The following is a 57,671-nucleotide window of genomic DNA, read 5'->3' as shown; positions in this document are numbered from 1 at the left end:
GCCTCGATGGTTGCCGGATTAATTGTGGTACAAGCCGCCGATGGTTCGCTGGAGCGGTACGACTGGCTCGGGTATATTGTAGCCGCTACGATGGCCATCACGATTGTGATGATGTACGGGATCAATCAGTATATCAACCGAAAACAGGCGGCTGAGGCTGCGCAGAAGGTAACGACGTACGGCGGGTAAAGCGGGTCTACCCCGCTACCAACTCCGCCACGCCAACGCAGTAATCCGCAGCCCCGTAGTAGACCAGAATCCGGCCGTCGGGCGTCTGCACCCAACCATTGCTGAACACCACGTTCGGAAAAAAACCGACACGCTCCCAGTCGAGTTCGGGCGTCAGCAACGGAGACGTCGAGCGGTCGAGCAGGCGGGTGGGGTCGTTGCGGTCGAGCAGAGCTAGCGCCAGCGCGTATTCGTGATCGACGCTCGCGCCGTGGTAACACACCAGCCAGCCTTCGTCGGTCAGCATGGGTTCGGGGCCGGCCCCGATTTTCAGGTGTTCCCAGTCGGTTCCGGCGGCTCCGAACACAAACCGGTGATCACCCCAATGCACACCGTCCGGCGAACGGGCGATCCAGACCGACGGTTTTCCGATGTCCGATACCATCGGGCGGTGCAGCATATAGTAGTAGCCATTGATTTTTTCAGGAAACAGGCAGGCGTCCTTGTTCGGGGGCGGAATGACCATGCCTTTTCGTTCGAAGGTCACAAAATCCTTCGTCACAATCAGCCCGACTCCGGGGCCATTTTCCGAAACCGCCGTGTAGGTAATCCAGTATTGCCCCTCCAGAACCGTTATCCGGGCATCCTCCACGCCAAACGACTCGTCGGCGCGTTCAGGAAAAATGAACGGTTTTTCGTCGACCGTAAAGTGAAGGCCATCGCGGCTGCGGGCCAGCCGGAGGTGGCTGAGCGAGGTCAAATACACCTGATCGTCAATCGGAACCACGCGCGGGTCGTAGTCCCCTTCCGGTTCCGGAAAGGTTTTGATCATCAGTTGAAAATGGCCGTCCAACTCCTTCACGATCGGCACCTGAATTTTTCCGGCCTGGGTTTCCACCGCTTCGGCCACCCGGAGCAGAAGAATAATTTCGTCGCCCAGTCGGCAGGCTGCAGGGTTGAAGGCCCCCATTACCTGAAATTGCGGATGCGACGGTTTTACGTCGGAAGCGGTTAAAATCGGGTGGTCCGTGAGTCGCCGGAGTTGGTACGGTTTCATCGGTAACGGGTGGCAGTGATGTACGATTTAACCGGAATGGGTTGCGGTTTTACGGATTGAACGTACGAATTCAGGATATTAACGATGATTTCGGTCATATACTCCCGTTTGTTGAAAACAATATCATGCCGGTTTTCGGGCAGCAGAAACTCTTTGGATTGTGCATTGATCAGGTGCGAACGACCAAAGGAAACGTTCGTGGGGAACACCAGATCGTCGCGCTGGCCGTGGAGAAACGTAACACTGGCTTTGATTTTAGGCCAGTCGGGCAGAATTTCGGTGAGCGCTTTCCGATGAGCCAGCTTCTCGTCGTTGGCCAGCCGCAACAGGGGCGGCACCAGCCAGCGAAGGGGTGGTTGATCCACGACGTGGCTGATGGGATAGGTTCTTTCCAGACCGGGACCCAGCGCCGACGATACAAAGACCACATGGTCGATTATATTGGGGTTGTTCATCGCCAGCCGGGCCGACACCGATCCGCCGTAGGACGAACCGACGATCATAAAGTAGGCCGCCTTCTTATAGCGCTCAATCAGGGGCTGCAGGAGTCGGGCTTGTTTGATAATCGACGTTTCGACCCGCCCGAAGTCCGAGTACCCGTACCCGGGTCGATCGACGGCCACCAGCCGGGCGCGATTTAGGAGGGTCGTATCCTTGAAAAAATTGGTAAAAAACGACAACGAGCTGGGAGCACCATGAACGAACAACACCACCGGCAGTGAGTCGCGTCCCGGTTCTTCAGTAGCCATGTACCGGATGGTTCGGTCGCCGACGGTGTACCGGTGAATCACCGGCTGAACCGGGGCATCGCGAAATTTTTCGGCTAGTTCGGCATCACTGTCCCGTGATTCAATCCAGTGCGCTGCGGTCAGCAGACCGGCAAAAACAACAAGAATTACGATAAATGCCCAGCGAAGGACGCGCAAAAATAATCTCATACTCCTAATAAAACCCCAATCTTTCTTAAGGTTTAACTAAATCCAACCAGAAAGAGTTTGGACTTCTGCTTTCCGTTGCCCGAATGCGGGGCGTCGCAAACAATCCGGTCGGGCAACGGTTACGAAAGAAACCGCATAGACAACTGCATGGAAGAGCTGCCAAAAACTGACGAAGAAATTCATCGTGATGCCATTGGGCTGGAAACGAAACCGGAGTTGATGAATCCGGCCGACAACCCGCAGGAAGATCCCGGCGATTCGCTCGAACCCGAACCTGGCACGGACACGCATGATACCGAACCGGGAACCGGCCTCGCGATTGAGAATGCCGGTTCCCGATGATGGGGGAACCTTATCGGTGCAGAATCACCCGACTGCTGTGGGTTTGCTGCCCGGTTTTGAGCTGAATAATATACAGTCCATTTGCCTGTTGAACCAGGTCAAATGTTTCCTGCTGAACCTGCCCGGTTCCTACAACCGGCCGGGTGTGCAGCGATCGCCCGGCTGCATCTGTCACCCGAAGCTGGGCTTTCTGGCTTTCGGCTAACCAAAACCGGGCGACAACATGCCCATTCGTTGGATTCGGCGTTACCGTTAAACCGACAAGCGGCTCGTTGGCCGGGAGGGATTCTTGGCCGATTCGCTGGTTGGGGGAACAGGTCAGCGTTTTGGGCGACCACATCAGGACGTACGAATTCCCGTAAACACGCCCCCAAATCGTACGGGGCTGCCCGGTTTTCAGGCTCGACGGAACCACAAACGAGTACCCGTGAACGCCATTGCCCTTCCCGGCATTTTTCAAATCTTCGCGGTAGATATTGGCTGAAGTGGTGCCCACCGATTTGGCGGTAGCGAGCGTATTGCCCTCCAGAAACTCAACCGTAACGGCCGCGTTGGGTTGATCCCGGTTCCAGACCCAGCCTGCAAAAATACCGCAATCGACCACATCCAGAAACCCTTCAAAATTGCCAGTCACAACCGGGGCATTCACCGTGAGTGAAAGGGTCAGGTTGGTTCTTGCACTTTTATTATCCGTCGCAGAATAGGTCAATGTATGTGTACCGGAAGCCGTTGGCGTTCCGCTGATGGTCCGGTTGCCGGTATTGAAAGACAGCCCACCGGGAAGCCCCGTCAGGCTATAGGTCAAGGGGCCGTTTTCCGGATCAGTGAATGCGGCCAAAGTCGTTGTAAAGGCCTGGCCCACTGTGGCCGTCAGCGGACCGATGCCGGGGGCTACCGGCGCTCTGTTGGCAGGGGCCGGATTTGTAACTGTGATAACAACGGTCGTCGATGCCGTCGTTTTGCCATCGTTTGCGGTGTAGATCAGACTATAAGAACCGGTTTGCGTGGGTGTGCCGCTGAGGGTGCGATTGCCGGTATTGAACGACAAACCGGGTATGGTGCCGGTCAGGCTGTAGATCAGGGCATCGTTGTCAGCATCGGTGAAAACTGGTAGCGTTGTAGCAAAGGCTTGCCCGGTGGTAGCGCTGAGTGGGCTAAGCATGGGGGCAACGGGGGGACGGTTGACAGGCGGTGGGGGTGTGGTTGTGCCCTCGCAGGTTAAGGTTTTGGGAGCCTGCCGCAGCACATAGGCGGTGCCTTCGACCCGCGCCCAGATCGTATGGGTTTTGTTGTCTTTCAAACTTTCGGGAACCGCAAAGCTGTAACTGTGATTGCCATTTCCTTTGTTGGCATTTTTCAGATCCTGCCGAAAAACGTCGGCCAGGATGGTGCCGATGCGGGTGGCGGTGTTGAGTGTGGCTCCGTCGAGAAATTCAACAGTCAGCGGCAGATTGGGTTTATCGCGGTGCCAGACCCAGCCCGAGAAGACCTCACAGTTGACTGTCGACAGGTAACCGTCGTAACCGGCCAGACTCAGAGCGGTTGATGAGGTAGCTTCCGATACAATCAGGCTAACGGAGGTTCGGGCCGTCAGGTTCTGGTTGTCAGCGGCCGCATACGTCAGGCTGTACGTGCCGGTGGTTGCGGGCGTTCCATTCAGTACCCGGTTTCCGGCGTTGAATGCCAAACCGGGCACGGTGCCTGTCAGGCTGTAGGTCAGCGGACCATTTTCGGGATCAGTAAAAACCGGCAGCGTCGTGCTGAACGTCTGGCCGACCGTGGCCGTCAGGGAGACGCTGGCCGGAGCAACGGGCGGCTGATCAACCGGAGCCGGATTTTCAATCAGGAGTGCGACGACCGTCGATGCCGTCGTTTTGCCATCGTTAGCGGTGTAGGTCAGACTGAACGAGCCGACCTGAGTAGGCGTTCCGCTCAGCGCCCGGTTTGAGGGATTGAACAACAGACCCGGTACGGTTCCGCCCAACGTGTAGGTAAGGGCATCGTTGTCGGGATCGGTGAAAACCGGCAGCGTCGTGCTGAACGTTTGCCCGGTGATGGCGCTCAAAGAAGCGATTGTTGGCGCTACCGGTGAACGGTTGGGGGCAGGTGGGGGCGTGGTTGTACCTTCGCAGGTCAGCGTTTTGGGAGCCTGCCGCAGCACATAGGCGGTGCCTTCGACCCGCGCCCAGATCGTATGGGTTTTGTTGTCTTTCAAACTTTCCGGAACCGCAAAGCTGTAGCTGTGATTGCCATTTCCTTTGTTGGCATTTTTCAGATCCTGCCGAAAAACGTCGGCCAGGATGGTGCCGATGCGGGTGGCGGTGTTGAGTGTGGCTCCGTCGAGAAATTCAACGGTCAGCGGCAGATTGGGTTTATCACGGTGCCAGACCCAGCCCGAGAAGACCTCACAGTTGACCGTCGACAGGTAACCATCGTAACCGGCCAGACTCAGGGAAGGTGGGGTGGCGGCATCGATGACCGAAACCGTGACCGAGGTGCTGGCCGATAGATTCTGGTTGTCGGTGGCCGCATACGTCAGGCTGTACGTGCCGGTAACTGTCGGCGTTCCGCTCAGAGTCCGATTGCCGGTATTGAACGACAGGCCCGGCACCGTTCCGCTCAACGTATAGGTTAATAGACCATTTTCGGGATCGGTAAAAACCGGCAGGTTCGTGGTAAGAGCCTGTCCTACGGTGGCTGTCAGCGAGATAGTGGATGGTGCAACGGGCGGCTGGTTGACCGGGATCGGATTGCTCACGCTAATTGTGAGGGTTGTTGAAGTCGTAACTTTGCCGTCATTGGCCGCATAGGTCATCGTAAAAGAACCGGCCTGGGTCGGTGTTCCGCTTAGGGTCCGATGGCCAGTGCTGAAGGTCAAACCGGGTACCGCGCCGGTCAGGCTGTAGGTCAACGGATCGTTGTCGGCATCGGTGAAAACCGGCAGGGTGGTGCTGAACGCTTGCCCGGACACCGCCGTTAAGGAAGCAATAACCGGAGGGACCGGCGGCTGGTTGACGGGCGGGGGTGTCGCCGTTCCCTCACAGGTCAGCGTTTTTGGGGACCATTTTAAGACATAACCCCCTTCGGCCCGGCCCCAGATCGTGTGCGGTTTATTGTCTTTCAGACTTTCCGGGACCAGAAACCGGTAACCGTGGGCACCGTTGCCTTTGTTGGCATTTTTCAAATCCTGACGGTAGATGTCGGCCAGCGCCGAGCCAATGAGCGTAGCCGTTTCGACAGCAGCTCCTTCCAGAAACTCGACGTTGAGGGCCAGATTGGGCTTGTCACGGTTCCAGACCCAGCCCGTAATGCTGTCGCACCGAACTTTGTCCAGATAGCCTTCGTAGCTGCCGAGGTTAGCCGTGATCACAAGGGATAAAACCGCCGTCGTGGATGCCCCCTGCGGATCGGTGGCTTTCGCAGTCAGCGGAAACGTACCGGCCTGCGTGGGCGTTCCGCTCAGCACACGGGTTTGCGCGTTGAAACTTAGCCCGGCCACGGTGCCACTGAGGGCATGGGTAACAGTACCACCTTCGGGGTCGGTAAAAGCCGGAATGGTATAGGAATACGCTTTGTTGATCTGACCGGCGGGCGGATTAAAACCGGGGGCCACGGGCGGACGGTTTTCGTACTCCTCAGGTGTTGAAAGAAATTCGTATGAACCGGAGCCTACCTGAAAAAGCGCCCGGCCATCTTCCATGCGCAGAAAGGTGACACCGTCTGCCTGGTCGGCGGGTTGGTTGCCTTCCCGCACTGACGCCAGATTATTGGCCGGTACGGCCACGAGTGCGGTTGTGTTGCCCGGAACTGTGATTTTCCAGCGGAATTGTTGATCGCTGACCGTCCATTCACTGGCAACAGTGCCATAGGCCGACGCAAATGTAGAACTAACCCGGTTCAGGTTTCCGGTCGGAACCGGCCGCATCACGATGGATTTAAAGCCGGGATCACCCGCTTTAATACCCGCCAGGTTTTCGTATAACCAGATGGGCATGTCGCCCAGCAACATGACGTGATTGTAGGAGTTCATGAACGACGGGGCGCGGTTTCCGTTCCATAATTCCCAGGTTGTCGTCGCGCCGTTTTGAACCATGTAGCCCCAACTGGGGTAAGCCGTGTTCGTCGCCAGCCGGTACGCCAGATCGGCCCGCCCGTTGGTGGTCAGGGTTCGCATGAGCCACTGTGTTCCGACGACACCCGTGCTGATGTGGCCGTTGTATTTGCCTTCGATGACGGCCGTGATCTGGTTGAAAACAGCGGTTTTGCGATCGTCCGGCACCAGTCCGCAGGCCAGCGCCACCACGTTGGCCGTCACGGTATTGTTGCTGTATTGATTGGTCGCCGTATTCAAAAACTGCTGATTAAACGCCGTTCGCACCAACGCAGCGCGGCTGCTGAATGACGTCTGATCCGCTACATTGCCGGTCAAAACCGCAAACCGTTCCATGACCTTCAACACATAATAATAATAGGCGGTATTGAGCAGGGTTCCATCGGTTTTCCGGGCCGGATCTTCGGATTTGGTCAGGAACATCGATTCCGGGGGCAAGGCCCAGTCGCCATACTCATCGGCTTCCTGGATGTAGTCGTTGCTGAATTTTTCGAGGTAAGTCACCCATTTTTTCATCGACGCGTAATGCTTCCGAATCGGCTCGTCATCGCCAAATTGCTCGTACAACATATTGGCAATGAGTACATAGGCCGACGGCCAGGTGACGCTGGGGGTGTTGTACTTCCAATAGGTTGGGACGATATCCGGGATGCCGCCGTCCGGTTTCTGAGCGCTCTCGATGTCGTCCAGCCATTTGGCATACAGGCTTTGATTGCCGTATAGAAAACTTTCGCCCGTCGACACCATCGCCCGGTCGCCGAGCCAGCCCTGCCGTTCGTCGCGCTGCGGGCAGTCGGTCGGAATACCCCGGTAATTCCCCCGCACCGACCAGACGGCGTTATGGTAAATCTTGTTGAGTAAGTCGTTCGAGGTTGTGAACGTACCGGTTTGCGGCAAATCGTCGTGAACGATCCGACCTTCAAGCGTCTCCGTAGTGGGCGTACCCGGAAAACCGGTCAGTTCGATGTAGCGAAAACCGTGGTACGTAAACCGTGGTTCCCAAACTTCCTCGCCCGAGCCTTTCAGCGTGTATACATCCTTGGCTTCGGCGGTGCGGAGATTGTCGGTCGCCAGGCTACCGTCGGTGTTGAGGGTTTCGGCAAACCGCATCGTGACCTGCGTTCCGCGTGCTCCTTGAACCGTTAGCCGCGTCCAGCCGACCATGTTCTGCCCCATGTCAATGATGTACTTTCCGGGTTCGAGTTGCCGCACCGATACGGGTTTCAGGGTCTGAACAACCCGGATGGGCGGGTTCATCTGGGCTTCGAGCCGACTAGCCGGAGCGTTGACAACCTGGGCGGTTAGCCAGTTGCTGGCGTCGTAGCCGGTTTTGTCCCAGTTGGTCAATTCCCGCGTGGCGTCGTATTCTTCGCCGTCAAACTCGTTGTTGGCCCGGATGGGTCCGTCGGCGGTTACTTTCCAGGAATTGTCGGTGACAATCGTTTCGGTCGAGCCGTCGGTATACGTGACTTCCACCTGTAAACGAAGTTTTGGATAGCCGTAATGCGTGGTCGCCGGTACCTTCGGCTGGGCCACCCGTACCGCGAAATACCGCCCATTGCCGAGGGTTACTCCAAACGCGTTGTCGCCGGTTTTCAAATAGTCGGTTACATCAAGAGTATTATACAGCACCCGCTTGTCGTATTCGGTCGGACCCGGAGCCAAAACCGCGTCGCCGACTTTCCGGCCATTGAGTGCTAACTCGTACAGGCCCACCCCGCTGACGTAGGCGGTGGCCTTTTTAATCGGTTTTGACAAATTTGCCTGTTTCCGGAAATACCGGGCCGACAAGCGGGTGTTGACCGCCCGGGGCGCATCCCAGTCGAATGCCTGCTCCAGCCCGATCCACTGGGCCGTCCAGTCTGTGGCTTTCATCAAGCCCATCGACCAGCTGGCGGGCTGGCTCCAGACGGATTCCACGCCGTCTTTGCTCCGGATTTTAACTTTCCAGTAACAAACCTGGCGGCTGCTGAGGGCCGAACCGCCGTACGGTATCCATTGCGAACGGTCGCTGTTTACTTCGCCTGAATCCCAAAGGTCGCCCTGGTTCTGGCTGAGTTTGTCCAGGGACGAAGCCACCAAAATCTGGTATTTCGCCTGTTGCAGGTTGCGCTGGTTGCTGGTCAGAATCCAGCTTAGTCGGGGGCTTGGTTTGTCGAGCCCCTCCGGATTGGTCAGGTTTTCGGTTCGCAACGCCGTGATGGCAATCGTTCGTTGGGCCAGGGTAGGGAAGGAGAACCAAAGAAAAAAGGCGTAGAAAGTCCACTTCATAGAGGTGTATTGGGAGATAGGATGCCGTTGAGTTTAGTGGTGAACAGGTGTTTGAGCGTAATAAGTTGACGATAATCAGACACTTGATTCCACTCGGAAATTCAGAGGAATCTCTAACAATAGTTATTCCAAAATTTGTAACCGAAAAGTAAATACGGCAAATTGTTTACGTAGATTGGATTAGATGCCTTTTTTGATGCCCTGAGATCACAATTAATTATGGAAATATCAATATAGAAAAATAGGTAATATTTGGAAAAGACGTCCACATTAATTGGCTGATCAGATTTAATTAGCAGACAATTGGAAAGCGTTGGAGAACCCGTGTAGGTTGTTAAGGTGGGTTAAACCGGCCTTGTTACAGCCTGACAAAGGGGTTGTTTTTTTTCTCATGCCCGATGGTGGTCGGCTGCGCGTGGCCGGGATAAACCGTGTAGTCGTCGGGTAGGGTGTAGAGCTGGGTTCGGATGCTGTGGATCAGGGTGTCGTAATCAGAAAGCGGAAAGTCGTACCGGCCGATGCTGCCCCGGAACAGCACATCGCCCCCGATCACGAAGCGGTCGGCGTGGTTGACAAACGCAACGTGGCCCGGCGCATGACCCGGCACAAACCGCACTTCCAGTTCGGACTTTCCAAACGAAATACGCTGACCGGCTTCCAGAAAATGATCGACATCGGTTTCTTCATACGTCATGATGCCGAAATGCGGGGCCATAATCGGCGCTGAACGCAAAACCGGCAGATCGGCGGGGTGGAGATACAGTTCAATTTCGTATTGCCGTTTGACGAAGGCATTGCCCAGAATGTGATCGATGTGGGCATGGGTATTCAGTAGTTTGCCCGGTTTTAGCTTATTCTGCTCGATAAAACCGCTGAGTTCCGCTCGTTCCCGCGTATCGTAGCAGCCGGGGTCGATGATGACCGCTTCGCCGGTTTCATCGTAAAGGACATACGTATTTTCGGCAAGTGGACTAAACACAAACGACTGAACTCGGACCATGATTAGAAAGTCGGGTTAGAGGAGCAGAAAAAGACTCGGTTTTTTGTGCAGATCGGGCACCTGGGTTTTCCATTCCCGAATGCTGAGGGTCCGAATGAGTTCATCGTCGGCGGTCAGGTGGCAGGCGATGCACAGGCGGGTTTCGGGGTGGCAGGTAGCCAGCAGATCGGCCAGCAAAGCGTTGTTGCGGTAGGGTGTTTCCATGAAAATCTGCGTTTGATCGCGTTTACGCGCGTCCTGCTCCAACTGCCGGATTTGCTGAAGCCGGGCCGGTTTTTCAATGGGAAGATACCCGTGAAAGGCAAACGACTGCCCGCTCATCCCCGACGCCATCAGCGCCAGCAGAATCGACGACGGCCCCACCAGCGGCCAAACCCGCCAGCCCATCTGATGGGCCAGCCGAACCGCCACCGCCCCCGGATCGGCTACCCCGGGGCAGCCTGCTTCCGACAAAATACCGGCGTCCTGCTGCTCTAGCAGCAAACGCCGGAGTTGCCCGGCGGTTTCGGTTTCGGGCGTATCCTTGTTTAACTCGTAAAAGGTCAGCTCATCGATCACGACCCCGGTTTTCAGGCTACTGATGAACCGCCGGGCCGTTCGGACGTTTTCGACAAAAAATACCTTCGTCTGCCCGACCACCGCCCGGATTTGCGGAGACAAAACCTGCTCGGCAGTATTTTCGGCCAAAACCGTAGGAATCAAGTACAAACTAGGCATGAGGGAGTGATGAGTTATGAAGTAAGAGTTAAGAGTTGCTTCGCCACTTTATGGGAAACGGCGGAGCCAACTCATAACTCTTAATTCATAACTCATAATTCTTTAAAAATCGCATGAGGACTTCGACGAATTCGGTCGGTTTTTCGGCCTGGACCCAGTGCCCGGCGCCCTCGATGGCTTCGACGGTGCTGTTGGGGAAAATCTGGGCAATTTCGGGCAAATCTTTGTCTTTGATATACCGCGATTCGGCACCCCGGATGAATAAGGTGGGTTCCGTGATGGTGCGGACATAATGCAGCGCCTGTCCGATGCCTTCTAGCTCTTCCTCGATAACGGGCAAATTCAACCGCCAGTCGAACGCGCCGTCGTCGGTCCGAAACAGGTTTTTCAGCAGGAATTGTCGAACGGCGAGACTGGGCTCGTACTGGCTCAGAATGTCATCGGCTTCGTTCCGGCTTGTAATTGTTTTCAGATCGATCGCTTTCAGGCCGCGAATCAGTTCGGCATGATGGATCGGATAGGATTTGGGCGCAATATCGACCACGACCAACCGGCTGAATTGGCCCGGATAATTCATCGCAAATTGCATCACGGTTTTCCCACCCATCGAATGGCCGATGAGGATGGGTTTTTCCAGTTGGTGATCGACAATAAACTCTTGTAAATCAGCCGCCATGGCATCGTAGTTAAAAACTTCGCTACGCGGGGATCGGCCGTGGTTTCGCTGATCGACCAGAAAAACCCGGTAATTGTGGTCGGCAATGGTTTTCGAAATGGTCAGCCAATTGTCGGACGAGCCGAAAACCCCGTGCAGAATGATGATGGGCGTACCGGTTTCGCCGGTTTGTCGGAAAAAAAGTTTCATAGGCGTACTTTCGTACCCACGGACTTTAGTCCGTGTTTTACGCTCAAAAACTCAAGTATTTAGCCAAAAACACGGACTAAAGTCCGTGGGTACTACATGGGTACGCAAAGTAAATCATTTATTGCGGGAAATTGCTTGCGAAAGAAGGTTAAGTCCCCGGATTATCGCACATAAACGGCTTTTTCACCAATTTCAATCAGGTGCCCGAATGATTTCAGGTGGAGTTTGTTTTCGAAGGCAACCTGCTCAAATTCAGTGGCACTGCCCGAATCGATGGCGATCAGCAAGCCGCCATTGGCCTGCGGGTCGGCGAGCAGAAACCGTTGGGAGTCGGAAAGCTCATTGGTTTTCCCGGCAAACCGTTCCGCATTGCGGTAGGTGTCATTGGGAATACAGCCCTCCGCCAGCCAGGCATCGGTTTCCGGTAAAACCGGCATTTTGTGGAAGTCGATTTCGGCGCTCAGGCTGCTGCTTTCGGCCAGGTCGATGAGGGCACCCAGAAGACCGGCATCCGTCACGGGCGCGAGGGCTTTGACGTAGGGGAGCTTACCCAGAAACACTCCGAAGGTATTCAGGCAGGTCATCTGATTCAGAAGAAATTCTACACTTTCCGGGCGTAGGCGTTCTTGCCGGTAGGCCGTACTCAGGATACCCGTTCCAAGCGGTTTGGTGAGATACAGGCAATTGCCGGCCGTAGCGGTACTCAGTTGTTTCAGGTGATTCAATCGCACTTTCCCCGTCACCGACAGCCCCAAATACGGTTCCGGACTTTCGATCTGATGGCCGGATGCCAGCGGTACGCCGGCTTCGGCGCAAAGTTGATGGCTTCCTTCCAGTACCTGCCCGGCCCATTCGGTCGGGAGGCCCTCAGCAGGCCAGCCCAGCACGGGGGCGACCAGCAATGGTACTCCGCCCATCGCATAAATGCGACTCAGAGCCTGGGCGGAAGCGATGCGTCCGAAATCATACGGATTGTCTGTCATCGGAATCGAGAAATCCGTGAGGGCTAACAACACTTCCCCATGACCGATTTCGAGTACGGTGACTCCCTCGGCGCTATCGGGTCCAAGAAGCAAATGTGGGAAAACCGGGGTAGGAGCCGGTTGCCCGGAAGAAGTATCCGGTACAATTTTTTGGATCGGAAGGGTTGTTTCGCTGAAATGAGCCAGTTTGTATATTTCCGTTTGTTGAATCATGTCCGTAGAAGTTATAACCACTGAATAACTTTCCTTTTTACTCTACTGAAAGATACGTATAAAGGTTCGAAAACTTGCAAGCTATACGTCGCAGCAGGTCTGAAATGATGCGTATAAATATCTGAATAGTAGAATTTTAACTTGAATTGTTACAAGAAAATGATGGGTATGACCATTTCCTTAACAAAAAATTAATACGTGGAAATTGAACGATAAAAACAGATTTATGGAGTTTTCGCAGAAAGCTTGATTGTAAATTTGTTGTTTTGGTACTTTCCTAAGAACCTGGACTTGAGTGAGAAAAAAAAATGTCGTTTCTTTGTGTTGAACTGTACTAAGTTTCGGAGACACTTCAAACCAAATTTAACCAAATCGTCCATTTTTTATGAACAGAAAATTACAATCTGTCTACCTGCTGACATTACTCTGCGGACTGGCATTGGCCCTGTTGAGCGGAAGTAATGCCCAGGCACAGGTAACCTCTTCTTCCATTGCGGGTCTGGTGAAAGACCAGAAAGGTGATGGGCTTCCCGGTGCTACGGTGATTGCGGTGCATACTCCCTCGGGTACACGCTACGGAACCGTCACCAACAATGAAGGCCGGTATACGTTCCCGAACGTTCGCGTCGGTGGCCCCTATACCGTAACCGCTACGTTTGTCGGATTTAAAGAACAGGCAAAACAAGGCATTCAAGCCAGCCTGGGAACGGCCGCCAACGTCGATTTCGAAATGGCCGACGAGAGTACTCAATTGTCGGAAATCGTAGTTTCCGGCAACCGGACGGATATTTTTAGTTCCGACCGAACCGGGGCAGCCGCTTCGTTCGGACGGGAAACCATCAACTCCATCCCGACGATAAACCGGACACTGACGGATGTCACAAAATACAATGCCTACGGAAACGGACAATCGTTTGCCGGTCAGGATCCCCGTTTCAACAACTTTACCATCGATGGTTCGGTGTTCAACAACGGTTTTGGTCTGGGTAGCTCGGCCCTGGCCGGGGGCCGGACCGGTACGACGGCCGTTTCGCTCGACGCCATCGACCAGCTTCAGGTGAACGTCGCGCCGTTCGATATTCGCCAGTCCGGTTTTACGGGTGCGGGCATCAACGCCGTAACCCGTTCGGGAACCAACGAATTTTCCGGCTCGGTCTACCATTTGTTCCGGAACAACAGCCTGGTGGGTAAAGAGGCCGATGGAGTGGAGATCACACCGAAACCCAACATCAACGAGAAAACGTACGGCTTCCGGTTGGGCGGTCCGATTATCAAAAACAAACTGTTCTTCTTCGTCAACGGCGAAATGTTCAAGAGTAGCTCGCCTGCCTTGCTCTGGAGCCTCGACCGGGGGGGCAGTGGCACGCAGGTGTCGCGCGTTACGCTGGCCGACATGCAGGATCTGTCGCAGTTTATGCAAACCAACTTCGGCTATAACCTGGGCGCCCTGGACAACTTCAACAACGAAGTGAACAGCATCAAGGGCCTGATTCGTCTGGATTACAACATCAACGACCAGCACAAACTGTCGGTCCGGTATTCGCACCACAACTCGGATTCGGATCAGATTATCAGCAACAGTAACAGCAGTAACACGGCCGGGAACGGAAACCGGACAAATAGCGCCTTCGCTATTTCGCCGGAAAATTCGGGCTATATCATTGCCGATAATACCCGTTCACTGGCGGCTGAGCTGACCTCGAACTTTGGTGGGAAATTTGCCAACAACCTGATTGTTACCTACAACAAGCAGTTGGAAGACCGGACGTACAAGGCTAGTCTGTTCCCGACCATCGACATCCTGAAAGACGGAAGTACCTACACCTCCATCGGTTTCGATCCGTTTACGCCGAACAACAAGCTGAACTACTCGACGTTCAACATCACGAACAATTTCAGCTATTTTGCCGGCAAACATACGCTCACGGCCGGTCTGGTGTACGAATACTACACGTCGAACAACGTCTTCTTCCCGTCGTCCAATGGTGTTTATGTATACAACTCCATCGACGACTTCAAACAGGCGGCTTTAGCGTCAATCAACAACCCCGGCGCAACGACTTCTCCTGTAACGGTAGCCCGGTACAACCTGCGGTATTCGCTGATTCCGGGCGGGGGCGAACCGTTACAAACTCTGAAACGGGATCTCTACAGCGCCTACATCCAGGACGAATTCCAGGCTACGCCGAACTTCAAATTGACACTGGGGCTGCGTGGTGACCTGTTCAACTACGACAACAGCACCGCCGAGGACTTCAACAACCCGATTGTGGCTGGTCTGACTTTCAGGAATGAAGACGGAGAAGATTACAAAATTACGACCGGAACGTTCCCGAAACCGCGTCTGCTGCTATCCCCCCGTCTGGGCTTCAACTGGGATGTGAAAGGCGACAAAACGACGCAGGTTCGCGGGGGAAGCGGTATTTTCGTTTCCCGGATTCCGGAAGTACTGGTATCCAACCAGTTGGGGAACAACGGGGTGAACACGGCGGTGATTAACGTGACGAATACGACGGCGTATCCGTTCGTGACTGATCCGAGCCAACTTCCGGCTGCCGTTCGTCCGCCCGATCCGACGACGGTTAACCTGGCGGCCTTACCGCCTTACGTCATCAACGCATCGGATCAAAACCTGAAATATCCGCAAATCTGGAAAACTAACCTGGCCGTCGATCAAAAACTGCCCTGGGGCCTGATCGGAACGCTGGAATTTGTCTATAACAAAAACCTCCAGGCCCTTCGGTATATCGATGCCAACCTGAGAGGGCCGAGCGGCCGGACGCTGACCGGTCCGGACAACCGTCCGGTATTCCCGGCCTTTGGTGTGGTTAGCTCCGGTTCGGGTGCCAACAATACGGTCAACCAAGCCCGGTTTTACAACACGGCCATTACCAACGCCTTTGTGCTTCGGAATACCAACAAAGGAAGCTCGTACATCGTGACGGCGAAACTGGAAAAACCGGCTGTTCGGGGCTTCGGCGGATCGCTGGCTTATACGTACGGCGAAGCGCGTGACCTGGCGTTTGTGGGTAGTACGGTGCAGGCCAACGTGCCCTCGGTGTACGGTCAGAACTACCTGAATACGGCCTATTCGGATCAGGATTTGCGGCACCGGATCGTCGGCTTCGTGAACTACCGCCTAAACTACGGCGGAAAATTCGGCGGATCGACGGCCTTCACGTTGGGTGTGCTATCAAGCAGCGGCAGCAAAATTTCGTATGTCTACAACCAGGATGTCAACTTCGACGGACAGACGACCAACGATTTGATCTACGTGCCGCGTAATGCCTCCGAATTGTCGTTTGCTCCGCTGACGGTTGCTGCGGTTCCGGCTACGGCAACGACCCCGGCCATTCCGGCGGTAACGTACTCGCCGGAGCAACAGGCGGCTGCGTTCGATGCCTACATCGAGAATAACAAGTACCTGAAAACCCGTCGCGGCCAATACGCTGAGCGGAACGGTGGTGCGTATCCCTGGCTGACGCGCTTCGACCTGTCGGTGGTGCAGGAGTTTTACGTAGCGGTTGGCAAAGAAGGCAAACGAAATACGATCCAGCTTCGCGCCGACATTCTGAACTTCGGCAACCTGCTGAACAATAGCTGGGGCCTGGGTAACGCACTGACGGCTTCGACCAGCAGCAGCACTTCGAATCCGCTGACGCTGGTGAGTGTCAATACGACGACCGGCGTGCCCCAGTATCGCCTGGCTACCCAAACGTTCCGGGGCCAGGCCCAGCCGGGGCTGCTCAAGGATTCGTTTGTTCCGGCGCAAAACCTGAACGCGGTGTATCAGGCGCAGATCGGTATCCGGTATATTTTTAACTAAGCGTTTTTCAAATGCTATAGTAACCCCCGCCGGATCATCCGGCGGGGGTATTTTTTTGTAATTCGTTTACCCCCCACCCCCTAAATGCCGGGGGTAAAAGCTTTCCGATAAGCTCTATGAGAATCTTTCTTATAATCGTAAGTTTTTTTCTGTACACGACGCTGCTTTATGCCCAAAATCGATCCTTCACAACGGCATTGGCCCTGGAGCGTTTTCTGCAATACCGACCGGATCGGACAGTGCCGCTGCTGCTGGCGCACCGGGGCGGTCCGGAGCCGACCGAAACCGAAAATAGCCTGGAAACCTTTCGGCATACGTTTCAGCAGGTGCCCGAAGCGATTCTGGAAATGGATGTCCGGATGACGCGCGATAGCGTGCTGGTGCTGTTGCACGACGATGAGATCGACCGGACGACCACCGGAACCGGGTCGCTCAAAGCCATGCCGTGGGCCGAGTTGAAGACGGTTTTTCTGCGGGATTTGCGAGGAAAGCCCACCCGGCAACGGATTCCGACTTTCGATGAGGTGTTGGAATGGGGGGCCGGCCGGGTCGTGATGGCGATCGATGCCAAACCGGGGGTCGATTTAGTGAAGTTGATGAAAACCATTGCCGACCGGGGCGCGATTTACAGCGTATTCATCATCTGTTATTCCGTAGAGGATGCTCTGCAAATTCGAAAAGCGTATCCGGAGGTCTGGCTGGCGCTGGGTTTCAACCAGGCCGATCACGGTGAGACACTGCAAAAAGCCGGTTTGTCTTTGCACCACCTGATTGCGCTGGCAGCCCGGCAAAACCGGGAATTTTACAAACGGTTGCACCACGACGGAATCCCCTGCACCGCCGGAACCTACGGCCCCGGCAATCTGGACGAAAAACCGATCGGGGAGGTCGCCGACGACTACCGGGCGGTTTTCCAAACCGGGGCGGATATTCTGACCACCGATCGGCCGGTGGAGGTCAGAAAACTATTCAGGTAGGGAACGACTTATGCTCACCTCCGCGAAACAATAAATACATCACCTATGGAAATCATCGAAACCAACGGCGTTTCAATTGCCGAACTGCAATTCGACCCACTTGAAATCCGCACTGCCCAGGATGCGCTGGATCTGCTGGCAAATTGCATGTATCAGGGCGCCGACAACCTCATCATCCACGAGAAACAGCTTACGCCGGATTTCTTTGAGTTGAAAACCGGTCTGGCGGGCGAAATCCTGCAAAAGTTTTCCCAATATGGGGCGCAGCTGGCGATCATCGGCGACTACACCCACTACACCAGCAAAAGCCTGCGGGATTTTATGTACGAGAGCAACCAGGTCGGCCGCATCAATTTTGTCGCCACCGCCGAAGAAGCCCGCGAAAAGCTGGCCCGCTAACCGAACCGGGGGCGGTTTTACGACCCTCAACGCCGGACGGCCACGGCCCGTTGCGGTAGTTCGCCGGTTAGGACGCCGTCGCGCAGGAGCCGCGCCACCAGGGTTCGGGTCGGAAATGGTCCGGATGACAGCCGGGGCCTTGCCGCTACGCCTTTCCAGAACGTCTGATTCGTGCTGATGGCCCGTAACTTGAAGTTGTACTGCGACAAATCGTCGCCGTCGGGTGCGTCGAGCGACACCAGGCTGCCTTTGTGCGTCTGTTCGACGGTCAGCACCACCTCGCTTTGGCACTCGGCGGCTCGTGCACGGATGGCTTCCGAATGCCCGGCGGGTTCGTACGGGTTCAGCGACATCGTACAGACCTGATACGGAGTCGGAAATGAAAGCATCACTTGTTCAGCGTAACGCGTGTCAGGCTGACGGTTTTTCAGCACGACCAGCACCCGGCCGAATGCAGCGGGCATGGCTTCCGGTTTTGCTTTCGATACAAAAGCCCGCCGACCGGCGCTTAACTGCGTATCCGGGCTGACATTCGAACGCAGGGCCTGGCAACCCGCCAAGCTACCCAGAGCCAGACCAATCAGGAGAAAGGTAACGGTTTTCATAGCGTAGATTCGTGAATAGGAATAGCTTGTCTGGTAATAACGCAAAGATGATCAGGTGATTATCCGTAATCCTCCGAAAGTTTCTGATGGTTGCTTCAATCGTTGGCTTCCGGGGCTGAACCCGATTTGGGAGCCGACATCCCGGACGGTTTTGTTTCACAATTTCTTAATATTCTACTACCGAGTCAAGGGTTAAATTTACTCAACGTTAACCCGCTCGCTATGGTCTTCTTCGTTACTACGGTTGCCTTCGTGCAGACGCTGGTTGTGCTGTATCTGCTGCCGCTCCGGGGCAGTCAGAGCCGGAATTATCCGTACATCCGGGTGTTGCTGCTGTCGCTGATTCTGCACCTGGGCATCAAAATGTACTTGCTCGGGGTATTGCAGGACGCGTTTCTGTTCGGCCGGTTGAATAGCTTTACCTCGTTCAGCTACGGGCCATTGCTGCTGTTCCAGTTCCGGCAGTCGATGGGTCGTCCGCTGCGCCGGTCGGTCAAAATGCTTCACCTGCTGCCGTTTCTGGTTGCGTTCGGTTTGTACGTGTATTGTGTGGTTTCCCTGTTACCCACGGCTGAACTGGCGCTGTTTCACCGCATTTTTTCGGTGTATCGCTACTCCGTGATGGGCTCGTGCCTGCTCTATTTCAGCTACCTGCTGTGGGCGTTGCAGCGGGAGCGGGACGCGCTGCCCCCGTTGGACCGACAACTGATGGTGCGGGTTAGCAGCTTGTTTCTGGTCGCGATGCTGGGCGGGCATCTGGTCAATCGCCTGGCCGAAAGGCTGGCGATTCCGTACGAGCCCCACATCTTCCCTTACGCCATGTTCGGGCTGATTTCCTTCCTGTGTTTGCGGTTTTTCTTTACCCAACCCAGTCCCGGTTTATCGATGGCCCCACTGCCGGTTGATGAACCGGAGCCTTTGGAGAAAGAACCGGTTGCCTACGAAAAATCGGGCCTCTCGGACGCACAACTGGCCGAAGGCTGGCAGATGCTCGAACACCTCATGCAGCGGGAAAAGCCGTATACCAACCCCGACCTGTCGCTCGACGATCTGGCCGAACGGCTCCAACTGTCCCGCCAGCACATCTCCCAAATCCTGAGCCAGAAAGCCGGGCGGAATTTTTACGCCTACATCAACGAATACCGGGTGGCCGAAATGCAGCGCCTGATGCGGGAAAAACCGGCTGGCCGGATTCTGGAACTGGCCTTCGCCGTCGGCTTCCAGTCGAAAACCACTCTGAACGCCTACTTCCGGAAAGTTACCGGTTTTTCACCCACCGAATACCAGCAGCAATTAAGGCCCCAACGACGCGAAACGGTCAAAACTTAACGATTTGATAATTTTCTCAACTTGCTGATTTTTAGGGAATTGACATTTTGGGACGACCCAGCCGAACGGCGCGAACCTCGCCGTTCGGCTGGGTCGTCCGGCGTTGGTCGGGCCGACTACCTTTGGGACAGAATCAACTTTGTCTGTCTTTCTATGCAAATCAGATCTTTACTGTTTACCCTTGCTCTGGCGTTGCTGACGGCGCTGGCTTCGGCACAGACCGCACAACGCGGTACGCTGGCGGGCCGCATAACCGACGAAAATGGTTACCTGCCCGGTGCCACCGTGCTCGTGAAGGGAACGACCCTCGGAGCCTCGACCGATCTCAACGGCTCGTTTCAACTACCGAACGTGCCCGCCGGTTCGGTGGTGCTGGCCATCAGCTACGTCGGCTACCAAACCGTTGAATTGCCGTTGTCGGTGCGGGCCGGACTGAATGAGGTGCCGGTCGTAAAACTGTCGGCGGAAGGGACGCAACTGGCCGACGTGATCGTGAAAGGCACCATTGCCGGTTCGCAGATGAAAGCGATCAGCATCAAGCGCAACGCCCTGGCGATGATGGACGTCCTGGCGTCGGACGCCATCGGCAAACTGCCCGACCGGAATGCGGCCGAAGCGGTGCAGCGGATGCCGGGGGTGGCCGTGGCCCGCTACCACGGCGAGGCTGATCAGGCGACGGTGCGCGGGACGCCCTTTGCCTGGACCTCTACGCTGTTCAACGGAACCCGGATGCCGAGCGCCAACGTGGGCGGGTCGCGGAATGCGGTGCTCGATGCGGTGCCCTCCGAAATCATCCAGTACGCGCAGGTGGTCAAGGCGTTGACGCCCGACATGGAAGGCGACGCCATTGGTGGGTCGATCAACTTTGTGACCCGCGTGGCCCCCGAAAACCGGGTGCTGAACGTGAGCGCGGCCGGTGGTTTCAACAACCTCTCGAAAGACGGAACGTACAATGCGTCCATCGTCTACGGCGACCGGTTTTTCAAACGAAAACTAGGCGTCATGCTGGCGGCTGCCATCTGGGACCGCAATTGGGGCACCGACGAATTCACGATTGCCTACAACACCGGCGCATCCAATCCGCAGCAGCAGGTGGCCATCAACAGCCTGCTGATGAAGCGGTACATGGGAAAACGGCAGACGTACGGTTTCAATGCCGGGCTGGAATACCGCTTTAACGAAGGAAACCGGATTTACGCGCGGGGACTGTACGACATGTTCAACGACATCCGGCCGGTGTACGAATCGTATTTTGCCTTCAACACGAGCGAGTATCAACTTAACTACCGGTATTCGTTTTACCAGACGCGGATCAACGGGCTGGAACTCGGCGGGGAACACCAGTTGTCGAACAAACTGAAACTGGATTACTTATTTTCCGATTACACGACCGAATATTACCTGAACAAAACGCCCAACACGACCAGCAAAGACCTGCGCGGTTTGCCGATTGCGACCTTTCGCCAGAAATTGACCAAAGGCTACGGCGGGCTGGCGTCGGACGGGCGGAAATACCTTTCGTTCGATTCGCCCGACGGAACCGGCGACGATGCGCTGGGCATTCGGCCGTACCTGGTCAATCCGGTGGCCGACGCCATCGACCCGGCCAAGCTGACCCTGCGGCAGTTGGTGCTGCTCCAGTTTGGGGCCAAAGAGCGCGATCAGGTCGGGCAGGTGAACCTCAAATTCGATGCGTCGCCGAAATTCTCACTGAAAGTAGGAGCCAAGTTCCGGCACAAGGAGCGCAGCGGACGCAGCACGAGCGGAAGCCGGGTGTATGTCCCGACCAGTTCGACCCTGGTGGCGCTGAACACACTGGAGCGCGAACCCTTCCCAACGCGGGGCGGTTTTTTCAACGAACTCGGCAATCCTTACGACGCCTACGCCATCGACAACATCACGGAGCAGCAACTCTACAACCTGTACGCGCCCGGTTTTTTGCAGGCCAACGGTTTCCGCGACGTGACGCCCGGCTCGTTCCCGACGACGTATTCCGACGGTCGCGAGGATGTGCTGGCGGGCTACGTCATGGGGGAATGGAATGCCAGCGAGAAACTGAAGATTTTTGGCGGTTTGCGGGACGAATACACCATGCTGACGGCCAACGGCTCGCAATACCGGCGCGAAACCGTGACCGTGAACGGCGCGCCGACCGTGCGGGAAAGCATCACGCCCGTGACGGTTAAGAACAACTACCACGCCTTGCTTCCGATGCTGCACGCCAAGTACGCCCTCAACCAGCGGACCAACCTGCGGGCGGCTTTCACCCGGACGTTTGTGCGGCCACTCTTTACGGAACTGACGCCCACCGAGAGCATCAACACGACCACCAACCCGATCACGGTGTCGAAGGGCAACGCCGAACTCCGGCCCACCTTTGCCAACAACTTCGATTTGATGGGCGAGCATTATTTTGACAACATCGGCTTGCTGACGGCGGGGTTGTTTTACAAAGACATCACAGACGTGGTCTTTTCGGACCGTTCGGTTTCGCTCAGCGGCAATGTGACCACCGTGACGACGCAGCCCCAAAACCTCCGGAATGCCAGCCTGATGGGCTTCGAGGTGGGACTGACACGCCGGTTTACGTTCCTGCCAGGCTTCCTGAGCGGTTTTGGCATCGAGGCCAATTACACGCGCATCGAGTCGGAGGTGGAGGTACCACGTTCCGTGGGTAGTGACGTGGTGATGGACAAAACACCTTTGCCCAACCAGTCGAGACACCTCTTCAACGGGATTCTGTTTTACGAGCGCAATGGGTTGACGGCCCGGCTGGCGGGCAATTACCGGGGAAAATCGGTCGAAACCATCAGCCAGCAACTCGGCCCCCGGCTGTACACCTGGTCGAATACCAACTTCACGGTGGACTTCTCGGCCTCCTACACGATTACCCCTAAAATCCGGGTGTTTGTCGAAGTCAACAACCTGACCAACGAGCCGTTGCAAAACTACCTCGGCGACGAGCGCCGGATCACGAACTCCGAATGGTACAGCCAGCGCGGCCAGGCCGGGATTCGCTGGGATATTTTCTAATAAACTCCAAACTACGATCATGAAAAAGTGGATGTTGATGGGCTTGCTGAGCCTGACGGGAATGGTGTACGCGGAAGACCGCGACACGCTGGTATACAACCCCAAACGCGCAGTCCAGTTGCAGGGGGCGTCGAATTTCCGGGACCTGGGCGGTTATCCGGCGGCCGGGGGCAAAACCGTCCGGTGGGGTCGGATTTATCGCTCGGCGGACATTAGTAAACTGACGGATGCCGATCTTTCGGTGCTGGCCGACCGCCATATCGCCACGGTTTGCGACCTGCGCGGCCCCGACGAAATCAAGACCAATCCGGACCGCTTGCCTGCGGGTGCTCAGTGGGTGAACTTACCGGCGGGGAGCGAAAATACCCGCGCCATGACCACCAGCCTGATGAGCGCCCGCCCGACCAACCGCGACTCGATGATGACCGCCTTTTACGGGCGAACCGACCACCTGAAAGCCAAATACAAACCGATGTTCGACCAACTGCTGGCCCTCGACGGGGAGGAATCATTGTTGTTCCACTGCACGGCGGGCAAAGACCGGACGGGCATTGGCGCTGCGCTCGTGCTCTCGGCCCTGGGCGTCGATCGGTCGTTGATTCTGAAAGATTACGCAGCGACGGATGTGTATTGGCAAGGGAACCGGGAGCAGATTCTGGCCCAGTACCGGAAGCAGGGCGTCGATGAAAACGTCGTCAAGGGCATGTTGGCGGCCAACCCGGCGTATTTGCAGAATACGTTTGCCGCCATCGACCGGCAATACGGTTCGATGGATGCGTTTCTGAAACAGGAAATGGAACTGAGCGCCGAAAAACTGACGGCCTTGCGGGCCAAGTTTACCCGATAAATTTCATCGGAATAGAGATGAACTCCACCGGTAGCCGTTGATCAGGCTGACGGTGGGGTTCGTCGTTTCAGGAGAGGTAGAAACAGTAGGAGGGGAGAAAAGGCCTGGATTGCACCCGTGATACGACATACCGCTTACTCGGATCGAAATTTTCGATTAAACACCAACGCGTGCTGTCAGTTATTAGGGAAAATACAACCAATCGAAGCAATCCAATGGAATTATACGGCCCCATCGTTTTTATTGACGATGATGAAGATGATCAGCACATATTCAAACCGATGCTGGAAGCGATTGTCCCCAACAGTCAGATTCTGTTTTTTACCGACGGCGATTCGGCCATTGAGTTTCTCCGAACCACCGACCAGCGTCCCTTTCTCATTATTTCCGAGGTCGTTCTGAAACGCATGGGCGGTCTGGAGTTACGACGTCAGATCGAAGAAGATCCTTACCTGCGAAAGCGCGCCATTCCATTCATCTTTTTCACGCATCCGGTTTACAAACACATGGTGGAAGAAGCCTACGAATTGACCATCCAAGGCTACTTTGAGAAGAAAACGACCATTGATGAAATCCGGATGCAACTCGAAGCCATTGTGGCCTACTGGTCTGCGTGTTTGCACCCGAACCGGTTTGGCGAAGAGGATTAGAAAGAATGAATAGTTTACCATTAGATAGTTTTAGCAGTATTCGGCATTGTTCTTGCCAATTCAAGGTAAACCTGCTTTCACATCAATGGAATACTGCATTGTCTACCTGAGTTCATCTAAGGGGCTGCTCGACGAAGAGGAGTTGGAAACTATTCTGGAACAAAGTAGAAAAAAAAATAGCCAACTGGGTATCACTGGCGTCCTGCTCTATTACGATGGCAGCATTATACAGGCTTTGGAGGGTTCGGAAGAAAAAGTGAAAGCCTTATTTGAGACCATTAGTCGGGATCGGCGACACTGGCACATTGTCAAGATGATCAGCCAGCGGGTCGAAAAAAAGGTATTTGGTGATTGGTCAATGGCTTTCAAAGCGGTTACGGCTGCGCAACTGGATTACCTAAGCCAACTTAGCAAGGATCAACAGGGGCGTCCGTTGGGAGCCGGGGATAGTCCAGCATTAGGCTTAATTCATAGCTTTTACAACGCTAATTTTCGAAATTAACACGAACGATAAGGAATGATAAGCAGTTTCAGTGCCAGCGGTGTCATAGGTCAAATTACGCTTTCCTTATCGAATAAAATCCGAGTGAATGTAAGCCAAGCTATAAATCGGGGAGTTTTTTGAAAAAATAACCTCCTGTAGGTGAGGAGGTTATTGAATTGTCTTGCAGAGAGGAAGGGATTCGAACCCTCGATACGCTTGAGACGTATACACACTTTCCAGGCGTGCTCCTTCAACCACTCGGACACCTCTCTGGGTTGAAACGGGATGCAAAGATGACGGTTATTCGCGAAAATAACAACGGTTTGTGCCTTCACACACTCATTTCTCCACAAATAGGCTCCGTCAGTCGTTTTTTGCGGATTTCCGGGTCCGGTTCGTTCGCCAGCAGGAACATGAGTTTCGTGATGGCGGCTTCCACGGTCATGTCGCTGCCGCTCAGCACCCCGATGCCGCCGAGTTGTTTGCTGGTCTGATAGCGGCCCTGCGTCACCCGGCCCCCGTCGCATTGCGAAACGTTGACGATCACCAGCCCCCGGTCGATGGCGCTGCCCAGGGCGTTCAGAAACCAGGTTTCCGTCGGGGCATTGCCCGCGCCGTAGCTTTCGAGCACTAGCCCCCGCAGGCCCGGAATGCCCAGAATTCCGCTCACAATCGGCTGGCTGATGCCCGGAAACAGCGGCATCACGATCACCTGCGTATCCATTTCTTCGTGCACGACCAGCCGGTTTTCGGACGAATAGGGTCGAATAAAGGGCGTGTTGTACTCAATACTGACCCCCGCCATCGCCAGATGCGGGTAATTTTCGGAGTGAAAGGCATTGAAATGAACACTTTCCTTTTTCTTGGCCCGGTTTCCCCGGAGTAACAAGGAGTTAAAGTAAATGCAGACTTCGGGAACCAGCGGTTGGCCGTTTTCTTGCGCAGCCGCAATTTCCAGCGCCGTGATGAAGTTCTCCCGGGCATCCGAGCGGGCCACCCCGATGGGTAGCTGCGCCCCTGTCAGAATAACCGGTTTGTTCAGGCCTTCCAGCAAAAAACTGAGGGCCGACGCCGTGTAGGCCATCGTATCGGTCCCGTGCAGGATCACGAAGCTGTCGTAGGCTTCGTAATTTTCCCGGATGATACGGGCCATGTGAATCCAGTTGGCCGGTTTCATGTTCGACGAATCGAGAAGTTCGTTCAGCACCACCACGGTTAGTTCAAAATCCAGTCGGCGGATTTCGGGAACGCGGTCCAGCACCTGCTCGAAATCAAAGGGAACCAACTGGTCGTTCTGCCGGTCGTACACCATGCCGAGCGTTCCTCCAGTGTAAATCACCAAAACCGATGAACGCGGTTTTCCGGGCAACGCCGGATTAATATGAATGGTACGGTACATAATCAGCGGATTAACAGGCCCTGGGCGTTTTGGGTGGTCTGTTCGGATACTACAGCCAGCGGCACCTGCTTCAGATCGGCAATGCGCTGGGCAATCAACGGCAGATAAGCCGGTTCGTTGCGTTTACCCCGGTACGGAACCGGAGCCAGGTAAGGAGCGTCGGTTTCCAGCACCAGATGCTCCAGCCCGATGTCCGGCAACACCTTGTCCAAACCGCCATTCTTGAAGGTCGAAACCCCGCCAATGCCCAACTTAAAGCCCAGTTCAACGGCGCGCCGGGCTTCGTCGACCGTGCCGACGAAGCAGTGAAAAATACCGTTCAGGTTCGGCAGAGCCAGCTTTTCGATCAGGTCAGCGGCTTCGGCAAAGGCGTTGCGACTGCCATCTTTCGCCGACCGGCTGTGGATGGAGATGGGCAAATTCCGCTGCGAGGCCCATTGCAATTGAACCGTAAAGGCTTCAAACTGGCGGTCGACGTGGGTCAGATCCCAGTAAAAGTCCAGCCCAATTTCGCCGATGGCGAGGAACGGATACCGGTTTAGCCAGCTTTCGATGGTAGCCAGTTCGGCTTCAACGGTTTCACTAATGTAACAGGGATGTAACCCCATCATCGGCCGACACCGGCCGGGGTAGCGCTCGGCCAGAACCATCATGGCGTCGATGGTGGTGTGGTCGCAATTCGGCATCCAGATTTCGGAAATTCTCTGTTCTTCGGCGGCTGCCAGCATGGCTTCCGGATCCACGAAGTCCGGGTCGTAAATATGTGCGTGCGTGTCAATCATCAATACGTGCGGCCTTTCCAGACCAATCGAGTCGGTAACCAATAATAAATCAACGAAATAACGTACCCAATGTGCAGGTAAAGTTCATAGGCGGGCACGTACGAAAGCAAGTCCCACCGGCGAAACCGCTTTAAAATCCACAGCAATTGGGCTGACTGAACAACAACCTTCAGCGCCCAGATGGTTGCGGCTGCGATGGGATTCCAGAACACCAGGGCGATCAGGAAAGGGTAAAAAAGCAATTGCAGCAGAAAAAGAGCCACAAAATAGACCGGTAATTGCAACGCCCCCACCATCCAGCGTTTGCGTTGTTGTAACCAACTTTGCCAGTTCGGTAGGGGTTGGGTGGTCGCCAGAACCGCCGGGTCGAAGCGTTGGGCGAAGGCAAACCGGCGACGCACGATTTCGGTAAAGAGCTGATAATCTTCAACCACCGAAAACGGTAACCGCTCGTACCCGCCCACGGCCTCGTAGGCCGTCCGGCGCACCGCCATGTTGTTGCCCATTGCCGTAACCGGAATCCGCCAGTCGGTAAATTGTTTGATCAGGTATTGGCCGTAAAACCAGTCGATGGCCTGCAATTTCTGAAAACCGGTTTTTCCAACAATTTGTGTACAACCGGTCAGGATACCGGTTTTTTCCCGCGCAAAGGGTTCCAGCATTCCGGCAATCCAGTCGGGGGGCACTTCGCAGTCGGCATCGGTGAAGAGCAAAATGCGCCCCCGGGCGTGTTGGGCCAATTGGGCCAGTACGTTGGCTTTTCCGGCCTGATGCCCAAGGCGTTCGGTGATCCGAAACAACCGGAAATGCGGTTTGTCCCGGATGAAGGCCGTGATCAGGGCAGCGGTTTGATCGTCCGACTGATCATCGCCTAGCAGGACTTCGAAGCGGTTGGTGGGGTAGCGGAGCCGTTCCAAGGCCTGAAGGCAACGCTGGATGTTGGCTTCTTCGTTGCGGGCGGCAATCAGGATGCTGGTGTCCATGCTCACGAAGTCGTTTGGGGTAAGGCTTCAAAGCGGTACCCCCGCGTCGAAAAGTGATCGAGCACGTGCGGGAGGGCATGACTCATGCGCGGCCAGGCCTTGATGCTGTCGTGAAACAGGACAATTGAACCGGATTCGGTGTATTTCAGGGTTTTAGCTAAAACTACGTCGGGCGTCAGCGAAAGCGAAAAGTCGCCCGTCAGCACATCCCACATAATGACATCGTGTGTTTTCAGCACTTCCGTCGCCTGAGAGCGTTTCATCCGGCCGTAGGGAGGACGAAAAAGGCGCGTCGGCAAGCCGAGTTGCTGCTGACACTGGCGGAAATTATCCAGGTACGGACTATCGTCGGTTTTCCAGCCGTTCAGATGGTTAAAGGTGTGATTTCCAATGGAATGGCCTCCCTGTTGTACGCGTCGAAAGACGCCAGGATGCTTGCGGACATTATCTCCGATGCAGAAAAACGTCGCTTTGGCCCCATATTTCTCCAGCGTTTCCAGCACGAATTCCGTTACCTCCGGGATGGGGCCGTCGTCGAAGGTCAGGTAGATAACCTTCTCGGTTGTTCGAACGCGCCACTGATAGCGGGGGAAAACCGTCCGAAGCAGAAAATTGGTTTTGTACAAAAACATACGCTCAGTTTGTCAGGCGGTTTTGGTGGCTCAGCGGAGCGTGCGACCTTTCCACTGAAACCCTTTCTGCTGGGCAACCAGACCAAAAAATACGACGTACAACGGATACACCAGTTGGGTAACCAGGATCCAGGGAATAACCGGTTTTTTCCGGAGAAACCCCAGTACCGACCCCAAAAATAGCCACTCCGGCACAGCTTTCAAGGCCAGCAGGCCGATAAGTTGGAACCCCGACCACCCGGCGACAGCATAACCGATAACCGCCAACGGAACCGCCAGGTTGCTGGCAAAGATAAAAGCCGCCAGCAAAGAAGGTAACACACTCTGATACGCCCGCCATTTGCTGGCCCAGCGTTTGCGTTGCTGGTAAAAAGCTTGCCAGTTGGGTTGAGGAGCGGTTTGGACGATGGCATCCGGGCTTTTTAGAAATCTAACACCGTTCGGATAGCGGCTGGCAATCTTGTGCATCAGCAACTCATCGTCACCGGAGGCCACATGGTCAATGCCCTCAAAACCGCCTACTTCTTCAAAAACGCGCTTTTCGTAGGTTAGGTTGGCTCCGTTACACATGGTCGGAAAGCCCCAGGCCATCGTGCAGGCCCCCGAACCGATCAGGCTGCTGCTTTCGACGGTCTGTAGTTTCCCAAAAACCGTCTCGTTGTCCGTAAAACTAATGGGGCCGCTGATCAACCGGGCACCGGTTTGCTGGTAAAAACCGGCAATTGTTTCCAGCCAGCGGGGGCTGACGCGGCAGTCGCCGTCGGTGGTTACAATCAGGTCGCCGGTTGCCTGCGCGATGCTCTGCCGAATGGCGCGTTTCTTGGGGGAGGAAGTCGGCTCGTTGGTGAGGGGCAGAGGGCAGAGGGCATAGGGCATGGCATTGACGAGCGACTTTGCCACGGACAGGGTGTTGTCGGTGGAGGAATCGTCGGCCACAATGACTTCAAAATGAGCGAATGAATAGGTTTGCCGGGCCAAGTCCTCCAGCAAAAGTGGGAGGGTGTGTTCTTCATTCCGAACCGGAATAATGACGCTGAACGTGGGTAATTCGGTTTTCGGCCGGTTGTTCTGAACGCTAAAAACCGTCATGCGCCACCAGGTAATGGTCAGCAGGAGAGTGAAGACTGCATAAAGAATGAGTATACAAAGTAATGTATAAAGCATTAACGGTCAGTTTGTTGATAATTTTAGTTTCCAGACCCAGAAGAGCCCGGCCAACACCGGGGCCAGGATGTTGACGAGCCAAAGCGTCAGGGTGGCCGAGAGAATCTGCGGAGCCGGAACCTGCCATTGTCCAAAGACCCAAAGGGAGGTCGCTTCGCGAACGCCCAGATCACTCAGCAGATTGAAGGCCGGAATGATGGTTTTGCCCAAATACACCAGCCCAATGCCGACAGCGGTTTCCCGGGCGGGCAACTGAATGCCAAAAATGACCAATGCCAGGTAAAACTGGAGCGAAAAAGTCAGGTACCGCGCCAAAGCCGCTGCGAAGGAAGACGCCAGTTCGACCGAACTGTAATAAGTTGCTACGGACCAATACTTTTCCCAGCGTTGCAACCAGCGAAACCGGCTATGGGCAAACCGGTGCCGTTGCCAGGCGGCCAACAGGCTGAGAAAAAGAATGAAAAGTAAGCTCCAGAACAGAACCGTGTGGATCATCAGAGTTTGCGGGGCGCTCGTCCGAAGGTGAACGCCCAACGCCAGGGTTCCGAAGAAAACGGCGGCCAGAAACTGCATCCCGCCTGACACCAGAGCCGCCCCAATGCCCTGCCAGCGCTGGTCGGAGCGGAGCGACAGGAGCCGACCGGCCGTATCGCCCAGTTGGGCCGGTAAAGCGAATCCCATCGCCAGTCCGGCCAGCACGCCTTGGGTCGCTTCGCCCAGCGAGATAGGTTCGACCCGCTGGACCAGAATCTGCCATTTTAGCGCTTCCAGCAGCCAGTTGACGGGCGTGAGTAGCAGGAGCCCCAAAACCGGCAAGCTAAACCAGTCGGCAGCCTGCCAATACCGCCAGACGGAGCGGAGGTCATGCTGCTGCCGGTTTACCGTCATTAGGATGTAGCTGATAATCAGCGTCAGGATAGCGATTTTTGCCCAAAAGATGATTTTTTTGGTGGTGGAATGCGTTCTTTGAGGGGTGAACCCGTTACTTTGCATAAGATTACTGCTAAAACACCGTACGACTATTCCATGCCTGCTGTATCCCTTCCCGATTCCGAGTCGTACGACAAAATCATTCTGGGCGTTGATCCGGGCACCCAGATTGCCGGTTACGGGGTCATTGGTCTCCGCAAGGATCAGATGCACCTGTTGCAGTACGGCGTCATTCACCTGAGCAAATATAGCACCCACGAACTGAAACTGAAGAAACTCTTCGACCGGATGCTCCAGTTGATCGAAGAGCATCTGCCCGATGAGATGGCCATCGAAGATCCGTTTTTCGGAAAAAACGTGCAGGCCATGCTAAAACTGGGTCGGGCGCAGGGCGTGGTGATGGCGGCAGCGTTGTCACGCAGCATTCCGATTGTGGAGTACGCACCCCGCCGGATTAAGCAGTCGGTGACGGGCAATGGCAACGCGTCCAAGGAGCAGGTTTCCAACATGGTGGGGCATTTATTGAAAGTCGAACTGGACCCCGAGTTCTTCGACGCCACCGATGCGCTGGCGATTGCGATCTGCCATCACTTCCATAAAAATGCGCTGCCGGGCGCGAAATCAACCGGAAAGAAATCGAAAAAAGGGGCCTGGTCGGCGTTTGCCAGCGAGAATCCCGGCCGTATTTCCTGACGTACCCGTACCCACGGACTTTAGTCCGTGTGAGTTAGCCCATCTCTAAGTTGATACCAACTACTAGATCATTGCAGCTCTCACGGACTAAAGTCCGTGGGTACTAAAAAGGGTTAAGTACGCGTACAAAACAGGGGAAACTACGTATATAGATTTCGTTTGTACCGACTACTTTTGGGCATCTGTTCATCGGGACGGCTTTAACCGGCCAACCCGCAATTTGGAAAGGTGCTATGAAAAAAGTTTTTGGACATCGACTGATGCTGGTAGGTTTTTATCTGGCCGTTGGACTCTTTCTGCTGATCTGGGGCCGGACGCAGGATCACGGGAAAAGTTTGGATGCGATGAGAAAGCAAGCTACCGTTGACCAGCAGATTCTATCCAGTTTCCGGATTTTTGTGGCCCATGATGTGAACGATCTAGCGAATTGAGTAACCAACGAACCATTTCCGTAGGTCCAACCAAAGCGAGGAGGCATTCTTCGTTACTGCTCCAGATTCTGAAACGCTTCTTCAACGCTGGTCACCGGCAATTGACACGCCCGGTTGTAACAGACGTAAATGGCCGTTTGCCCGTTGAGGGTCGACCGGTTTTCCAGTAGCGGCAAATCGCTCGTTGTTTCTGTTCCGGCCAGCACCTTATTGGGATAAAACCGCTGGTCGATTTCCTTCCGAAACGCCTGAGTTTCCGGCCCAACCAGGGCAATTTCGGCGGTGGGCTGCACCCGCAGCGCGTACAAAGCCGCCCAATGCGTCAGGTAATCCGCATTTTGCTGCAACAACGGCTGGACCCGCCCCAGCATAGCATTGACGAGATCGGTGTACGCCGGAGAGCCGTCGACCGGCCGCTCCAGCAACAGACTAAGCGTATACAGGTTGTGCGCCATGATGGAGTTGGAGGCCGGAATGACGTTATCAAAAACCTCTTTCTTCCGGGCAATCAGGGCTTCGGCGGTTTGGTCCGTGAAAAAGAACAAGTGGTCTTCTTCATCCCAGAACTGATCGAGCGTGTACCGGGCCAGCCGGTCGGCTTCCTGCAAGTAGGATTCGTTGAATGTGGCCTGGTACAAAGCCAGATAGGCGTCGATCACAGCGGCATAATCTTCCAGATAGGCCGTGATCGTGGCCATTCCGGGCGCGCTGTTTGCCCCCGATTTATAGCTATGCCAGAGCCGTCCGGTTTCCGGCTGGGTCAGTTTTTCCCGGATAAAGCGGGCATTTCGTTCGGCCAGTTCCAGAAACGATGGTTCGCCGAAAACCCGGTACGCCGTCACCAGTCCCTTCAACATCAAACCGTTCCAGGAGCAAAGGATTTTATCGTCCAGACCGGGGCGAATCCGCTGGTCACGGACGGCCAGTAGCTTTTGATGAGTCCGCGTTAGTCTGTCGGATAATTCGGCCTGCGTCAGGCCCTGCATCCGGGCAAAATCCTCATCAGTACTAACCCGGTGCAGAATGTTCCGGCCCACGCCCGCGTGTTCCTCCCAGTTGCCATCGGGCGAAATGTGGTATAACTCGCTGAACCAGTTGAAGTCGTCGCCCAGCAAGGTCTGTAACTCGGCCGTCGTCCAGGTGTAAAACTTGCCCTCGACGCCCTCGCTGTCGGCATCCAGGGCGGAGTAAAAACCGCCTTCCGGACTCGTCAGTTCACGTTTTAGAAATTCGATTGTCTGATAAACCGTTTGCCGATACAAGTCCCGCTGAGTCAGGCTATAGGCTTCCGAATACAACGTAACCAACTGGCCGTTGTCGTACAGCATTTTTTCGAAGTGCGGAGCAAACCACTGGTCGTCGACGGAATACCGGGCAAAACCGCCCCCCAACTGGTCGTAAATACCGCCCAGCGCCATAAAGTCGAGCGTGCGCCGGATGTGCTGCAAGGCTTCCTGGTTTTGAGTAACCTGGTAAAACCGCAGCAAAAAACCGTAGATGCTCGGCATCGGAAACTTGGGTGCCCGGCGTGGTCCACCTTTCACCGGATCGAACGAAGCCGACAGCTTCTGGTACATCGCATCGAGCAATTCGCGCGAAAAAGCGGGGGCCTGATTGGTCAGGTAATACTGCTCCGAAACGCTCATGTTCAGCTGCCGGGCAAAGCCTTCCGCCGAATCGGCCAGTTGATCCCGGTGCTCATTGAAGGCCGACCGGACGCTGCCCAGCAGGTTCATCCATTGCTGAGGAGGCAGATACGTCAGACCGTAAAAAGGCTTGGCATCGGGCATCAAAAAAACATTCAGCGGCCAGCCCCCCTGCACGCCCATCGCCTGCACAGCATCCATGTAGATGGCATCCACGTCCGGGCGCTCTTCGCGGTCGACTTTTATGCAGACAAAGTGGGCATTCATTAGCGAAGCAACCTGTTGGTTTTCAAACGATTCGCGTTCCATGACGTGGCACCAGTGGCAGGCCGAATACCCAATACTAACCAGAATCGGTTTGTTTTCATCCCGCGCTTTTTGCAGGGCTTCGGCACCCCACGGAAACCAGTCGACGGGGTTGTGGGCGTGTTGCAGCAGGTAAGGACTTGTTTCGTGGGCCAGTCGATTCATGGTAAAACGGGCTTTAATGTACCTGTAGGTTGTTGTTTTAACCGCGATTTAAGAACAGAAGTTTAGAATACCTCTTTTTTGCCGTATCTTTCAAGCATTTGGTTTTACGGCCTCTACCCACTGGTTCATGAAAAATAATCCCCGTGTCATCAACGCCTGGTGCTTCTACGACTGGGCTAATTCGGTGCATTCGCTGGTCATTGTCTCCAGTATTTTTCCGGTCTATTTCAGCGCAACGGCTTTAAACGCGGCCGGAGGCAACGTCATTGACTTTCTCGGGTTTTCGGTCAAAAATTCGGTGCTGTTTTCCTACGCGGTTTCGGTTTCGTTTCTGTTGATTGCCCTGCTGAGTCCCATTTCGTCGGCGCTGGCGGACTACAGTGGGCAGAAAAAGGGGTTCATGAAATTCTTCTGCATCCTGGGCTCGGTCAGTTGTGCGCTCCTGTATTTTTTCACGCAGGAAACCACGACGTTTGCGGTTTTCTGCTTCATACTAAGTCTGGTCGGCTGGGGCGGAAGCATCGTTTTTTACAACTCCTACCTGCCCGAAATCGTGACGGAAGACCAGATCGACCGGGTCAGTGCGCGCGGTTTTACTATGGGCTACATCGGCAGCGTTTTGTTGATGGTTTTTAACCTGACGATGATTCTCTTTCCGCAGTGGTACGGGGGCATGTCGGGTGCCATGGCGTCGCGGATTTCCTTCCTGACCGTGGGCCTGTGGTGGTTTGGCTTTGCCCAGCTTTCGTTCCGGTATCTGCCCGCTGCCGAACGACGTCCCCGCACCAACGACGCGGGAGGCTGGATTTTCAACGGTTTTCGGGAATTGAAAAAGGTGTACAGCCAGGTGCAGAAGCAGCGGTTACTGAAGCAGTTTCTGCTGGCTTTTTTCATTTACAACATGGCCGTGCAAACCGTTATGTACATTGCCACGATCTTCGGGAGCGATGAGTTGAAACTACCTGCTCAAAGCCTGATCATTACCATTCTGCTGATCCAGTTGATTGCCATTCCGGGTGCCATCCTGTTTGCGCGGTTATCGGGGCGGTTTGGGAATATTTACGCGCTAATGATCGCTGTGACAATCTGGATCGGCATTTGCATCGGCGCTTATTACGTCATGACCGAAAACCAGTTTTACGCGCTGGCTGTTCTGGTGGGGCTGGTGATGGGCGGCATCCAGGCCCTGTCGCGGGCGACCTACTCCAAGCTCATTCCGGACGGCACGCACGACACGGCGTCGTATTTCAGCTTTTACGATGTAACCGAAAAATTATCCATCGTTATTGGCACCCTGATTTACGGTCTGATTGAGCAGGTTACGGGCAGTATGCGGAACAGCGTGCTGGCACTGCTGGTGCTGTTTATCGCCGGTTTGCTGCTCTTGTGGCGCATTCCGTCACAAAAAGTTTACCGGGTTCGTTTGGAAACCGAATAAAACTCCTATTTTTGTGGCCTGAAAACACGACAGGATGTTAGCTCAGTTGGTTCAGAGCGCCGTCTTGACAGGGCGGAGGTCAGCGGTTCGAGCCCGCTACATCCTACAAAAACAAAGCTTTTTATCGTCCGGATAGAAAGCTTTTTTGCTTTTAGATACCTTTGAATCTCCTTCCAGCCATCTGAATGAAAGAACGTGTTTTCGACGGAATCAGTCTGCTTCTGATTGCCCTGGCCTGCTACGTCCTGAATCACCAAATCACGGCCATTTCGAATATTCAGATGGGGGACGAAGGATTTTATATGTACCAGGGAATCACCTTATTTCGCCTGGGGTTGCAGACCGACTGGGGGCCTATTTATTCGCTCTGGTATAAATTTCTTTCCTTTTTCGAAAGCGACACGGTCCGGCTTTATTACCTGAATATGGTTCTGTTATCGTCACTCCCGACCCTGGTTTTGTACACGGCCATTCGACTGGTGGGTTTGCGGTGGTGGTGGGCTTTATACAGTGCGCTGGTGTTTCATTTCTCGACGATCAATTTCCCCGAAGGCGTAAAAGTATCCATCTTTCTATTCCTCGCCACCCTGCTTCTTTACGTTGCCTGTGAACGGTTTTTCAAAAAGAATCTTTACAAGGCGCTGGTATTGACAACCTTCTGTTATTATGTCTTCACTTACATTCGACCCGAAGTCATTGTTTCATTTGGGTTGTGTTTGATGGTGTTAATTGGTGTTACGATTCGGCTTCGGCAATCGCCAATCGCTCTGCTGGGGGTTGTCGTGAGTGTCCTGGTAATTTTCGTAAGTGTCGGAAGTCCGTTGTCCGATAAAGGCGAAAGTGCTTTCAAGCAGGATTTCTCCTATAATTACAACATGCAGCATCCGGACGACCAACGGTTAAAACCGTATAACAACTGGGTCGATTATGAGGTGATGTCGCGCATTATTTTCGGCGAACCCGTTAAAGGATTCGGCGATGCGTTGGTCAAACATCCGGCTTTGGTGCTCGAACAGCACATCCTGTTCAATGCCCGGAACTTCGGCCAGCAACTCGCAACCCTTCTTTATTCGTATTTAGAGCCCATCAGTAAACTGCCGGGACTGGCATTCATCGAGCGGTTGTACTACCATAAACTGACCTGGCTTTTTATTATAGGAGGTTTCCTGGCGATGATTTCGCTGCGAAAAACCGGCCATAAAATAGCCGAAACCGTACTGAAGAATCCGCTACCTTACTTAATGACGAGTCTGGCAATTCTGGCTCCCATCGTTAGTTCGTTGTACTCAATGGGGACAAAGCCGCGTTATTTGCCGCCGTTTTATTTCTTCTTCCCTGTGCTGATTGGATTGGTCGTTAGCAGCCTTCAACAAAGGCCCTGGCTGCGTTCGCTAGCGAACAACGAGTTGGGGAAAAACGAATGGGTGCGCTATGGTCTGCGCGTTTTTTTTCTGCTTGGGATGGGGTTATTCCTGGTTTGGGGCTGGCAACGCCAGGTTCCGAAATCGCCGGGCGACAATGAATTGATCAGCTATGTCCGGCAAATTACATCATCGGTGAAAGATAAAAACCGTATTCGAATTTTTGATAATAAAGATCAACTTATTACCTACATTGGTGGCAATGCTGTCTCGTATGCTGAATATAAACGTAATACCGATTTCAATACGTTTCTGCAGCAAAAAGACATTAACCTGATCGTTTTTCGGCCAGTCATCCTGGACTATTACAAAGCCGATAGCAGCGTACAACGGTTTATTCAAAACCCGCCCCCGACATTCATTAAAAAAGAAGGATTAAAACCCGGCGAATACAGCTTTATCCGTCGGGATTTGCTGCACTAAGTGACGCGCGCTACTGTCTTTTTGGTACCTCGACATCGTTTAACACCTTCGTCACCTCCCGCATCCAGATGGCCCGACCCGCACAGTTCCAGTGGGCGTCGCTGATCTCGTATAGCGGTTCCCGGCTGGCTTTGTAAGGGGTATAAATGTCAATTGCCGGGACTTTCAGACGCGGACTTTGCTGGACCCGTTCGATGAGGTGATTGTAGGGCAATGGCCCCATATCGGGCGCGTAAATGCTGGTTTTATTGGGAATGATGGACAGGTAAACCTGATCAAAACCGACCTTCCGGTACCGGTCTGCCACCACATTGATGGTATCGATGTACCGGTTCAGGAGCGAATCGGGCAGGGGTTTGAACGACGAATTGTGCAGCGACGTATCCGTGTCGAAATAATACAGCAGGTGTTTGCCATCGGGGGAGAGCGACGTTTTGGGGTTGACCCGCCCGAACCAGTCGAGCGTCAGCCAGGCTTTTAACTCCTTGAACCACAGCGCCCAATCCGAGAAAAACAGAATGGTTTCCAGGCGTCCCTCCACCGCATCCCGCGAAAACAACGTCTCCAGCTCTTTGGTCAACGACTGCCAGGTCAGGCGGGTGTCGGGTTTGGTAACCGCTTTCGTGGTATCCGGAACAACGTGCAGGTCGGTGATGTGCTTGCCAAACTGATCCCGGAAATGCCGCTCGACGGTTTCAATGACGAGGATGTTGGTTTTGGTCGTATCCAGTTGCACCCAGCGGTCGAACGCCCATTTGGTCCGGTGGAAACGTTCGACGGGCAGGTCGTTGATCGTGACCCGGGGCGGCTCGGAAAAGCTGTCGCCGATGATGTAAAAATGAACGGGCTTCCGGGGCGTGTTGGCGGGCATCGCCGGTGGACACGGAATCTGCCGGTTTTTGAACTGCGGCAGATTTGCCAGCCGGTAGAGGTCCCCAAACCGGTAGTCGTCGGCAATGATGCCTTCGCGCTGGGCGGAATACATCACCTCTGAGGAACAACTGCCGATGTAAACCAGAATGGCAACCACTAAAACCAGATACCGGGCCAAAATGCCAATGTTCATACAATTCCTGTTAACGCAACTTCACCGACCAAATCTGGAGGGCTTTGTTGTCGGTACTATACACAAATAACTTGTTCCGGTTCGGCGAAAATTGCAGTTCGACCGGATAGGTGCCCGGAATGGGCCGGTCGCCGATGGGCTGGCCGTCCAGGTTGTAAAGCGTTGTAAAATTACCGGATTTTACGCTGATCAGGTTCACGCCGGAGCCTAAAACGTGGTACCGTATGGTAGTTTGCCCGGGGCGAAGTCCCCGCACCTCAAACCGCAGTTGGCCATTCCGGTTCAGAATGGCCGCTTCCGTGTCGGTGCTCCGCAGCAGCAGGTAGCCGTTCTGGTTCACTTCCGGAAGCAGGCGGAAAGAGCCTCGCCGAATGGGCCGGTAAAGCTGATTTCGGTCGGTGATCTGCCCGTCGGACCCTATGTGAATCAATTCGCCCTGGCGGCTCAGTGTTGTCAGGGTCGAAGGGCTGCCAGTTTCCAGCCAGGCCGGACCGATCAGTTCGGCTTTCAGATCCAGCGGAAAACCGGAAACCGGGCTGCCATTCTCGTTCCAGAAAAACAACTTGCCGTCTTTCTGTACCGATACGACCGAAAGCGCCTGATTCCGGACCGGGGCATGAAAGGCCGCGACGCCTTCGCCCGCCGGAGTTGTCACGGTAAATTGGCGTACAAACCGCTTTTGCTGCCGGTCGTAACCGTAAACGCTGCCATTGCGGTGCGAGAGCAGCAGAATTAGGTTCCGGTTCTGGTCGCGACGGGGAGCCATCAATGTGGCCGGTTCGACGCTCTCGGGCAGTGGAATCGATTGCAGTCGGGCCAGGCCATTGACCGGGTCGGCAATGTACAGCGAACGGGCTGTGGTAAACGCGTATTGCAAGCGCCCGTTGCTCAGGAAATCAACCGGCACCAGCGGGCTCAACACCGGGCCATTGACCGTGCCGAGTTTGTGTTTTTCGCCCTCCGGCGTGATCAGCATGAATTGCTGTGTGTTATCGACGGCCCAGATGGCCCCCGAACCGCCCACAAAGTCGCCCAAAATCATTGGCGGGTTGAGCAGGGGCGCATTGAGCGCAATTTTTCGTTGCAGAAACACCCGGTTCAGGACGGCTTCGCTGGCCCGGCGCGTGGTCCGGCCCAGGATGAGCGACGAATAAATCCGTTCGCGCCCGTAAGTACTTTGATAAATCAGGTTTTCGACGTTGTCGAGGGCGGTTTCGTCGTGGTTCAGCAGGTGCTGCCACGACTGCGGCCAGTTGGCGGTTACCGACTCACCCGCGCGCGTAAACCGGGTGTAGGCCGTAAAATTCGCGGGTCGCATGGTTTGTTCCAGCAAATCTCGCTGCCGAACCGACTCCGACCAGACCGTGCGTTGTTCGACGGCCTGCAAATATTCCTGCAACACCCCCTGGCCGTTGGCAATGACCAGGTACTCGCCGACCTGCGCCAGCCAGGTCTGCTCAAAACCGCGAAACAAACCGCCAAACAGAAACGCGGGCAGGTTGGGGGCGTTGATGGACGAAATCCGGTAGCGTAAAAACGGTTTGGTCGACGAAACGCGGTCGGTGCCGGACACCAGCAGCGCGCCCAGTTGGTAGCGGTCCCACAACCGGTCGACGTTGCGGGAGTGAATCAGCATGACCAGTCGCCGGTCGGCCGAAGGCGCATCGAGCCGGAGCAGGGCTAGCTCGTTACCGATGTATTTATAAATGCCGTTTTCGGCGTTCTGGAGCAAGGGCCGCAGCTTCCGGCGACCTTCGCGGGTGTCGGCGTCATCCTCGGCATTGATAAACGCCGTTAGTCCCTTGCCAAACCGGGGGCCGTCGCTCAGGCTGAAATGGAAAAAAGTGGTCGTCTGGTCGGGAATCAGATTGCTGCACCCGATGCGGAACGGGGTTTGCCGGTCAAAGAGATTCGCCAGTGCACCTTTTGCCCCAATGTCGTCGGTCGACAGCCCGATCAAATGTGTACGGGTGGGCGAGATGCGAAACCGGGTCAGCAGCTCGGTCGGCAAGAGCGCCTTGATGTATTTTGTTTGATAATCCGTACTGGCCTCGTTGGGCGACAAAACAGCCGACAGTACCGAACTGCGGACATACAACCCCGCCAGATTGCCCGGCCGGATTAGTGACACGTCGGCCCGTTGCAGGGGCGTTTCGGTGAAGGGTTGTTTCATCCGCCGGATCACGCTTTCCATCAGAATCGTCGACGGACTGGCCACCAGGTAGTCATCCAGCACGATAAACGACCCCAACGATTCGTTGCGGATCGTGAGCAGTTCGTGGATTTTGGTGTCTTCGTAGGGATGGCTCAGGACCCGGTACTGATCGGCGTTTGGATTCTGAATCCGGCTGACAAATGACTGATCCTGAGTAGACTGAAGCGGAATATAAAAGATAAAATCAAGGCGGTCTTTGGATGTAGGGTGGAGGGAATACCAAACCGGTTTTTCGTGCAGAAACGCCAGGGCGCTGGTGGTATCAAGCGGTGACCAGACAAATCTTTCCAGACTCCGAATGGCTTCCTGGAAAATCGGCGTGGTTCGCAACGCCATTTCCTTCAGTTGCGCCTGCTTCGAAAGCGTGTCCTGCAACGACGAACTTTCCATGACCAGCAGCGCATCCGACGGAATCAGCATCCAGGCCGAGCGGGCGGGCGCTTTCGACCAGCGGTAAAAGACAAAAACGCCGAAAATCAGCGCTAAAATACCAATGCCAATCCAGAGCTGTTTTTTGGTCATGGAGTTTGTTTAATACCCTAATATCCGTAAAAATAAAATGCCGATGACGCAAACCGAGGGGATTTTCGCCGAAAAATTCCGGGAAGATCCGATCAATCTGCGCCATCCGTACCGGCTCAGTGACCGGGTTACCGTAGCGGCAAAATTATATCTTAACGGGTTGTTTTACCTGAACGGTTTTCAGGGCTTTGACTTTGTCCCCTAAATCCATCCGGAAGGCCGCCAGTTCGCGGAAGCTTTGCATACAGACTTTCAGCAACTTCCACTTCAGGATCGAAACCGTGCCGGTCTGCCGCTCTTTGTGCGTAATGGGGATGTCGAAGGTTTTCTGACCGGCTTTCCGGGCCATGACCGCCAGAAAGATATTGGGCGCAAACGGCGTCGGGTCGGGCAGTTGTTCCAGCAACTTTTTGAGGTACAGGCCATTGATAAGCCGGAACGGAATGTTGCTGTCCTTGATATAGGTTCCGTAAATCAGGAACAGGCTGTATTTCAGAATCCGCGTGATGACCAGCCGCGCCGGAGCATCGAAACGAATTTGCCGGTAACCCAGGATAAAGTTCGACTCATGGCGTTTGGCCCAGAGTTTGGCAAAGTCATCGGTGACGAATTGATCGTCGCTGTCGGTCTGGAAAACGTATTCGGAGCCGAGGGCTACGGCGTGCCGGTAGCCGCGGACGACCGCGTTGCCGTGGCCACCGTTGGGCGTGTGCAATACTTCGAGCTTGGTCGGATAGTTAGGTTTCAAGGAATCCAGAATCGCTCCCGTACGGTCTTTCGAGCCGTCGTTGATAACGATCAGGCGGGTATCTTCGTTGGGAAATTGGCGGGTGAGCAGATCAACCCACATGTCTACAACTTCGTGGATACACTCTTCCTCGTTGTAGGCTGGCATTACAATTGACAGGTGTAGACTCATTGGTTGATTGCAGACGGGTTTGTGGCAATGCGACTCATTCGTCAGAAGCAAGTCGGTATTGCTACTTTGATGGTTATCAATAAGCAAAGATAGAAAAAGAGGAACTATTTATTGCGCTATGCCAGGCCGAACATTTATTAAGTGGATTCCAAACGACGAAATCAGTACGAAAACCGGTCTTTGAGTGCATTAATTGGTTTCTCCAGAAGAAACCAGGAGAGGGAAGCCATTAAAACAGTCAGTAAGGCATAATAGAAAAATTCGAAGATGAATGACCCGCTCAGCATCGGGGCCAAATTTGTCAGTTTATGCCAGATCCGGATGGTCGGGTGGCCGGGGGGCGTATGGTAAAAGTTATAGACCAGATTGTGAAAAATGTATAGCCCATAGCTGATCTGGCCCAGATACCGGCTCACTGGATTTTCCAGGAACCACCGCATCCAGCCCTTGAAACCGATGGCTGCTCGCCCAATCAGGAAAAAACCAAGTACAGAGCCCGCCAGCCGGTCCCACACTTCCGAGACAACATTGTGCGGAGCGTCGTAGGTCTTGGACAAGACGACCAATACTACATAAACGGCCAAAGCTGCCACAACCCCGAGCGAATTGGTAAAGAGTTTATCGATCCATTCTTTCTGATAAAGCCACAGGTACGCCAGCAAGGCCCCCAGACCGAACGAGTCCAGGCAGGCTGGCGTAAATACGTAGGCCACCACCCAGGAATAGTCCTGCGCGTAGAGGTAATACCGGAACAGCACACTACCGATAATCATCAGAATCATCGTGAGCGGCACGTGCCGACGGGGAACAATAAACAACAGCAGCGGAAAAATGAGGTAGACCTGCTCTTCGACAGCCAGTGACCAGAAATGATCGATGACTCCCATCCACTGTTGGTAATAGGCAATGTAAATATTGGTGGCGTACAACACGCACCAGGCCAGCGTTTCGCGCACCGGCGGCACGTTTAACACGGCCAGCAGGAGCAGGGAGAAATAGTACAGGGGAAAGATCCGGATGGTTCGGCGAATGTAGAACGTCTTGAGGTACACGCTTAATCCGTCGGGACGACTGGCCAGCTTGTCCTTGCTGCTGAGTAGAATCCGGGTGATCAGAAAACCGCTCAGGACAAAAAAGATCGTTACGCCGAGCGGCCCCAGCGGCAACGTGTTCCGTTCGGCCATCCAGTGATCGTAGAGCACCAGAGCGACGGCAATAAACCGGACACCATCCAGTTGGCTCAGATACGAAATGGTGGCGGCTGCTTTCGATGTTTCCGAAACGGATGTTTCCGGAACATCCGTCGTTTTGGTCGATGAAATGGCCTCTTTCGATTCTTTGCGGAACCAACCCAATTGCCCTGCGTCCACGTGTGAATAGCTTGATGGAAATGGCCAAAAGTACAAACAAGCCACCAGATTTGCCAACCGCCCTCCGATTTGTTCAGGAATGGTCGTAGGCAAAGCGGTCTTTCAGGTTGTTGAACGGCTTTTCAATCAGGAACCACGAAACCGTAGCCACGGCGACGGTAATGGCGTAAAAGAAAAGGAATTTCGCCCCGCTTTCCAGCCCCGAGCCCGCCAGCCCCGGGAGTTCGCGCAGGAGCCGGTTCCAGGCCCGGACGGTAATAAAATCCGTCGGGGTATGGTAAAAGTTAAAAACCAGGTTATGAAACAAATACAGTCCGTAGCTGATCCGACCGAGGTACTGGCTGACCGGATGCTCCAGAAACCATTTCATTAGGCCCCCGTAGCCGATCACTCCTTTGCCGATCACGAAAAAACAGAAGAACGAAGTGAAAAACCGGTCGGTGACATCGGTAAAGACGTTTCGTCCGGCGGAGGTATTCGCCATCAGGTATAGATTAAAAGCATACAGCCCCAAACTGATCAGTAGCCAGGCCGGGTTCCCAACCCATCGGCTGAACTGCTCACGTCGGAAAACCAGCAGCCAGGCCAGCACCCCACCCATACCGAAAGCGTCGAGGCAGGTCGGCATGAAGACGAACGAAACGAGCCAGGAAGCGCCGGTTGCGTAGAGATAAATCCGGAGTAGCATCGAAAAACCGATCAGTCCGATCAACAACCGGAGCAAATACCGGAACCGTAGGAACAGAATCAGGAAGGGGAAAAAAAGGTAATATTGCTCCTCGACCGCCAGTGACCAAAGGTGATCGACAGCCCCAAACCAGGTGTTATTGAGGATGATCCAAAGGTTGGGCGTGTAGGTCAAAAACCAGATCAGATGTTTCCGGACAGGCTCGTACCCGATCAGAGCCAGCACAAAAAGGGTCAGGTAGTAAACCGGAAAAATTCGCAGACTTCGTCGAATGTAGAACTGCCGGAGTGAAAAACCGGGCGACCTGCCAAGCGCTTGGTCACGCTCCTTACTGGTGATCAAGATGCGAGTAATCAGAAAACCGCTCAGAACAAAGAACAGGTTGACGCCGAAGTAGCCGAGTGGTAAATGCACCTGATCGCTCAGCCAGTGATCGACCATCACCAGCGAAACCGCCACAAACCGCAAGCCGTCGAGTTGTCCGAAGTAGTTTTTCAAAGGGATTCAGTTTACGGTTGGGAAAGTGTTCGTTATTCAGTATTCGATATTGTTTTTTGTGAGGTTTTAATATCGAACATCGAATATTGAATAACGAATAACGAAGTGCCGTTCCGGCTACCAGTTGGATTCGGGACGCTGGTATTTGGCCCCGGAGGCTGCAATGGTTTGGCCAGTAGGATGAATTTTCAGGGATTGATCCGGCCCGACCGTGACCACGAACAATTGATAGCGCCCCCGTTCCAGCTCAACCTCCGGAATTTCGGCCACGAAGCCCCCGGCAAAAATCCGCCGGGGCCAGAACCACCCGCGCGGGCTGCGGCTCAGGTTTTGCCGAACTGCAAACAGGTAGGTTCGTCGGTCGGAACGGGCCATGAGGTACGAGCCTGCATCGCGCAAACCGAGCGGAGGCTGGGTGAATTGCAGAATGGTGTAATGCGGCTCGGATAGATAGACGGAATTCAGTAGAACCGGCGAATCCAGTTTGGGCGTGGTCAGCAGGGTAGCCAACTGGTTGTCGTAAAAGGTTCCGGGTGTCTCGACGTAGCGTTGCGTAACGGAATCGACCAGGGGTTGGGGGCTATTCTGTGTGTAGCGGGCATTAAAGTAATAGGTACTCAGGAATTGCCGCAAATAAATCGTTTCGTCCAGGTACGTGCTGTACGAGAAAAACGCAAGGGCCAGGCTGAAAACCGTGGCAACACCGGCCGTGGCCAGACGGCGTGCTGGTCGACTTTGCGCGATCCCGTAACTGAATACAAAGGCCAGCAGTGTGAGTGAATAAATTTTGTAGCGGCTGGTCGTCAGGGTTCCCAGTCCAAAACCGACCCGGTTGAACGCAACGATCAAACCCGTACCCAGCACGAAGGCCATTCCGCCCAGGAAAAACAGTTGCCAGTCTGTCAACCGGGAGCCCCGGAAGCGTTTTCCCAGCAATGAAAAGCCCACAACAGCACACAACAGCGTGACGACTCCACCGAGCGTCAGGCAGGTCAGCATGAAATTTTGGACCGGGAATGCTTCGGCCGAGGCCCCGTTGAACAGCAGCCAGCCCTTCCCCCAGTCAAGCAGCGGACCCCGGTCGGGCGGATTGCCAGCCGGTTTTTCATACCCCAGAAAATACAGGCGGAAGGTCACGGCCAACGCCAGCGACCAGCGAATGACGCCCGCATAATCCTGCCGCAAGAAAATAAGAACTAAGCCGACGGGCCAAATTAGTAAACCGTTTCCGCTGGTGATCGTCGCGGCCACCGCCAGCGCAATCGCCAGCCAGCCTACCCGGTTTTTGAATGCTAATTCGTAGAATGTCGCCACGGCCAGCGCCACGACGGTGAAGTTCTGGGCAGCGGCCATGCCCCAAAACGTATTTTCCCAGTTGGAGAGATTAAACAGTAGTAGCGACACCGGCAGGGCCATCCATACTGCCGCTCCGGATTTGCGCAACGCCCGGACAAAAACCGCCAGCAGCAACACCAGACTCAAATTGCCCACCACCATCAGGTGAACGTAATTGAGCTTGCCGGTGAGCCGGTAATCCAGCCAGGTGATCAGCCGGTCATAGACGATGCGGTGTTCGTTGTGTTGCCGAAAAAATTCGTAAATCGTATCACGCAGCGACGTGGCCTTGTCGATATTGACCAGAAACGCCTTCAGCGCGTGATCGTCGTACTTCGGAATGTTGATTGCGTACCGGCTGAATACCCAGAAATAAACCAAAACCGGCACCAATAGCCCGAGCCATCCTAACCACCCGGCCGTGGAAACCCGGTTACTGGCCCGATTGCCCTGAACATGAATCGATTCCGTTCCCGAATGCATATTCCTCCGCGTAACTCTGATCTATTCCGCTAAACTCTGCGATATAATTTTAAGCCAAAAACCCCGCCAGTTTCTCCTGAATCGACGTCGTATCCAACCCCGACTGCCGCTGGTGGTAACTCTGGTCACCATACAGCCCTTCCGGGTAGCCCTGCGCCGACAGGCTCACAAACTTCCGGAACGCCAGTCCGTTTTCCAGCAGTTTGACCGACAATTGCTGCGCCAGCCCGCCGATGCTGACATGCTCTTCCACGACCAACAGATTCTGCGTTTCGGCCCATTGACGGCCCAACTCCTTCGGCAATTCCAGCGGCAGGTTCAGGGCCGTGTAGACTTCGAACTGGTTGCCCAGCGTATCAGAGGTTTCGAGGGCTTTCAGGACGTTAGCCGCCACCGGCCCCAGCGCCACGACGGTTCCTTTCGGATTTTCGCTGCTGACAATTTTCTTGAACGACCCGGCCGTTTCGGCGCCTTCCGGCGTTTTCGGACCGGCTCCCAACCGCAAATACGCCGGACGACCTTCGGCCACGATGGCATTTACGGTGGCATCAATCTCGTCGGCAAACGCCGGAATCCAGGTTTTGACGTTCTGCAACCCGCTCAGGCAGGCCAGGTCCTCGATGGCGTGGTGCGTCGAGCCCATAATGCCGTAGCCATAACCGCCCCCGTTGCCCACCAGGAAAACCGGTAAATTATGCAGGCAAACGTCGTTGCGGAACTGCTCCAGGCAGCGGTACACCGCAAACGGGGCAATGCTGTAACAAAAAACTTTGAATCCTTTGTAGGCCATTCCGGCCGCGACGCCGACCATGTTCTGTTCGGCCACCCCCGCGTTGATGAAGCGCGGACCCATCACGGCCGCGACGTTTTCGAGGGCGTTGTAACCCAAGTCTCCCGTGATGAAGATGATTTGCTCATCGGCCGCAGCCAGCCGCTCGATGGCCGCTGAAAATTCTTTCCGCATAATTTTGGTGTGTTTTAGTGTGGGGTTGTTACACAGGGTTAATCAGAGATGATCAGGGTTAATCAGAGAAGTCCCTGATTACCTCTGATATTCTCTGATTAACCCTGTGTAACAACCCCATCCCCAATAAAACCTCATTTTGTTTTTCTCGCTTCCACCAGCGCCCGGATTTCGGATGCGGTTTTGTAGAGTTGCTCACCCTTCCGAACCTTCGTCCGGATGAATTTGGGCCGTTTTTTGGTTTCTTCAAAGATCTTGCTGATGTACTCACCCAGGAACGAAATACCCAGCAGGTTAATGCCACCGAAGAGCATCACCAGCACGATGACTGTCGATAAACCGGCGGGCGTTTCCGGGAAAATCAGGAGCTTAGCCAGAATTTGCCACAGAATGCCCAGCAACGAAAGGCCCGTCAGCAGGAAACCGGCGTAGGACATCGCTTCGAGCGGGGCAAAGCTAAAGGAAAAAATGGCCTTCTTGGCCCACCAGATGTTTTTGGTCCAGTTGTTGGTCGAGACGCCGAACATCCGCTCTGGCCGGACGTAATCGACGCCCGTTTGCTTGAAACCGACCCAGGCCCGCAGTCCGCGCAGAAACTGTTCGGTTTCGGGCAGGGCCACCAGTTCGCGCACCACCTTCTGGTCGATCATCGAAAAGTCGCCCGCATCGACCGGGATGTTGATGTACGACATTTTCTTGAACAACCGGTAAAAAGTCTTATAGAAAAAGTGGACGTGGGGCGGCATTTCGCGCTGAACCCGGACGCCGTAGGTCACGTCGTAGCCCTGTTGCCATTTTTCGTAAAACTTCGGAATGATCTCGGGGGGATCCTGTAAATCGCCGTCCATCAGCACCACGGCGTCGCCCGTCGAAATTTCCATCCCGCTCAGAAAAGCCGACTGTGAACCGAAATTCCGCGAGTGCGTAATCCCGATCACGTTCGGATCTTTCGCGCAGATGGCGTCGATGACTTCCTCCTGGTTGTCCGGTGAATTATCGTTGACGAAAATGATTTCGTACCGCACCTTCATCTCGTTGAAGGTTTTGACCAGCCGCTCGTACATGATCGGAATGGCCTGCGCATCCCGGTAACAGGCAATGATGGCCGTAATGACCGGGTTGATCGTCGGGTTGGCGAAGGCCGGGAGTACGCGCTCGGCGTAGTCGTGCTGCACCTGCCAGTCGGCGGTTTTTTGCAGACCGACAGTCAAGGGCGTGCGGGCCTGCCAGCCGAGGTCGGTGTTGGCGGCAGTGGGGTCGCCGTACCAGTCGCTGAGGTCCCATTGCCGGTTGCCCATGCTGCCCCACACCGGTTCGACGGCCAGGCCAAAGGTCCGGCGGGTTTCCTCCACCAGTTCGCGCATGGTCGTTTTCCGGCCCGTAGCGATGTTATACGAACGACCGCTGATGGTTTTGCCCACCTTCAGAGCCGCCTGCACGAAGGCTTCCACGCAATCGTCGATATAGACAAAATCGCGGCTGATGTCGGGCGAAACGAGCGGGGGCAAACCGCCTTTTCGGGCCTCTTCGACCAGCCGGGGAATCAATCGGTCGGGTTCTTCCCAGCCGCCGTAAATCGAGTAAAGCCGCAAGTTCAGGGTTTTCAGGCCGTGAACCCGGGCGTAAAATTCGAGCATATAGGCCGCCGAAACTTTCGAAACTGCGTAGTGGCTGTTGGGTTCGACGCGGTCGGTTTCTTTGGGGGCGGTGCAGTTAAAACCGTATTCCGAACTACTGCCCGCGTGGATGTAAACCGTTTCGGGCGAGCAGTTTTCCAGAATATTGACGGTTCCCGTTACGTTCGTTTCGTAGGTCAGGTTGACGTTTTTCTGTTTGCTGTATGCTCCGTAAGCCGCCAGGTTGAAGATGGTTTTCGGCTTGTATCGGTCAAAAATCTCCTGGACCGATTTATAAGAAAGAATATCGCAGTGAATGACGTTCTCGGCCGGAACGTTCAGCAATTTGAGTCGCCAGGCCTTCGTGGCGTCGTGCGTCAGGGCGTAGCAGTCTTTCCGGAGTTGAAAAATCTGGTCGAATAAATTGGCTCCGATAAAGCCGCTGGCACCAAAGACGAAAATCGGGCCTTTCAGTTGGAGGATGCTATCCTGATACGGTAGGATCTGTTTTGACATTCGGGATGAACAGTATGAATCAAGCCGGTAAGCCGACCGCCGGGGCGGTTTTTAAGCGTCACGGTGGTGTGGATTATGCGGTAAAATACCGGTTGTGGACGTCGGCGCGGGCCTGCTCGTAGAGGTCGGCGGTCATCGGCAGGTAGTGCCATTCCAGCCGGTTTTCCATGTACGAAACACCTTTGCCTTTCACGGTATGGGCGATCACGACTTTGGGTTTGCCGTTGGCCTGCAGTCGCAGTGTGTCGAGCTGAACCAGGAGCGCTTCCACATTGTGCCCGTCGGCTTCGACTACATCAAAACCGATGGCCTGCCATTTGGCGACGTCGGCCGTATCGCCGAACACCTCGGCGGTTTGCCCGAATCCCTGCAAGCCGTTTTTGTCGATCAAAACCACCAGGTTGTCGAGTCCCTGCTGAAGGGCATAGTGGGCGGCCTCCCAGGTAGTGCCTTCGTTGGTTTCGCCGTCCGACATCAAGACGTAGACGAAATTTGAATTTCCTAATAACTTATTGGCGTGGGCAATGCCGCTTCCGATCGGCAGCCCGTGGCCCAGCGAACCGGTGGCAAACGGAATGCCTCTGTGTTTGTTGGGTGCGGGATGGGCCGGAAGCGTGGTGCCGTTTTTGTAAAACGTTTGCAGTTCTTCGTCCGAAATCTCACCCAGGTGGTTCAAACAAACGTACAAAGCGGCTGCGGCATGGCCTTTCGACAGGATGAACGTATCCTCGGGCTGCTTGCGCAGAATGAGCGTCGCAAGCATCAGATCGAGGCAGCTCAGTGAACAGCCGATGTGACCGGCATGGGCCATGTTGTATAGTTCAAGGACCTTCAGCCGGAGTTGGCCGCTGAGGGTTTTCAGATCAATGGTGGTGGCAGTTGACGTCATTTTAATACCGGTATTTCATGCCTTCGAGGTCAAAGATAGTGATTTTCTGGCCGGTCTTGCCTTTGACCAGGACAATCTTATCCCGCTCGGTAGAGTCGATCCGTTGATAATAGGTTGCATCCCTAGGCAAATAAACATTCACCATCTGGGCGTCGATGACCGAAAAAGCCCGACCGATTTTGTCGATCTCGGTGTATTCATGCCGACGCATCGACGGATACAAAACCGTATCGCCGGGGGCATAGAGTTCCTGGATTTTCTGGGCCGATGTCCGGAACGGGTTGGGTAGTCGGGCCAAGGGTGCCGATGAATACTTCGGTTCGATGTCATTGTAAATGCGTTGCAGCAACATCGTCAGAAAAACTGCCTGCACCGCCAGCACCACCGCCAGCGGAAGGCTGAACCAAAACCGGAGCGAGCTGATTTTCAGCAGCATCAGCGCGGTCAGGATGAGTATATACGGAAACGAAAAACCCGAATACCGTTGCGTAATCCCGTAGGTATGGCCCGATCGGAACGCCATGATCAGCAAAAAGAAGGTCGGTCCCAGCGCCAGAATAACCAGAAAGACCATCAATGGACGGTTCTGCCGGTCGACATCTTCCAGCATGGCCGTGACTAAAAGATAAAACAGCGGAACAGCCGCTGACATCACCAGGTGCTGGGCGGCATGAATGCTGTAAATCGGCAAACCGGCGGCCAGCACCAGCGGAAAACCAATTTTGACCCAGACTGGTGGGTTGTGGTGCTTCCGATACCGGATCAGCAAACCGGTCGCCAGGCCGCCGAGCAGCATGGCGAGCGCAAAATTCCGGTAACCGACCACCGCCGTCGCCAGCCCGTTGGTGAAGAGGATCAGATCACTGAAAACCGGCAACGAGCGCCAGAATACGTTGGGAACGGTGGCCGGTAAAATCAACCCGAAACCGTTGTTGGTCGGGTTGGTCAGCGCAATACTTCGGTATAGTTTCGCCTGATGGTCGAGACTAAAGAAGGTGTATTTGCCTCCACCGAAAATAAACCAGAGCGAGACGAATCCCACCGCAACGCTAACACTCAGCGCCAGCCGGAACCAGACCGGAAGTTTACGAACGTACAGGAGCGCATACAAACCGTGGCCCAGAAAAACCGTCAGGGTCAGGTAGTGCGAAAGCAGCGACAAGGCCACCAGCAGGCCGTAAGCCACATACAGGTTAATGGGAGAGGTCCGCGGATTCGGTTTTTGCTTTTCCTGAATCAGCAGAAAGACCTGCGTTGCCAGCAAGGTCAGGAAAAACGACATCGTGTAATTGCGGGCAACGTGGCTCTGAGCGATGAAATAGGGCTCAATGGCGGCTAGCAGGCAGGTAAGAAGGGCCAGTCGGATCGCCCGTTCCGGTTCCATTTTGAAATGCGTCGTGACGAAACGGTAGAGCAGCGGGAGGGTGATGACACCGAAAAGCACGGATAAAAACCGGATCGAAAAGTCACTCGGTCCGAATGCCTTGATCCAGAGCCAGATCAGGGCGTAGTAGGCCGGACTATTGCCGATATCCCCCTTGATGTTGGCTTCGATGAAATCGTCGAGCGTTTTGGGTTTCCAGAATTCCTCCGGAGTAAAATACGAAACGGCCGCTTTGTCAAAGACATCCTTCTGGTTTGACCCTTCGAGAACCACCCCCTGGCTGACGAGGAGCGTCGATTTTTCGTCGAAAAAAATGCCGTAAGAATCCAGGTGGTAAACGCGAAGAACAAACGCCAGAAGCATGATTCCGGCCAGAATCCAGGTATACGTTCGGTGGTGGGATGACATTAATCCGGGTGAATAGCTTTTTCGCGGGCAAAAATAAGCCCATTTTGCCGGACTTTACATTTTCAGGATCGTAAATTCTACTCTCCGGTTCAATCGGCGCTTTTCCTCGGTTTCGTTGCTGGCAATGGGCTTACTCGGTCCCCAGGCTTTGGTCTGAATGCGCTCGTCGGGAATGCCCTGGGCCATCAAATAGTCTTTGACCACCCGCACCCGGTCTTCAGACAGTTTCATGTTCAGTTCCCAGACGCCCTGATTGTCGGTGTGTCCTTCTACCTGTATTTCCATCGTTGGGTACTCTTTCAACATCTGCACCACCCGGTCGAGTTCGGCGTTGGAGCCAGTCAGCAAAATGGCCTTGCTTTGTTCGAACAGCACCTCACGAAGCACCACCCGCTGGCCGGTCTGGATGGGCGTTAGAATCAGGTTTTTCCGGATTTCGCGGAACCGCTTGTCTTTGCTGAGGTCCAGGAGTTCTGTCGTCGGGAAATAGCCGTCGCGTTTGGCGGTCAGGTTATAATTGTTCTGTACGGGCAGCAGCAGTTTGAAATCCCCTGTTCCCGGATCGTAGCTGATGCGGCTGTGCTCTTTGTTATCGGGCGCGGTTGTGGAAAAGACCTCAGCCGCAACCGGTTTTTTGCTGATGCCGTCGATCACCTGGCCCGAGACGATGGCCACCGCATCGGGTTTGATGGCCGGATAGAGTTTGAGTCGGAAAATGTCTTCGCCCCCCATCGAATTCTGAATGGAACTGAGGTAGGCGTAATCACCGGTCGCCGGAATGGTAAAATAGCCGTCCCACTCGGGCGTGTTGATGGTCGGGCCGAGGTTTTCGGGTTCCGACCAGTTGGTCCAGCTATCATCCAGGCGTCGGCTCACAAAAATGTCACCGTTGCCGTATTCGGGATGACCGGCGGAAGTGAAATACAGGGTACGGGAGTCGGAAGCCACAAATGGAGCACCTTCGTAATCGGCGGTATTCAAGACTGGCCCCATGCTGACCGGCTCGCTCCAGGTCTGGTTCGGTTGCAAAAACGAAACGTACAGGTCTTTGTCGCCGATGGAGTTGTTGCGCTGGACGGACAGCACCATTGTTTTGCCATCGGGGACGATGGCGTATTCGGTGTAGTTCTTTTTGTGCAGATTCTGGTTGTTTTTAATGACCACTTCGGTCGGAAACGACCAGCCGTTTTTACCAAGGGTCGATTTGGATAAACCGTAAGCCACCGAACCGTCGGGTTTGTAGACGTTGATTAGGTAAACCGTCCGGCCGTCGGCCGACATCCCGCTGATGGCGTTGTCGGATGCGTTGTTGATGGGCGCACCCATGTTGATGGCCGGTCCCCACTCGCCATTCGGCTGGAGCAACGAATACCAGACATCCTGACTTTTCGGGTCGCCGGTATTGCCGTTGTGCTGGCCCCGCGTAAAATAAAGGGTTTTGCCGTCGGGAGAAATCAGGGGAGCGACTTCCTGGCCGGGGGAATTAACCTTGCTGCCAATGTTTTCTTTCACCAGATCCTTCGGAGCGTCTTTCGACACATTGATGGTCACGGAAATCGGTTGGGTATCGTCCGAAATGCCGATGGCGTCGATCTGGTTCGGGCCTTTCACCCGGTTTGGACTGATGACGAGTTTGACGGTATTGGCCGTCAGCGACGCTTCGGTTGGAAAAATGTGGAGGAGCGGGGCGCTGCCGGTTTCGGACCCGGTTGCCAAGGTTGTTGGTTTATAAACCGGTATTTCACGGCCCTGACCGTCGATCACCAGTACCTGGCTGATCGCACCGGGATTTCCACTCTGAAAAATGGCAATTTGCCGGATCGGAATGGCTTCGGCGAAGCGAACCGTAATCCACTCATCGTTGGGACTGTCGGGGTAAAGCGGTGACCAGGCGCAAACGTTATCACCGACCTGCGGAAGCCGGTTGGGTTTGCCCAGAACCTGGTTGGCCCGGTATTGCTGGGAGTATGCTTCCCCGCGCCCTTCCGACGAGTAGCCCACGACTGAACTGGCCCACTGGACAGTTTGGCCGTAAACCGACGATGCAAAAAGGAAAGCCCATCCAAACGTTACTAAGACGCCCCGTATCATGCAAGAAATATATTCTACGATCTATTCAGGGCTAAAAGTTACGAAGAATTTGGGCATGTATGGATGGAATGATCCGCATATTTCGACGGCTCAGGTAAACGACCACGTATAAGCATACTGATTATCTGGCGTCCTGGGAGCGGAGGTGTCCGTTGCAGGATTTCAACAATAAAACCGGAGCGCTAGTTGAAAATTTGACTAACCAATACCTTTCACGATGAAAAACCTGCCCGGAATTTTACGTTCAAACATTCGATTCTCTCAAACTGACAGTTTCTTCAGAAAGGACAATTCACCGCACCAACTGCTCCATCAGCCGCTCCAGGGTCTGGGCCGCATCGGTGCACAAGCCGGTATGCACCGGCGAGGTCTGGACGATGGTGCTGCGGTTGGCCGCCAGCCAGCGAAACCGGGCGGCCACCGGCAGTTGACCAATGGGACCGCCTTCCCGCCGACCGGCGCAGATTTTCTGAAAAACCCGCAGCCGTTCCCGCAACTCGTCCAGGTCGAGGTCGGCCGAGAACGCCCGCAAGCGGTTTTCGTTCAGTTCAAAAACCGCTTGCAGGAAACCCTGGCCCGGGCAGTAGACAATGACCCCGACGTTCATGAATTCTTCGCGTTCCACGCGCGGCACGGCGCGGATGACGGCGTACTCAAATACGTGCTTTGGCATGCTGGGCTTCCTGAACAAAAATTTCCGAGTGAGCGAGTCGGGTGGTTAAAAACTGAACGTAAATCTGGCGCTGTGCCTCCACGGTTTCGGTCGGATCGTCTGTTGCCAGCCATTCGGCCGGGACAAGGTCCACGATGGCCTGAATCCGTTCCGGGGAGAGCTTTTGCTTAAAATCGGCATCGACGGCGTCGAGTTCGCCCGCCCAGGGCAGCAACACATGGTTTTTGACGGCCCCGAACGGTTTGCGGGCCTGTTCGTCCCAGGGCAGTCCGGCGTGGTGAAAATACAGCGAAGCACCGTGGTCGATGAGCCAGAGTTCTTTGTGCCACATCAGCATGTTGGTGTTGCGAGCCGTCCGGTCGACGTTGGTAATGAAACAGTCGAACCAGACAATCTCGGAGGCCAGTCGCGCGCTGACGGTATTTAAAACCGGGTCGAAGGTGGTGGCTTTGGAAAGAAAATGCAGTCCGAGGTTCAGGCCACCGCTGGCCCGCAGCAAATCCTGAATCTCTTCATCCGGTTCCAGCCGGGCCATCGCCGGGTCGAGCGTGGCAAGGACGATTTCGGGAATCCGAAAGCCGAGCGTCCGGGCCAGTTCGCCCGCAATCAGTTCGGCAATCAACGCCTTGACGCCCTGGCCCGCGCCCCGAAATTTCAGGACGTACAGAAAATCGTCGTCGGCTTCGACAATGGCCGGTAACGAGCCACCCTCGCGCAGGGGCGTTACGTAGCGAATCACCTCGACGGTTCGGAGTTGGGGTTCGGGCGTATTCACAAAAAGGGAGTTAAACGAAAAGCCTTTTCAAACGTATCCTTCGCCGGTTTTACGGAAGGTGCGGGAAATTTAGGCCAATTTTTCGAGAAATCGGGTCCGAATCCCCGATTCGTTCCGTCGGATGATCGAAAAGCCTTACCTTTGCGCCAACGAATCATTCTGCTCAATCCGCATGTCTGCCGAAACGACCGATCAGTTACCCACGCTCGAAACTGCCCGCAAACTGGGCCTGCTGCCCGACGAATACGACCGAATTATTGCTATCTTGGGCCGCAAACCCAATTTTACCGAACTGAGTATCTTTTCGGTGATGTGGTCGGAGCACTGCTCCTACAAGAATTCGATTGTCTGGCTCAAGACGCTGCCCCGCGATTCGGAGCGGATGCTGGCCAAAGCCGGAGAGGAAAACGCCGGATTGGTCGACATCGGCGATGGACTGGCTTGTAGCTTTAAAATAGAATCGCACAATCACCCCTCGGCCATCGAACCCTACCAGGGCGCGGCTACGGGCGTGGGCGGCATCAACCGCGATATTTTCACGATGGGCGCCCGGCCCATTGCCCAGCTCAACTCGCTGCGGTTCGGAAATCTGGATTTACCCAAAACCCGGCGGTTGCTGAAAGGTGTCGTGAAAGGCATCGGCGATTATGGCAATGCGTTCGGAATTCCGACAGTCGGTGGGGAGATTTACTTCGACGATTGCTACAACGTTAACCCACTGGTGAACGCCTTTTCGGCCGGGATTGTCGAAGTGGGCAAGGTTGCCAAGGCCACCTCGTACGGTGTGGGTAACCCGGTTTTCATCGTCGGTTCGGCCACGGGTAAAGACGGAATTCACGGGGCCACGTTTGCATCGGAAGACATTTCCGACAAATCGACCGAGAAACTTCCCGCCGTTCAGGTGGGCGATCCGTTCATGGAGAAACTACTGCTGGAAGCCTCGCTGGAGATTATTGGAACGGGCCATGTGATCGGGATTCAGGACATGGGAGCCGCCGGGATCATCTGCTCGACCTCCGAAATGAGCGCCAAGGGCGAACACGGGATGATCATCGACCTCGATAAAGTGCCGACCCGCCAGCCGAACATGGCGCCGTTTGAAATCCTGCTGTCCGAATCGCAGGAGCGGATGCTGGTGGTGATCGAGAAAGGCAAAGAAGACGTTATTCAGGGTATTTTTGATAAATGGGATTTGAACTGCGAACAGATCGGAACCGTGACGGATACCGGTCGGCTGCATTTCTACCGCTACGGCGAACTGGTGGCCGATGTTCCAGCCCATGACCTGGTGCTAGGCGGGGGCGCTCCCCAATACCACCGCGAATACCGCGAACCGGCTTACTTCCAGGAGTTTAAGAAGTTTCAGATTTCTGATGTACCCGATCTTAAATCCGATGAAATTCGGCAAGTGGCGGAGCATTTGCTGGCCCACCCGAACATCTGTTCGCGCCGGTGGGTGTATGAGCAGTACGATTCGATGGTCGGGACGGCCAACCTGAGCACCAATTTGCCCTCGGATGCCGCCGTGGTCAACGTGAAAGGCACCGAGAAATCCATTGTCATCACGGTAGACTGCAACAGCCGCTACGTCAATGCCGACCCAAACACCGGAGCCAAGATTGCTGTGGCCGAAGCCGCCCGGAACATCGTCTGCACGGGCGGGGAGCCGTTGGCGGTGACCAACAACCTGAACTTCGGCAATCCGTACGTACCGGAAGTCTACTGGCAATTTGTCGAAGCCGTCAAGGGCATGGGCGAAGCCTGCCAGCGGTTTGCGACGCCGGTGACGGGCGGCAACGTCAGTTTTTACAACCAAAGCTCCGACGAAGGCCCGGTTTTCCCGACACCGACCATTGGGATGCTCGGGTTGATGGAAGATCCCAAAAACCGGATGACGCTACGCTTCCGGCAGGCTGGTGATTTGATTTACCTGGTTGGGCAGTCGAAAGACGATCTGGCTTCGTCGGAATACCTGTATTCGTACCGGGGCGTGAAGGCGTCTCCGACCCCGGCTTTCGACATGGAGGAAGA

Annotated in this window: 43 protein-coding genes and 2 tRNA genes (2 of these 45 only partly in view); 16 read left to right on the top strand and 29 right to left on the bottom strand. The window is 54.7% G+C overall.

The features are described 5' to 3' along the window. Nucleotides 1-189, top strand: partial view of an MFS transporter gene (locus ACO2Q8_RS16130; protein WP_423345863.1) — the final stretch only. 1,077 nt of this gene lie to the left of the window's left edge; the window shows 189 of its 1,266 coding nt (coding positions 1,078-1,266); its start codon lies beyond the left edge, outside the window; its stop codon occupies nucleotides 187-189. A 7-nt stretch (nucleotides 190-196) separates the two neighbouring features. On the opposite strand, the gene ACO2Q8_RS16125 is transcribed toward ACO2Q8_RS16130, so the two are convergent. Both ACO2Q8_RS16125 and ACO2Q8_RS16120 read right to left on the bottom strand, forming a co-directional pair. Continuing rightward, on the bottom strand, nucleotides 197-1,225 hold the full coding sequence (locus tag ACO2Q8_RS16125) for a glycoside hydrolase family 130 protein (RefSeq protein WP_423345862.1): 1,029 nt from the start codon (nucleotides 1,223-1,225) through the stop codon (nucleotides 197-199). Next, nucleotides 1,222-2,163 carry an alpha/beta fold hydrolase gene (locus ACO2Q8_RS16120; RefSeq protein ID WP_423345861.1) on the bottom strand — a complete coding sequence of 314 codons (942 nt, stop codon included), beginning with the start codon at nucleotides 2,161-2,163 and terminating at the stop codon, nucleotides 1,222-1,224. Before ACO2Q8_RS16120 ends, ACO2Q8_RS16125 begins: the two co-directional genes overlap by 4 nt. A gap of 147 nt (nucleotides 2,164-2,310) precedes the next feature. Between ACO2Q8_RS16120 and ACO2Q8_RS16115 the strand changes: the two genes are divergently transcribed. Then, nucleotides 2,311-2,505 carry a hypothetical protein gene (locus ACO2Q8_RS16115; RefSeq protein ID WP_423345860.1) on the top strand — a complete coding sequence of 65 codons (195 nt, stop codon included), beginning with the start codon at nucleotides 2,311-2,313 and terminating at the stop codon, nucleotides 2,503-2,505. A 10-nt stretch (nucleotides 2,506-2,515) separates the two neighbouring features. Here ACO2Q8_RS16115 and ACO2Q8_RS16110 read toward each other — a convergent pair whose 3' ends face one another. The 5 genes from ACO2Q8_RS16110 to selD all read right to left on the bottom strand — a co-directional run bounded on the left by ACO2Q8_RS16110 (nucleotide 2,516) and on the right by selD (nucleotide 12,665). After that, on the bottom strand, nucleotides 2,516-8,887 hold the full coding sequence (locus tag ACO2Q8_RS16110) for a family 78 glycoside hydrolase catalytic domain (RefSeq protein ID WP_423345859.1): 6,372 nt from the start codon (nucleotides 8,885-8,887) through the stop codon (nucleotides 2,516-2,518). A gap of 358 nt (nucleotides 8,888-9,245) precedes the next feature. Further along, nucleotides 9,246-9,887, bottom strand: a complete 642-nt coding sequence (locus tag ACO2Q8_RS16105; protein WP_423345858.1) for an MBL fold metallo-hydrolase — start codon at nucleotides 9,885-9,887, stop codon at nucleotides 9,246-9,248. A 15-nt stretch (nucleotides 9,888-9,902) separates the two neighbouring features. Continuing rightward, complete coding sequence (locus ACO2Q8_RS16100) at nucleotides 9,903-10,604, bottom strand: SAM-dependent methyltransferase (RefSeq protein ID WP_423345857.1); 702 nt, start codon at nucleotides 10,602-10,604, stop codon at nucleotides 9,903-9,905. 85 nt (nucleotides 10,605-10,689) lie between these two features. Further along, nucleotides 10,690-11,469 (bottom strand): alpha/beta fold hydrolase, encoded by a 780-nt coding sequence (locus ACO2Q8_RS16095; RefSeq protein WP_423345856.1) that lies wholly within the window; start codon nucleotides 11,467-11,469, stop codon nucleotides 10,690-10,692. A 161-nt stretch (nucleotides 11,470-11,630) separates the two neighbouring features. Further along, a complete protein-coding gene (gene selD, locus ACO2Q8_RS16090) occupies nucleotides 11,631-12,665 on the bottom strand; it encodes a selenide, water dikinase SelD (protein WP_423345855.1) in 1,035 nt (344 codons plus the stop codon). A 385-nt stretch (nucleotides 12,666-13,050) separates the two neighbouring features. On the opposite strand from selD, the gene ACO2Q8_RS16085 reads away from it, so the two are divergent. From ACO2Q8_RS16085 to ACO2Q8_RS16075, 3 genes are all read left to right on the top strand, one after another. Then, complete coding sequence (locus ACO2Q8_RS16085) at nucleotides 13,051-16,491, top strand: TonB-dependent receptor (RefSeq protein WP_423345854.1); 3,441 nt, start codon at nucleotides 13,051-13,053, stop codon at nucleotides 16,489-16,491. A gap of 116 nt (nucleotides 16,492-16,607) precedes the next feature. Then, nucleotides 16,608-17,468 (top strand): glycerophosphodiester phosphodiesterase family protein, encoded by an 861-nt coding sequence (locus tag ACO2Q8_RS16080; RefSeq protein WP_423345853.1) that lies wholly within the window; start codon nucleotides 16,608-16,610, stop codon nucleotides 17,466-17,468. Nucleotides 17,469-17,513: 45 nt separating this feature from the next. Further along, nucleotides 17,514-17,867: a DUF4180 domain-containing protein gene (locus ACO2Q8_RS16075; RefSeq protein WP_423345852.1), complete on the top strand. Its 354-nt coding sequence runs from the start codon at nucleotides 17,514-17,516 to the stop codon at nucleotides 17,865-17,867. Between the two features lie 26 nt (nucleotides 17,868-17,893). Here ACO2Q8_RS16075 and ACO2Q8_RS16070 read toward each other — a convergent pair whose 3' ends face one another. Next, complete coding sequence (locus tag ACO2Q8_RS16070) at nucleotides 17,894-18,472, bottom strand: hypothetical protein (protein ID WP_423345851.1); 579 nt, start codon at nucleotides 18,470-18,472, stop codon at nucleotides 17,894-17,896. A 222-nt stretch (nucleotides 18,473-18,694) separates the two neighbouring features. On the opposite strand from ACO2Q8_RS16070, the gene ACO2Q8_RS16065 reads away from it, so the two are divergent. The 5 genes from ACO2Q8_RS16065 (at nucleotide 18,695) to ACO2Q8_RS16045 (ending at nucleotide 24,833) form a co-directional block, all read left to right on the top strand. Further along, entirely contained in the window at nucleotides 18,695-19,801 is a 1,107-nt protein-coding gene (locus ACO2Q8_RS16065; protein WP_423345850.1) for a helix-turn-helix domain-containing protein, read from the top strand. Nucleotides 19,802-19,954: 153 nt separating this feature from the next. Further along, nucleotides 19,955-22,834, top strand: a complete 2,880-nt coding sequence (locus ACO2Q8_RS16060) for a TonB-dependent receptor (RefSeq protein ID WP_423345849.1) — start codon at nucleotides 19,955-19,957, stop codon at nucleotides 22,832-22,834. A 19-nt stretch (nucleotides 22,835-22,853) separates the two neighbouring features. Beyond that, nucleotides 22,854-23,681, top strand: coding sequence for a tyrosine-protein phosphatase (locus tag ACO2Q8_RS16055; RefSeq protein WP_423345848.1), 828 nt, complete (start codon nucleotides 22,854-22,856; stop codon nucleotides 23,679-23,681). Nucleotides 23,682-23,896: 215 nt separating this feature from the next. Further along, nucleotides 23,897-24,331 (top strand): response regulator, encoded by a 435-nt coding sequence (locus ACO2Q8_RS16050; RefSeq protein ID WP_423345847.1) that lies wholly within the window; start codon nucleotides 23,897-23,899, stop codon nucleotides 24,329-24,331. Between the two features lie 85 nt (nucleotides 24,332-24,416). Further along, nucleotides 24,417-24,833 carry a BLUF domain-containing protein gene (locus ACO2Q8_RS16045; protein WP_423345846.1) on the top strand — a complete coding sequence of 139 codons (417 nt, stop codon included), beginning with the start codon at nucleotides 24,417-24,419 and terminating at the stop codon, nucleotides 24,831-24,833. Nucleotides 24,834-24,999: 166 nt separating this feature from the next. On the opposite strand, the gene ACO2Q8_RS16040 is transcribed toward ACO2Q8_RS16045, so the two are convergent. From ACO2Q8_RS16040 to ACO2Q8_RS16010, 7 genes are all read right to left on the bottom strand, one after another. Then, nucleotides 25,000-25,087: transfer RNA gene (locus ACO2Q8_RS16040), tRNA-Ser, on the bottom strand. 59 nt (nucleotides 25,088-25,146) lie between these two features. Further along, a complete protein-coding gene (locus ACO2Q8_RS16035; protein WP_423345900.1) occupies nucleotides 25,147-26,217 on the bottom strand; it encodes an asparaginase in 1,071 nt (356 codons plus the stop codon). Next, the gene (locus ACO2Q8_RS16030) at nucleotides 26,217-26,996 is read right to left on the bottom strand and encodes a TatD family hydrolase (RefSeq protein WP_423345845.1); all 780 of its coding nucleotides are present in this window, start codon (nucleotides 26,994-26,996) and stop codon (nucleotides 26,217-26,219) included. Before ACO2Q8_RS16030 ends, ACO2Q8_RS16035 begins: the two co-directional genes overlap by 1 nt. Continuing rightward, complete coding sequence (locus ACO2Q8_RS16025) at nucleotides 26,996-27,979, bottom strand: glycosyltransferase (RefSeq protein ID WP_423345844.1); 984 nt, start codon at nucleotides 27,977-27,979, stop codon at nucleotides 26,996-26,998. The genes ACO2Q8_RS16030 and ACO2Q8_RS16025 overlap by 1 nt, the downstream gene beginning before the upstream one ends. Nucleotides 27,980-27,981: 2 nt before the next feature. Further along, nucleotides 27,982-28,611, bottom strand: a complete 630-nt coding sequence (locus tag ACO2Q8_RS16020) for a polysaccharide deacetylase family protein (protein ID WP_423345843.1) — start codon at nucleotides 28,609-28,611, stop codon at nucleotides 27,982-27,984. Nucleotides 28,612-28,641: 30 nt separating this feature from the next. Beyond that, nucleotides 28,642-29,775 (bottom strand): glycosyltransferase, encoded by a 1,134-nt coding sequence (locus ACO2Q8_RS16015; RefSeq protein WP_423345842.1) that lies wholly within the window; start codon nucleotides 29,773-29,775, stop codon nucleotides 28,642-28,644. Between the two features lie 6 nt (nucleotides 29,776-29,781). Beyond that, nucleotides 29,782-30,768, bottom strand: a complete 987-nt coding sequence (locus ACO2Q8_RS16010) for a lysylphosphatidylglycerol synthase domain-containing protein (protein WP_423345841.1) — start codon at nucleotides 30,766-30,768, stop codon at nucleotides 29,782-29,784. A gap of 33 nt (nucleotides 30,769-30,801) precedes the next feature. On the opposite strand from ACO2Q8_RS16010, the gene ruvC reads away from it, so the two are divergent. Beyond that, nucleotides 30,802-31,398: a crossover junction endodeoxyribonuclease RuvC gene (ruvC, locus tag ACO2Q8_RS16005; RefSeq protein ID WP_423345840.1), complete on the top strand. Its 597-nt coding sequence runs from the start codon at nucleotides 30,802-30,804 to the stop codon at nucleotides 31,396-31,398. A gap of 233 nt (nucleotides 31,399-31,631) precedes the next feature. After that, entirely contained in the window at nucleotides 31,632-31,829 is a 198-nt protein-coding gene (locus ACO2Q8_RS16000) for a hypothetical protein (RefSeq protein ID WP_423345839.1), read from the top strand. A gap of 53 nt (nucleotides 31,830-31,882) precedes the next feature. On the opposite strand, the gene ACO2Q8_RS15995 is transcribed toward ACO2Q8_RS16000, so the two are convergent. Further along, nucleotides 31,883-33,946, bottom strand: coding sequence for a thioredoxin domain-containing protein (locus tag ACO2Q8_RS15995; RefSeq protein ID WP_423345838.1), 2,064 nt, complete (start codon nucleotides 33,944-33,946; stop codon nucleotides 31,883-31,885). 127 nt (nucleotides 33,947-34,073) lie between these two features. On the opposite strand from ACO2Q8_RS15995, the gene ACO2Q8_RS15990 reads away from it, so the two are divergent. From ACO2Q8_RS15990 to ACO2Q8_RS15980, 3 genes are all read left to right on the top strand, one after another. Further along, nucleotides 34,074-35,384 (top strand): MFS transporter, encoded by a 1,311-nt coding sequence (locus ACO2Q8_RS15990; RefSeq protein WP_423345837.1) that lies wholly within the window; start codon nucleotides 34,074-34,076, stop codon nucleotides 35,382-35,384. Nucleotides 35,385-35,415: 31 nt separating this feature from the next. Continuing rightward, a tRNA-Val gene (locus ACO2Q8_RS15985) sits at nucleotides 35,416-35,490 on the top strand. Nucleotides 35,491-35,569: 79 nt separating this feature from the next. Next, nucleotides 35,570-37,228, top strand: a complete 1,659-nt coding sequence (locus tag ACO2Q8_RS15980; RefSeq protein ID WP_423345836.1) for a hypothetical protein — start codon at nucleotides 35,570-35,572, stop codon at nucleotides 37,226-37,228. A 10-nt stretch (nucleotides 37,229-37,238) separates the two neighbouring features. On the opposite strand, the gene ACO2Q8_RS15975 is transcribed toward ACO2Q8_RS15980, so the two are convergent. From ACO2Q8_RS15975 to ACO2Q8_RS15915, 13 genes are all read right to left on the bottom strand, one after another. Further along, nucleotides 37,239-38,294 carry a hypothetical protein gene (locus tag ACO2Q8_RS15975; RefSeq protein WP_423345835.1) on the bottom strand — a complete coding sequence of 352 codons (1,056 nt, stop codon included), beginning with the start codon at nucleotides 38,292-38,294 and terminating at the stop codon, nucleotides 37,239-37,241. Between the two features lie 10 nt (nucleotides 38,295-38,304). Further along, nucleotides 38,305-41,031, bottom strand: a complete 2,727-nt coding sequence (locus tag ACO2Q8_RS15970) for a hypothetical protein (RefSeq protein ID WP_423345834.1) — start codon at nucleotides 41,029-41,031, stop codon at nucleotides 38,305-38,307. Between the two features lie 145 nt (nucleotides 41,032-41,176). Continuing rightward, on the bottom strand, nucleotides 41,177-41,950 hold the full coding sequence (locus ACO2Q8_RS15965; RefSeq protein ID WP_423345833.1) for a glycosyltransferase family 2 protein: 774 nt from the start codon (nucleotides 41,948-41,950) through the stop codon (nucleotides 41,177-41,179). A 161-nt stretch (nucleotides 41,951-42,111) separates the two neighbouring features. Continuing rightward, a complete protein-coding gene (locus ACO2Q8_RS15960) occupies nucleotides 42,112-43,413 on the bottom strand; it encodes an acyltransferase family protein (protein ID WP_423345832.1) in 1,302 nt (433 codons plus the stop codon). Further along, entirely contained in the window at nucleotides 43,394-44,506 is a 1,113-nt protein-coding gene (locus ACO2Q8_RS15955) for an acyltransferase family protein (protein ID WP_423345831.1), read from the bottom strand. The genes ACO2Q8_RS15960 and ACO2Q8_RS15955 overlap by 20 nt, the downstream gene beginning before the upstream one ends. Nucleotides 44,507-44,623: 117 nt before the next feature. After that, entirely contained in the window at nucleotides 44,624-46,324 is a 1,701-nt protein-coding gene (locus tag ACO2Q8_RS15950) for a hypothetical protein (RefSeq protein WP_423345830.1), read from the bottom strand. Nucleotides 46,325-46,373: 49 nt separating this feature from the next. Then, nucleotides 46,374-47,288: a transketolase gene (locus tag ACO2Q8_RS15945; protein ID WP_423345829.1), complete on the bottom strand. Its 915-nt coding sequence runs from the start codon at nucleotides 47,286-47,288 to the stop codon at nucleotides 46,374-46,376. A 134-nt stretch (nucleotides 47,289-47,422) separates the two neighbouring features. Further along, nucleotides 47,423-49,420, bottom strand: a complete 1,998-nt coding sequence (locus ACO2Q8_RS15940) for an NAD-dependent epimerase/dehydratase family protein (protein ID WP_423345828.1) — start codon at nucleotides 49,418-49,420, stop codon at nucleotides 47,423-47,425. A gap of 73 nt (nucleotides 49,421-49,493) precedes the next feature. Next, nucleotides 49,494-50,309, bottom strand: coding sequence for a transketolase (locus tag ACO2Q8_RS15935; protein ID WP_423345827.1), 816 nt, complete (start codon nucleotides 50,307-50,309; stop codon nucleotides 49,494-49,496). A gap of 1 nt (nucleotide 50,310) precedes the next feature. Beyond that, nucleotides 50,311-52,101 (bottom strand): glycosyltransferase family 39 protein, encoded by a 1,791-nt coding sequence (locus tag ACO2Q8_RS15930; RefSeq protein ID WP_423345826.1) that lies wholly within the window; start codon nucleotides 52,099-52,101, stop codon nucleotides 50,311-50,313. A 54-nt stretch (nucleotides 52,102-52,155) separates the two neighbouring features. Beyond that, the gene (locus tag ACO2Q8_RS15925) at nucleotides 52,156-54,192 is read right to left on the bottom strand and encodes an OmpA family protein (RefSeq protein WP_423345825.1); all 2,037 of its coding nucleotides are present in this window, start codon (nucleotides 54,190-54,192) and stop codon (nucleotides 52,156-52,158) included. Nucleotides 54,193-54,484: 292 nt separating this feature from the next. Beyond that, nucleotides 54,485-54,865, bottom strand: a complete 381-nt coding sequence (locus tag ACO2Q8_RS15920; RefSeq protein WP_423345824.1) for a DUF3037 domain-containing protein — start codon at nucleotides 54,863-54,865, stop codon at nucleotides 54,485-54,487. Then, nucleotides 54,846-55,640: a HipA family kinase gene (locus tag ACO2Q8_RS15915; protein ID WP_423345823.1), complete on the bottom strand. Its 795-nt coding sequence runs from the start codon at nucleotides 55,638-55,640 to the stop codon at nucleotides 54,846-54,848. The genes ACO2Q8_RS15920 and ACO2Q8_RS15915 overlap by 20 nt, the downstream gene beginning before the upstream one ends. A 172-nt stretch (nucleotides 55,641-55,812) precedes the next feature. Between ACO2Q8_RS15915 and purL the strand changes: the two genes are divergently transcribed. Then, on the top strand, nucleotides 55,813-57,671 hold the 5' portion of the coding sequence (purL, locus tag ACO2Q8_RS15910; RefSeq protein ID WP_423345822.1) for a phosphoribosylformylglycinamidine synthase subunit PurL. It continues 379 nt past the right edge of the window; 1,859 of the gene's 2,238 nt are visible here — the first part of the coding sequence; its start codon is at nucleotides 55,813-55,815; its stop codon lies off the right edge, out of view.

This window comes from Larkinella sp. VNQ87 (assembly GCF_049445795.1).
GTDB lineage: Bacteria > Bacteroidota > Bacteroidia > Cytophagales > Spirosomataceae > Larkinella.
This window is presented reverse-complemented; position numbering and strand designations above follow the sequence as displayed.

Excerpts from the sequence above, each read along its gene's own strand:
- ACO2Q8_RS16125 (WP_423345862.1), bottom strand. The coding sequence starts at position 1,225 with ATGAAACCGTACCAACTCCGGCGACTCACGGACCACCCGATTTTAACC.
- ACO2Q8_RS16120 (WP_423345861.1), bottom strand. The coding sequence starts at position 2,163 with ATGAGATTATTTTTGCGCGTCCTTCGCTGGGCATTTATCGTAATTCTT.
- ACO2Q8_RS16115 (WP_423345860.1), top strand. The coding sequence starts at position 2,311 with ATGGAAGAGCTGCCAAAAACTGACGAAGAAATTCATCGTGATGCCATT.
- ACO2Q8_RS16110 (WP_423345859.1), bottom strand. The coding sequence starts at position 8,887 with ATGAAGTGGACTTTCTACGCCTTTTTTCTTTGGTTCTCCTTCCCTACC.
- ACO2Q8_RS16105 (WP_423345858.1), bottom strand. The coding sequence starts at position 9,887 with ATGGTCCGAGTTCAGTCGTTTGTGTTTAGTCCACTTGCCGAAAATACG.
- ACO2Q8_RS16100 (WP_423345857.1), bottom strand. The coding sequence starts at position 10,604 with ATGCCTAGTTTGTACTTGATTCCTACGGTTTTGGCCGAAAATACTGCC.
- ACO2Q8_RS16095 (WP_423345856.1), bottom strand. The coding sequence starts at position 11,469 with ATGAAACTTTTTTTCCGACAAACCGGCGAAACCGGTACGCCCATCATC.
- selD (WP_423345855.1), bottom strand. The coding sequence starts at position 12,665 with ATGATTCAACAAACGGAAATATACAAACTGGCTCATTTCAGCGAAACA.
- ACO2Q8_RS16085 (WP_423345854.1), top strand. The coding sequence starts at position 13,051 with ATGAACAGAAAATTACAATCTGTCTACCTGCTGACATTACTCTGCGGA.
- ACO2Q8_RS16080 (WP_423345853.1), top strand. The coding sequence starts at position 16,608 with ATGAGAATCTTTCTTATAATCGTAAGTTTTTTTCTGTACACGACGCTG.
- ACO2Q8_RS16075 (WP_423345852.1), top strand. The coding sequence starts at position 17,514 with ATGGAAATCATCGAAACCAACGGCGTTTCAATTGCCGAACTGCAATTC.
- ACO2Q8_RS16070 (WP_423345851.1), bottom strand. The coding sequence starts at position 18,472 with ATGAAAACCGTTACCTTTCTCCTGATTGGTCTGGCTCTGGGTAGCTTG.
- ACO2Q8_RS16065 (WP_423345850.1), top strand. The coding sequence starts at position 18,695 with ATGGTCTTCTTCGTTACTACGGTTGCCTTCGTGCAGACGCTGGTTGTG.
- ACO2Q8_RS16060 (WP_423345849.1), top strand. The coding sequence starts at position 19,955 with ATGCAAATCAGATCTTTACTGTTTACCCTTGCTCTGGCGTTGCTGACG.
- ACO2Q8_RS16055 (WP_423345848.1), top strand. The coding sequence starts at position 22,854 with ATGAAAAAGTGGATGTTGATGGGCTTGCTGAGCCTGACGGGAATGGTG.
- ACO2Q8_RS16050 (WP_423345847.1), top strand. The coding sequence starts at position 23,897 with ATGGAATTATACGGCCCCATCGTTTTTATTGACGATGATGAAGATGAT.
- ACO2Q8_RS16045 (WP_423345846.1), top strand. The coding sequence starts at position 24,417 with ATGGAATACTGCATTGTCTACCTGAGTTCATCTAAGGGGCTGCTCGAC.
- ACO2Q8_RS16030 (WP_423345845.1), bottom strand. The coding sequence starts at position 26,996 with ATGATTGACACGCACGCACATATTTACGACCCGGACTTCGTGGATCCG.
- ACO2Q8_RS16025 (WP_423345844.1), bottom strand. The coding sequence starts at position 27,979 with ATGGACACCAGCATCCTGATTGCCGCCCGCAACGAAGAAGCCAACATC.
- ACO2Q8_RS16020 (WP_423345843.1), bottom strand. The coding sequence starts at position 28,611 with ATGTTTTTGTACAAAACCAATTTTCTGCTTCGGACGGTTTTCCCCCGC.
- ACO2Q8_RS16015 (WP_423345842.1), bottom strand. The coding sequence starts at position 29,775 with ATGCTTTATACATTACTTTGTATACTCATTCTTTATGCAGTCTTCACT.
- ACO2Q8_RS16010 (WP_423345841.1), bottom strand. The coding sequence starts at position 30,768 with ATGCAAAGTAACGGGTTCACCCCTCAAAGAACGCATTCCACCACCAAA.
- ruvC (WP_423345840.1), top strand. The coding sequence starts at position 30,802 with ATGCCTGCTGTATCCCTTCCCGATTCCGAGTCGTACGACAAAATCATT.
- ACO2Q8_RS16000 (WP_423345839.1), top strand. The coding sequence starts at position 31,632 with ATGAAAAAAGTTTTTGGACATCGACTGATGCTGGTAGGTTTTTATCTG.
- ACO2Q8_RS15995 (WP_423345838.1), bottom strand. The coding sequence starts at position 33,946 with ATGAATCGACTGGCCCACGAAACAAGTCCTTACCTGCTGCAACACGCC.
- ACO2Q8_RS15990 (WP_423345837.1), top strand. The coding sequence starts at position 34,074 with ATGAAAAATAATCCCCGTGTCATCAACGCCTGGTGCTTCTACGACTGG.
- ACO2Q8_RS15980 (WP_423345836.1), top strand. The coding sequence starts at position 35,570 with ATGAAAGAACGTGTTTTCGACGGAATCAGTCTGCTTCTGATTGCCCTG.
- ACO2Q8_RS15975 (WP_423345835.1), bottom strand. The coding sequence starts at position 38,294 with ATGAACATTGGCATTTTGGCCCGGTATCTGGTTTTAGTGGTTGCCATT.
- ACO2Q8_RS15970 (WP_423345834.1), bottom strand. The coding sequence starts at position 41,031 with ATGACCAAAAAACAGCTCTGGATTGGCATTGGTATTTTAGCGCTGATT.
- ACO2Q8_RS15965 (WP_423345833.1), bottom strand. The coding sequence starts at position 41,950 with ATGAGTCTACACCTGTCAATTGTAATGCCAGCCTACAACGAGGAAGAG.
- ACO2Q8_RS15950 (WP_423345830.1), bottom strand. The coding sequence starts at position 46,324 with ATGCATTCGGGAACGGAATCGATTCATGTTCAGGGCAATCGGGCCAGT.
- ACO2Q8_RS15945 (WP_423345829.1), bottom strand. The coding sequence starts at position 47,288 with ATGCGGAAAGAATTTTCAGCGGCCATCGAGCGGCTGGCTGCGGCCGAT.
- ACO2Q8_RS15940 (WP_423345828.1), bottom strand. The coding sequence starts at position 49,420 with ATGTCAAAACAGATCCTACCGTATCAGGATAGCATCCTCCAACTGAAA.
- ACO2Q8_RS15935 (WP_423345827.1), bottom strand. The coding sequence starts at position 50,309 with ATGACGTCAACTGCCACCACCATTGATCTGAAAACCCTCAGCGGCCAA.
- ACO2Q8_RS15930 (WP_423345826.1), bottom strand. The coding sequence starts at position 52,101 with ATGTCATCCCACCACCGAACGTATACCTGGATTCTGGCCGGAATCATG.
- ACO2Q8_RS15925 (WP_423345825.1), bottom strand. The coding sequence starts at position 54,192 with ATGATACGGGGCGTCTTAGTAACGTTTGGATGGGCTTTCCTTTTTGCA.
- ACO2Q8_RS15920 (WP_423345824.1), bottom strand. The coding sequence starts at position 54,865 with ATGCCAAAGCACGTATTTGAGTACGCCGTCATCCGCGCCGTGCCGCGC.